The following is a 57,671-nucleotide window of genomic DNA, read 5'->3' as shown; positions in this document are numbered from 1 at the left end:
ACCGAATCCTCCCACTCGTTCGCTGGAAGCGGCACCGCCCATACTTGGAGCTCAGCGCCCGCGCATGCCCGAGATGCCTGAATGATTCCCGCGAGATCCTGCCATCTATGGCTGCAAATATCAAGCTCGGTAGATCCTAGCTGTTCGCCATTCCTTGGATTTACTAGCAGTACGCGCAGCTTGCTAATCTCGCGCGTTGCTCTGGCGATGATTCGCAGGCGATAGACAACATCGCCCGCCGCATGCATCTCCTGACCGATTCCCGCCTCGCAGCGGTCCATGTTGAACAATCGAATGCGCTGGCTGTGTCCGCCATGCCATCTTGCCGCAGGCTCCACGGCGAACCGGGTATGCTTCCCGAAACCCAGCGGCTTCCAGCAGCCGGATACGCCGTCCGCATCCCCGTCTTCTTCCTCGAAATCCATATTGCGCAGCGGATAAGCCAGCATCGCCGTCATATGATCATCGATATCTTCGATGAAATGGCCGAACAGGTAAGGACTGACCGTATGTCCAGCCTGCTCCTTGCCCAGCGTAATCCGCGCTTTGCTCATTTGCTCCATTTTCTCTCCCCCTCGACGCCCGCATTCAACTCATCGTTCGATTCAACGGTCATTTTTTGAGACTAGCCTCCAACTGCGAGTGTGTTAGACACGCTCTAACGGAACGCACAGCGCTTATTCGGCTGAAATAGGCTTGCTCCACATTTTAACGGAACCCACGGCGCTTATTGCCTCAAAAACACACTAAAACTTGCCATACCGGGCTGAATAAGCGCGCTCCGTTCCGTTAGAATGGCAGATACCGCTTTTAATTGAGAATAAGCGCGATGAGTTCCGTTACAATTTTGAATAAGACTTTTATGCAGCCTCTCTACCTGCTGCGCCTACTCCGGCCGATGCTCCAGCAGCGGCACCCTGATCGAAATAACCGTTCCCCTGTTCTCGAACGATGTAATCGTCAGACCGTACCCCGTACCATGCTGCAGCACCAGCCTTGCGTGAACATTGATCATGCCGAGCGACGAGCTGCCCAGGGTGCCTATGCCTCCCGGATTCCAAGCGCCCCCTGTATTACCAGCATTACCAGCACTACCAGCACTACCCACATCCCCTGCGTTTCCTACAACTCCTGCACTCCTCACACTTCCAGAACTCCCAGTTCCACCCGCACTCTCTGCTTCACCTACACTCGTCATACTTCCCGCACCACCCGTACTCCCAGTACTTCCCACACTCCCCACACTCCCCACACTCCCAGCACTTTCCGCACCACCGACATTCCCCGCGCTCCCCGTCAGCGCTTCCTTCTCTTCCGCCTGCTCCGCCACGGCGTCCAGCCGCCGTTTCAGCTCCTCCAGCTTGTCCGGCGCAAAGCCGTCGCCATTGTCCGCGACCTCGATGATGAGATCCCGCGCCTCGTGAAACGCGCTGACGATGACCGTCCCGTTGCCCTGTTTCGGCTCGATTGCATACTTCACCGCGTTCTCGACAATGGGTTGCAGCGAGCACTTCACGATGCGCTCCTCCAGATACTTCTCATTCACATAGAAGCGGCTTTGAAAATGTCGCGGAAACCGGATCTTCACGATTTCCAAATACTTTTGCGCATGCCCGAGCTCCTCCCTCAGCGTAACGAACGGCTCTCTGATCGAGGCGGTATAGCGGTAGTAGTCTCCGAGATTCTTCGCGATCACCTGAATGCGCTCGTTCTTCTCCATATAGGCGAGACTGTTGATAATCTCCAGCGTGTTGTAAAGCAGATGCGGATTGATCTGATTCTGCAGCGCCTGAATCATCGCTTCCTTCTGCCCGAGCAGGATGCGCATCTCGTTCACCTTCATCCTGCCGACGGTGTCGATTAGTCCGCTCAAGCGGCTCGTCATTCGGTTATAGCTGTGACCGAGCAGTTGAATCTCATCCTTGCCGGGCACGACCGAAGCTCTCACCTCCAGATTGCCCTTCTCCACCTGCTCCATCAGCCCCTTCAATTGCCGCAGCGGGCGCGTGAAGCGCTGGGCGACGATCGGCACGAGGATGAGCACGATCACGACGAGAATTAGAATAGCGGCGATGACCGCGTCGCGAGCCACCTTCACGCCGCTCGCCATTTCCTCGAACGGAACGAGCGCGACCAGCTTCCAGCCTGCCAGCTCCGAATCGCTGCTCGATACCAGCATCTCCGTTCCTCCAAGGATCTGAACGGATGAGGACTTATCAAGCTCCAGCCCGCTCATGCCCGTATCGCTTAGCGGCTTGCCAAGCAGGCTGGAATCCGGATGATACACAATCGTTCCATCTTCAGACACAATCATGAAATACCCCTTCTTCGCAAGTGTAGGCTGCACGATCGTCTTCTCGAGCTCGGCAATGCGCAGGTTGATAACGAGCATGCCGGCCTGCTGCATCGTATCCGTCGAGAAGATGGGGAGCACGAGCGAAAGCACATATTTGCCCGTTCGATCAGACAGATGCGTCGGCAATACCCGCACCCTCTCCTCCATCTCCATGCCATGCCACGGCTCATCCTGGTACGTTTCATCCGGAAGGGTGAAATCCTGCAAATTCGAGACCGTGCGGCCGTCGGCAGCAATCAGGAACATGCTGTCCACTTCCTTGTAATTGAGCGCGACATAATTGTTCAGCACATCCTGCAGATCGGCGAGACGAGACAGAGAGGTCGGCCCCTCGCTTGCAAGCCAGTTCTGAATAATGCCGATATCCTCCGCGGCGCGGGTAATGTCGTTGCGATTCGGCAGCGGCCCCGCGATGAGCGAGGATACCGATATTCTCATTTGCTCGAAATACAGCTCCATCTGCCGATTCAGCCGGAAGGACGCATCGTCCATGAACTGGAAGAAATCCTTCTTCGCCGCCTTCATATAGAAATATTGCGAAAACACGCCCGTCAGCGCGATCGAGGACAAAATCGCCGTCAGCAGGATTAGAATGAGCTTGACTTTAATCGAATAGCGGTTCACCCACCGCTCCCATCTCATAGTCCCAAGCTCTTTCGATATTCATTGGGTGTCATCGACGAGACCTGCTTGAAGACACGGTTGAAATACGGCAGCGAGACAAAGCCTACGGCTTCCGCAATTTCATATATTTTCATATCCGAGCTTCTAAGAAGCTCCAGCGCCTTATCGATGCGAATCTGGTTGAAATAGTTCACGAAGCTCTTGCCCGTATATTGCTTGAACAGCACGCCGAAATACGACGCGCTCAAATTGGAATACCCGGAAATTTGCGTCAGTGTGATCTCTTCCTGCAGATGCTCTTGCATATATTCACAGGCCCGAGCGATGACAAGCCGCATATTGTTGCCGGCGAACTGCGGATAGCGCTTGATCCATTCATGGAGCAAATCATGCACGACGAGGCGGATTTGATGCCGATTCGCCCCTTCGGGAAGCTCCGCCCCCTCGAATGCCGGATAAATCGCTTTCATATATTCCACAAGCTTGCCGATCAGAATGTTAAAATAGCTCCTCTTGACCCCCTCTTCCTGCGAGCGCAAATGCCAGATCGCATCGAGCAGGCGATCCGCTTGCCCGAAGAGCTGAGAAGGCTCGCCGCCCGACATGCCGTCTACGAACAGTTGGATGTCCGTCAGCATTTGATTCGGCTCCGCAAAGCTTTCCAGTCGGCTCATCGACCTGGCTATCGACGCATGAAGCTCCTGCTCCGAGATCGGCTTCAGCAGATATTCGGACACCTGCAGCCGAATCGCGTTCTGAGCATACGGGAAGTTATCATGACCGCTGACGATAATTGAGACAATGGGCAGCTTATGCTCGCGTATTCGGGTAATGAGCTCCAGCCCGTCCCCGTCCGGCAGCTGAATATCCGTAATGAGCAGCGTCGGCCACAGCTCCTGAACGAGCCGCCACCCTTCCTCGCAGCCCGCCGCTTCCCCGGTCACCTTGAATCCGTCAAGCTGCTGCACCATCTCCACAATCGCATCGCGTATAAGCGGTTCATCCTCCACGACAAGCACATGATACATTCTGATCACCCCTGTTGACTGTTGACTGTTGACTGTTGTCTGATGGCTGTTGACTGCTAGCTGTTGGAAATTGTCTGTCGACTGTTGGCAATTGGCAAGTTCGGCTAACAGTCGAAGCTGCCTATTCCTATCCCCTCCACCATACCCCAAAAGGGTGAGCTTTGAAAACTATGTGTTCGTACGGTGCATGTGAGCGTAGAGGATGGATCGTTCTGGAGAAGCAACGCGTTCGCCTTTGTCCCCGGGTTTCCACCTCGAGTGGAAATAAAAGAAACCTGGGGACAACAGCGATCGGAAGAATGATCCATCCTCGAAGCGATACCCGCACTGTTGCGAACCTATCTTTTAAACCGCTAACCCTTCACCGATCCCATCATCATGCCCTTGCTGAAATGCCGCTGCATGAACGGATACACGACGATCAGTGGCAGCGCCGCAAGCAGAATCAGAGCATGCCGAACCGACTCCGTGAACATATAGCCGGACTTCGTAATGACCAGCCCAAGCTCGGAAGGATTGACGATCAGCACCTGACGCAGGAATACCTGCAGCGGGTAGCTGTCCGCGTCGTTCAGGTACAGCACAGCCTGGAAGTACGTATTCCAGTTGACCACCGTATAAAACAACGTAAACGTCACAAGCGTCGGCATCGACACCGGAAGGATGATCCGCAGCAATATTTTGAACTCGCCGCAGCCGTCGATTCTCGCCGATTCCTTCAACTCCTTCGGCAGCGTCTGGAAGTAGCTGCGAATAATGATCATATTGAACGGGATGATCGCGTTCACCAGCCAGATCGCCCAATAGGAATCGATCAGCCCAAGCTCGTTCACGACGAGATAGGTCGGAATCATACCGCCGTGGAACAGCATCGTGAACAGCACCATGAAATTGACGAGTCTGCGACCCTTCACATCGGGCTGCGCAAGCCCGTAAGCCATCAGCACCGACAGCGTCATATTGATCGCCGTTCCGACTACGGTGATGACAAGCGCATTCTTGAACGACTGCGTGAACTGATCATTGTCGAGCAAGAAACGATACGCATCCAGCGTCCAATCCTGCGGCCAGAGCACCGCGCTCTCCATGAGCAGCTCGTTGTCGGAGGCGAAGGAGCTCGACAACGTCAGCAGGAAGGGAAAGAGCACCGCCAGCGCCAGCAAGATCAGAATTGCGATAATGACGAATTGAAAAATACGGGTTTGCCAATTTGATTTGATCGCCATAGCCTAGTAAACCCCCTCTTCGCCGAATTTGCGCGCCAGCTTGTTCGCGCCTAGCACCAGTATCAAGCCGACCACCGACTTGAACATGCCGACCACAGCCGAATAGCTGTAATCCCGGTGCAGAATGCCCGTCCGGTACACGAACGTATCGAACACATCCGACGCTTCAAAGTTAAGCGGATTCTGCAGCAGGAAGATATGCTCGAAGCCGATCTCCATGAAATTGCCGAGCCGCAGAATGAACATGATGACGATGACATAACGAATGCCCGGCAGCGTAATATGCCAGATTTGACGGAACCGTCCCGCTCCATCCACCTCGGCCGCTTCGTACAGGGATGTGTCGATGGACGCCATTGCCGCCAGATACAGAATCGAGCCCCAGCCCATGCCCTGCCAAATATTTTGCAAGAGCCACATCGGCTTCAGCCACTCCGTCTTCGTGAACGGATCGATCGTGCCGAGTCCCGCCGAGGCGAGCCACTCATTAACGATGCCGCCCTGCGAGGAGAACAGCGTCATCGTCAACGATACAATGACGACCCACGAGATGAAGTGTGGCGCGTACATGATCGTCTGCACCACGCTTCGGACCGATTTGACGCGAACCTCATTCAAGAGCAGCGCGAGCAGGATCGGCGCCGGGAAGAAGAACAGGATGTCCAGCGCCGCGAAGGTGAACGTATTGCCGAGCAACAGCGGGAAATCCTGTTCCGTGAACAGCCGCTTGAAATTGTCGAAGCCGACCCATGCGCTCTTCAGGAAGCCTTCGAACGGATCATAGTGCTGGAACGAGATTAGCAGTCCGAACATGGGAACATATTTGAAAATCAAGAAATACAGAAATCCGGGCAAGATCATCACATAGAACGGAAGATGAGCCATTCTCCAAAGCTTCTTCTCGGATGGTTGAGCCGTGCCTGCTGCGAGAGCTTTCCTCATAATAACCTCCAAAGTATTGCCGCATTTACCCTCATTATAAGGAACGGCCTCCCGGATAGCGTTGACTGGAATGTCTTTTTCTTAACCTATTTCACTAATTTGCTCGCCAAGGACAAAAGAAAAACCTTGAAAGGCGCGTGGCCAATCAAGGTTTCGCAAAAGACACTTTGCGCAAGAGCGTATTTCCGATCGGAACGAGAGATACCGCGTGCCGCTCGCCCGATGAATCGACCAGATTCCCGTTCAACCGGCTAAGCGGCTGGTGCCAGCCGAGCGGCCGATCAGGCATTCGTTCATGGGTAAATCCAAAGCTTTCACAGGAGTCATCGAATGCATACCCTCTCTTCTCCAACTCCTTCTCCTCGGCCAGAGCATCGAAATCGACGAATGCCTCGCCTTCATAGCGGCGAGTGATCGTTCGCTGTTCCGATACCGGCAGAGCATACAGCAAAGCCCCTCGGTCAAGCGTCCATTCCCCATTCGCAGCCGTTTGCGCTGTAAGCTTTGCTTGGAAGAATAAAGCAACCTGGTCGCCGGCCTGCCATAACTTCGTCACGACAAGATAGCCGTCCTTCTCCGTCACTTCCGCGCCTTCCACACCAATTTTCTTCTCGACGGCCCACTCCGGTATGCGGAAGTAAAGCGGACAGGCCACCGCCTTCTCTGGAAGAATATCGAATACGAAATGCTCGTCGAAGGGATAGCTCGTTGTGGTCGTTATTTCAAACTTCACATCCTGCACGGTTGTTCTGACTGAGCTTGGACCGTACAAGACGGCGGCAAGACCTTCCTGCTCGCCCTCTCCAATCCTCATCCACATCCTGCTGACGTAGCTCGGCATATATTTCACGGCATTGCCCGCGCAGCAAAGTGCCGAATTCTCATGCGTGGGAGAATACTGCAGCTTCCCGTTATGACCTTCCACCTCGCTCGCACTAAAGCGATTGTCCCGGGTCAAGTAAGAAATCGCTTTGCCATCGGGCAGCCTTGCTCCCTGGGCGGCGTTGAACGCGATGCGCTCGATGCGGTCTCCCCATTGCGGATCGCCCGTCTTCTGCAGCGCGGATTGCATGCTGACCGTCAGCTCCGTCATTCCGCAATACTCGTAGAGCAAGGACGGATCCGGTTCGCGACCGTCAATATTCTCATCCCCGATGCATGTGCCGCTTGGAACCAAATACCTCTGAATTTTGGCGTAAGCATTCTCGCTCGCCTGCTTCAGCAAGAAATCTCCCGTCTCATAATATAACCACAAGGGGACGCGAAGATGCTCTGTTGTATGCGGCGTATGCCACAAGAACGGTTTGTCGATATCGAGCAGATAATGGAGCTGATTATCGATATCGCGAATGCGAGCGGCCGAGCTGTAATCCTGATAACACCATAAGGCAAAGGTCAGAAACTCCTCCTCGCCGGTCATCCGGTACACCCACTCCAGCGCTTCTACCAGCATCAAGCCATGCCCCGTGCCGCCAGCGGGCTCTTCATTATTGAAGTACGAGCCCCGCTCCGGACCGTAATGGCGCATCGTCAGGCGCAAAGCCTTGATAACGGCATCCAGATAGTCCTTCTTGCCGTTTAATTCATAATAAGCAAGCATGACCATAAATATTCGGCTCTGCGTCCAGAACTCGCCATTCTCCTTCTTATGCTGGAACCGTGATTGCTTGGTATAGATGCCGAGATAGCCCTCCTCGTCTTGCGAATTCAGAAGCTGCTCCATATACTGATCCGCTCTCTGGATATGCTCCCGACTTCCGGCAAGATAAGCCATTCGGATAAAGCCGTCCAGCCAGAAGGCAGTCTGCTCGCCGCTCCACCATGTTCTCGGCGTATCATGGATCATGCCCGACGGCGACACCTCGAAGCTGTTGACTTGCTCTTCCTTATATCCCTTCAGATTGACGCAAGCCGTCAACTCATTCAGATGTCCGGCCATCCCTTCTCGAAGGTCATTCTCCATTTGCTCCAACATCCAGCCCTTTGGTTTAACTTCCCCAATCTGAAGCATCTTGAAATAAGCGCCTGGTTTTTGCCGATTCCCTTGCAAGTCTATCGCACTCCTTTATTCAAAATAGGATTAACCTTTCACCGAGCCAAGCATGACGCCCTTGTTGAAATACTTCTGCATAAACGGGAAAATAATGAGCAGCGGCAAGGCCGTCAGAATGATGGCCGACATTTTCGCCGCAGGCGTATAACGGAACGTCAAGTTGGAAGCGTTGGTGATCGAAGGATCATCCTCGATCAGCATTTGCCTCAGGAAAACCTGAAGCGGCATTAAATGGTTGTCGTTGAGATATAGAATAGCATTGAAATATGTGTTCCAGTTGTTCACCAGATAGAAGAGCGTGAACGTCGCAATCGCCGGCATCGAGAGAGGCACAATAATGCGCCAGAGCAGCCGCCATTCGCCGCAGCCGTCGATTTTCGCCGATTCCTCAAGCTCGACGGGGATGGATTGGAAGAAGCTTCTCATCACAATCACATTGAAACCGGCAATTGCCGTGCTTAGCCAGATCGCCCAATAGCTGTCGAGAAGATGCAGCGCGTTGACCACCAGATAGGTTGGAATCATGCCGCCGTTGAACAGCATGGTGAAAAACACAAGGAAATTAAACAGTCCGCGTCCCCTTAGCCATGACTTCGAAATGCCGTAAGCCATCAATGTCGTCAACACAATATTGATGAACGTGCCTACGACGCTAATCACAACCGAGTTGGTATAAGCGCTTCGAAAACCGGAATGCGCCATGAGATAGCCGTAACCGTCCAGCGTGAACGTCTTCGGAATGATATAGAAGCCCCGCGTCAAATATTCCTTCTCTGTGGAAAAAGAAACCGAGAGCACATAAAATAACGGGAACAGCACCAGTAGCGCAGCTATCGTCAACAGGGCGTAGATCAGCCACTTGAATAATCGATCTGTACCGCTAACGCGTATTTCCATTAAAATACACTCTCCTGTCCCATTCTCTTCGCCAGCTTGTTGACAATGAGCACCATCGTCAATCCGACTACGGATTTGAACAATCCGACGGCCGTCGAATAACTATAGTCTCCCTGGTTTAATCCGACCTTGTAGACAAATGTCTCGAATACCTCGGAAACCTGCTGGTTCATCGAATTTTGAAGTAAAAAGATATGCTCGAAGCCCATATCCATGATATGGCCGATTCTTAAAATAAACATGATGACAATAACGTTCTGCAGAGAGGGGAGCGTAATATGCCACAATTGGCGCCAACGATTCGCTCCGTCCATCACGGCAGCCTCGTACAACGTCGGATCGATGGCGGCCAACGCCGCCAGAAAGATAATGGCTCCCCAGCCGGCCCCTTGCCAAATATTCTGAAACAGCCAGACCCAGCGGAAGTAAGCCGGATCCGTCATTAGTTCGATGCGATCGAAGCCCCAGCCGGCGAGCAATTGATTAATGCCGCCGGAGCCGGTGGCGAACAGCACGATGGTAATCGATACTATGACGACCCAGGAAATAAAGTTCGGCGCATAGAGGATCGTTTGCACAAACGTTTTGAATTTCCTGGCTTTCACTTCGTTTAATAATAGCGCCGCCAAGATTGGCGCCGGGAAGAAGAACAAGAGATCCAGCATGTTCAGAATAAGGGTATTCTTCAGCAGCAACAGAAAATCGCCGTCTTCGAACAATCGACGGAAATAATGCAAACCCGCCCATTCGCTTCCGGTCACGCCTTTGAACGGGCTGTAATCCATAAAGGCAATGGATATGCCGAACATGGGCACATACTTGAAAACGATGAAGTAAAGCAAACCTGGCAGTATCATCAAATATACGGGAAGCGCCCGCCTCCAGTAGCCTTCCATCTCGATATACCTCCCCATAGTATATTGGTTATAAAAAAGCCATGCGGCGCATTCTACAACCGCACGGCTTCTCTTCAACTGAATTATTGTTTGGCCTGATAAGCGGCATTCACTTCTTTAATAATCGCGTCTCCGCCGTCTTGCTTCCATTTCGCGATCGCGTCGTCAATGCTGTCGACCGGCTTTTTGCCGGCAATAATTTCAATTACGGCTGTTCGGAACTGATCTCCCAGCTGTGTTCCTTTTTCGGTCAGCGTGGCCGAAGCGCTGGTATAGCCGTCCGAAGCGTTCTTATAAGGGTATTTGCCGGCATTCGTAATGGATTGCTCCATCGCATCCGCCCATTCCTTTTCACTCCATTTGTACGTGTTGAATGTGTTCGAGTTATTCCTTAATCCCCAGTTCCACAACAGACTTTGACGGCCCTCCCCTTCCGCTTTCAGCGATTCGGTCATTTCATACGTTCCGTCGTCCTTCTTCTGGTAATGAACGCCTTCAATGCCGTTCTTCAAGATGTCCTCCCCCTCAGGAGAAACCCACCAATCCAGCAGCTCCAGGATTCGATCGCGCTTCTCGTCGTCAATCTCGTTGCTGATAACCAGCTTATTCATGCCGCTCGACGGCGTCGAAACGCCTCTCATCCCGCTTTCGCCTATTGGCGGAGAGAGCTCGACAAACTCCGCGCCCGGGCTGATTGCTTGCAGTTGTTCATTGGTTTGTTGACTCAATTGGAAATGCATGTCTCCGAAGCCAATCTTGCCCGAAGCATACTTCTCATTCAAATTCGTATTGGTAATAAAGTCTTTATCAAGCACGCCTTCCTCATACGCTTTGCTCATGAAAGTAAGGAAAGCCTTCCACTCGTCCGACTGGGTCTCCATAGGAACGAGCTCCCCGTCTGCTTCCTTCCATCCGTTGGCAAGCCCGAAAGCGGCCTCCAACTGCGATATCCCTAGTTTAATATCGTTTCCTGTCGCGGAGAACCCGTAAGTATCCTTCTTGCCGTTGCCATCCGGATCCTCCAAAGCAAACGATTTCGCGATTTCGTAAAACTTATCCACCGTGAATTCATCCGCAGAAGGCGGGGTTATGCCGAGCTTCTGCATCCAATCGACGCGACCGTAGATGGACGTTTGCGCGGTTTCATAATTCGGTATCCCGAATATTTTGTCCTTCGGATTGAGCAGCGCCCATTCTTCAGGCTTGGCAACCTGACTTAGATTCGGATATTCGTCCAAATAAGGCTTCAAGTCAAGAAACACGTCCTGCTCTGCCCATTTCAGAAATAGATTCGAGCCCACTCGAGTAATATCCGGAATTTTACCTGAAGCAGCGGTCACATTAAGCTTTTCTTCAAAGTTCGCTCCCGGCACCCATTGCAACTGCAGATCAACATTGAATTTGTCATCGATGTACTGAATGATCGGATGATTGTTGTCCGGCCAGCCTCCGCCCTTCCAAGAAGAAAGCAGCATATCGATTTTAATTTTTTTCGAGCCATTATCGTCTGCCGCAGCATTTGAATTCTCTTCATTCGCTTTTGAGCTGCAGCCCGCCGCCAGGCTCATAACGAGACCAACCGCCAAAACAGATACCAACGATTTTTTCATTATTTTTTGACCTCCCCGAACTGTTTCTTGTCTCTTGCATGTTGCTACTACTCGATTATAGCCCCCGGGAGGAGTCCGATTTTCTACGATCTTACGAATCATTTGTCCGAATTTCTGAACTTTCATTTATCCTTTTCGGCACTTTGATCGTGACGACGCTTCCTCTGCCGGGAAATGACACCACGCTGAGGCCGTATGAAGAGCCATAATTCAACATCAATCTTGCATGTACATTAATGATGCCGACCGACTCCTCGGAAGCGAACAAATCCGGCTGATCTTCTACAAAGCGCAGCTTCTCCTGAATGTGTTGCAGCACATCCTCGGGAAAGCCGTTGCCATTATCGGCAATTTCGATTTTCAGATCGTTGTCTTCTTCGAATGCATTCACAATAATGCTCGCTTTGCCGTTTTTCGGCTCGACCGCGTATTTCACGCTGTTCTCCACAATGGGCTGAAGCGATAGCTTAATAATCCGGCAATCCAAATATTTGTCGTCCACCACAATTCGACTTTGAAAATGCTTGCCGAATCGAATATGAATAATTTCGAGATAACTCTTCAACGTAATCAACTCGTCCCGCAGTTCAACCTCCGAACCCGGAATCTTCGTGGTGTAGCGGTACACGCTCGCCAGATTGGTAGCCATTTTCTCAATAATCGGAACCTTCTGGATAAAGGCGATGCTCTTGATAATTTCCAGCGTATTATAAAGCAGATGCGGATTGATCTGATTTTGCAGCGCTTGAATCTGCGCCTCTTTCTGCCTGAGCTGCAGTTGCATCTCCTTGATTTGCAAATCATGAACCGTATGAATGAGCTCATCCAGCTGTGCGGTCATGCGATTGAAGCTTCCGTTCAGCTGTTGTATCTCGTCATTGCCCTGAATGACGTTCAGCCTGACCGACAGATCTCCCCTCTCGACCCTGCTCATGGAATTCTTCAACTGTACGATCGGCCTTGTCAGTCTCCTTACCAGCCTCGGAATAAACAGAACCGAGATCAGGATAATGCCGGACATGATCAACAGAATGGAATTTCGGGCAACAGTTAAACCGCTTGCCATCTCTTCCATCGGCACAATCGCGACAGTATGCCAGCCCATGATTTCCGATCGATTGCTGGAAACCAGCATCGGCTTGCCCTTCTGCTCCAAAGTATCATTGGACTTGGTCAGATCCAGGCCGCTCAATTCGGTATCCCTCAGACTCTTGCCGACCAGTTCGACATTCGGATGATAGATAATGTTCCCGGCCTCATCCGCAATGAAGAAATAACCGGTTTTGCCTAAACGCGACTGTCCAAGAATGCTTTGAATCTCCGTTACCGATAGAGCGATGTTTAAATTCCCAAGCAATTTCACCGTGTTCGGATCGTAAATCGGAACGATTAAAGTGATGAAGGGGTATCCGGCGACTTTCATTTTCTCCGTATTCACGAAGGTCGGAACAATCGATAATTGATGGGATATTTCTTGCTTCGTCCAAGGGGGGTCAAGGTAGGTTCTGACATTTAACGCATTATATTGCGAATACACGAGCCGATGATCCAGAGATTGAAGCACAATGCCGAGAATGTTCGAATAATTAATCGCGATATATCGGGTTAATATGCTTTCGACAAGCGCTTCTTGCTCCCGGCTGAAGGCTCCGCCGGCCTTCAACCATGCTTGAATAAGCCCGCTCTCCGGATTGTCGCCCAAAAGCGGATTCGTCGGCAAAGGCCCTGCCACCGAAGCATAGGTGGACTGCGCCAATTGGTTGAAATATCTGTCAAGCTGATGATTCATTCTTTCCGTCGAATCCTGGGCAATGGTATAGAAATCATGTTTGGCGGACTTCGTGTAATAGTAGGACGTGAAGGCAGCCATCAATATAATCGAAATGAAACTGAGGGAGAGTGCAAACGCCAGAATCTTCGTCTGAATGGAATAACGGAAATGCCAGGTGCTCATGGATTCAACCTCTTCCTGTATTCAAGCGGCGAGAGTCCGACAAAGGATTTGAATACGCGGGTAAAATACGGCATGGTCGAGAATCCCACCATCTCCGCAACCTCCGAAACGGCATAGGCCGTTTCAAGAAGCAGCCTCTTAGCCTCGTCGATCTTCAGTTGGTTCACGTAATTGACCAGAGAAGTGCCCGTATGCTTCTTGAATAGAGCGCTGAAGTGGGAGACGCTGAAGTTGGTGAAGTCGGCCATCTCCGTCAACGTAATCTCATCCTTGTAGTGCGCCTTGATGTAGCGGCAAGAACGTTCGATCGCTTCGGGCACGCTTGCTTTGGCCGACACCGAGGAAGCCAGATACCATCTCTCGAGCAAAGCCCTGTAATAATTCAGGATAGACAAATCGTTATCCGCCTCATACCCGGGAATATCCTTCGTTTCCTGACCGAGCTCGCTAAGAAGCATCTTCAGCTTGCTGTCAAAAATATTAAGCAGACTGACTCGGGCGTTCTTGTTCAAAACATTCAATTTCAAAACCGATTGAATGAGCTCCGACTGCTTCTGCATAACCTGCTTGGGCGCCAGAGCCTCTCTGTTATCCAGCAAGCTCTGAAATTTATTCATATAGTCGTTCAAATCCTTTAAGGTTTCCAGCTTCTCCTTGGAACGGTGCAAGGTGTCGCGCAGCTCCTGGAACTCCACCGGCTTCAGCAAATATTCGGACACCCCGTAAGAAATCGCTCTCTGGGCATATTGGAAATTATCGTATCCGCTCAGAATTATCGATACGACGGGCAAGCGATGCTCAGCCATTCTCTGTATGAGTGATAACCCGTCCAATTCCGGCATCTGGATATCGGTAATGAGGATCATCGGCCAGACTTCATGAATCATATTCCAGGCTTCTTCTCCATTCAGGCAGGCTCCCGCCACCTCGAACTCTTCTCCGGCGGCTTCCACCATTTCCACAATTCCCTTCAATACCCATGGCTCATTCTCGGCTACCAGCACGGTGTACATGATGACGACTCCCCTTTCGGAAATTTGTGTATACCAGCCAAAAACCGCAAAACGCCCTTCCGCCGAGGCTGCTCGGCGGAAAGACGATTACATGCAAGTGGGGCCAGTGACTTCACGCTCGTTGCTACCCAATATACCATTGTCCATAGAGCGATGAAAGGTTATTCCAGATCGCCAATCTTCTGCCGAAGCTCCTCCAGCTGTCCTTTCAGCTCCACTACCGTTAATTCGCATGATGTGTCGCCATACAAATTGTTCATCTCAAGCGGATCATTGCGCAGATCGTACAGCTCCCATTCCGGCGTGCGAATTTCCGGCTGCGCTCCGTTCGCGCTGCGCTCTTCGCCGTAATAATAAATGAGCTTGTAGCGCGTCGTCCGGATACCGTAATGTGCGCCGACCCGATGCGGCCGGCTGAGATGCTCCCAATAGCGATAATACATGGCCGTCTGCCAGTCAGGAGGCACTTGGCCGCCAAGCAGAGGACGCAGACTTCGTCCCTGCATATGAGACGGTGCAGGCAGCTCCGCGTAATCGAGGAACGTCTCGGCGAAGTCCACGTTGAGCGCCATCGCTTCCTGCACGCTCCCCGCCGCAATCTCTCGCGGATAACGGATCAGGAACGGCATGCGCAGCGATTCTTCATGCATGAAGCGCTTGTCGTACCAGCCGTGGTCGCCAAGGAAGAAGCCTTGATCGGAGGTATAGACTACAATCGTATCGTCGGCAATGCCTTCCTCGTCCAAATAATCGAGCAGCCGGCCGACATTGTCGTCCACCGATGCCACGCAGCGCAAGTAATCCTTGATGTAACGCTGATATTTCCAGCTCTTCAGCTCTGCCGGCGTCAGCCCTTCCGGCGGCGACTCCTTCAAATCCTGCTCATCCAGATCGCGGTCAATCCGCATTTGCGCTTCGCGGACCGCTGCGGATCGCCCCTCGTAGTCGTCATGAAATGTTGGAGGTTCCGGAATATCGACATCCTCATACAGATGGGCATGCTTCTTGTCGGGCTGCCACTTGCGATGCGGTGCCTTGTGATGGCACATCAGCATGAACGGCTTCGTCTTGTCGCGGCCAGACAACCAATTCAAGCTCTGATCCGTAATGATATCGGTGACATAGCCTTCATGCTTGCGCGGCTCGCCCATCTCGAACATCTCCGGGTTGTGGTATTCGCCCTGACCGGGAAGCACGTTCCAGTAATCGAAGCCGGTCGGGTCATTGCTTCCGCCATGGCCCAGATGCCACTTGCCGATAATCGCTGTCTGGTAGCCCGCCTTCTGCAGCATCTTCGCCACATTGGGCAGTGAGCCGTCAAGATCGTCCCGCAACGTCTTTACGCCGTTTCGGTGGCTGTACATGCCGGTCAGAATGACCGCGCGGCTCGGAGCGCAGATGGAATTGGTACAGAAGCAATTGTCGAACCGCATTCCCTCCTCAGCAATTCGGTCGAGCTGCGGCGTTTGGTTGATACGGCTGCCGTATGCGCTGATGGCGTGCGCGGCATGGTCGTCGCTCATAATGAACAGGATGTTCGGACGATTTCCCTTGTCAGTCATTTGTTCTCCTTCTCCTCTCATCGGGAGAAGCCGAAAGACACGGAGCGTCCATCCGCTTCGTTGCCTTTCGGCCGCTCTCCTTATCCCGTTCTTACTTGCCGGTCGCCGCGTTCATCTCTTCAATGACTTTGTCTCCGCCAGCCTTGCGCCAGTGCTCCAATTCCTTGTTCCAGCCGGCCTCGTCCAGCTCGCCCAGAACGAACATGTTGCGGGCGTCCTCAATAATCGGGTCCAGCGTTCCGGACAGCTTGCTGTACGTCTCCGACACCAGTGTCCAGGCCGGATTGGCGATAGCGTACTGCTCATCCTCCTTCTGCAATTCCAGTCCATGCTTCTCAAGCTCCGTGTTGTAGTGCTCCGGGTACAGCATATCCTTCAGAATCAGATCGCCGCCCAGACCGCCGTTCTGGTTCGTCTCGTTTTTGAGCGCTTGGAAGTCCAGGTAGTGCACCTCACCGTCCACCAATTCATAGTGCTTGCCTTCAATCCCGTAATGCGTCAAGTTTTGCGCTTCCTTCGTGCTCCATTTGTCGAAGACGCCGAGAATTTGCTTCAGCTCATCCTCAGTTTTGACGGAGGATTTAGGGAAGTAATGCAACAAGGTGTACCCGGGATCGGACTGGGTGCGGCGTCCGTCAGGTCCTTCAGGGGCGCCGATATTGACAAATTCAGATCCTTTCGGGAAGCTTTGCAGCATCGTCGTCATTAGTCCCGGTTCGATCAGATTGCTGTACAATCCCGCCTTGCCCTGATAGACCAGATCCTTCGCCTGGTTCTCATCAATCATCAGGAAGTCCTTGTTGATCGCCCCAGCTTCATACAAGCGATGGAAATACTTCAGTGTGTCCAGATACTCGGGGAACAGATAAGTCGGCGCCAGCTTGCCGTCCAACTCGCCCCAGCCGTTCGGCGCGCCGAACCAGACCGCCGCTTCGTTGAAGCCGTTGAAGCTCTTGCTCGTTGCGAAGCCAATCGTATCCGCCTTTCCATTGCCGTCCGGGTCCTGCGTTGCGAAAGCCATGGCCACCTTCTCGATCTCTTCCACCGTCTGCGGCACTTCCAGACCAAGCTTGTCAAGCCAATCCTTGCGAATGATCATCCCGTTGCGGGACAGAACGCCATTGCGCGGCAAGCCGAACAGCTTTCCTTTATAGGAAGCGTTCTCAAGGACTTGAGCGTTGATTCGCGACAGGTTCGGGTAGTCCTTCAGATAAGGACCAATCTCCCAGAACATGCCGGAATCGATCGCCGATGCGATGACGGAGCCCTGCGCGGTGGCTGGATGAGGACCCGTCACGACCTTCGCCAAATCATTAGAGGCGATGGTTACGTTGAGCTTATCCCAATAAACGCTGCCTCCGGGCACCCAATTGATCGTTATCTTGGCGTTCGTGAGCTTCTCGATGCCATCCAGCACCTCCCCGTGAGTAGGCGCCGTCTTGTAGAAATAAGGAGACATCATCGTTACCTCAACCGGAGCCGAGGACGTTCCTCCGCCCTCTCCGGTCGCGGGGGAAGAGCTTTCTCCCGCATTGTTGCTATTGTTGCTTCCACATCCAGCCAGCAAGACGACCGCCAGCGCTGCAACCATTGACATTTTTATTTTATTGCTTGCCATACTCATAATATTGACCCTCCTGTAATTGAAATAATCAGCCTTTGACGGAGCCGAGAAGTACTCCTTTGGCGAAATGCTTCTGCAAGAACGGATAGACGAGCAGAATCGGCAGCGTCGCCACCACTACAACGGCGGATTGAACGCTCTGCGCCGGCATTTCGGCCGCAATCGCCGCTCCCGCGGCATCCGACAGCGTGTTGCTGCTTACAAGGATTACCTGGCGCAGCACGACCTGTATCGGCCACTTTAACGAATCGTTCAAATATAAAATTGCTTGCATGAAGTTGTTCCAATAGAAAACCGCGTAAAACAGGGAGAACGCCGCGATCGTCGACTTGGACAAAGGCAGTACGATGCGGACGAACAACTGTAAGTCGCCGAGACCGTCCACCTTCGCCGCTTCCTCCACTTCCTTCGGAAAGCTCTGGAAAAAACCTCTCATAATGATTAAATAAAAAGGATTCACAAGACTGCTAAGCCAAATCGCCCAATACGAGTCTAACAAATTCAGCTCTTTGACGACCAGATATGTCGGAATAATACCGCCATTGAACAAAATTGCGAACAAGACCAGATAGACGAATAATTGTCTGCCGACCAGATCGCGCTTGGCCAGAGCGTAAGCCATTAGCACCGATACCGCAATGCTCAGCAGCGTGCCGATTACTGTGATGACAATGGAATTAAGCATCGCGCGTGTAATGACGGTCGTCGAGAACACCACCTGATAGGCATCCATTGTATAATGCAGCGGTATCATCAGGAAGCTGTTGTCAAGCACCTCCCGCGATGTCGCTATCGAGGTCGCCGCCAGATGCCAGAATGGAATGATGCAGAAGGCCGCAAAAACAAGCAACAGCGTGTAATTGACGATCTCAAAAGAATATTCGCTCTTGGACAGCCGTTTCATCTTTCACCTCCTCTCTCGTACGGCTCACAGGCCGCCGTCAAATTTACGGGCGCCGCGGTTGGCGATCAGCACGAGGATCAGACCGACCGTCGATTTAAACAGCCCGACAGCCGTGCTATAGCTGAATTGACCTCCCAGAATGCCAACACGGTACACATAGGTGTCGAACACTTCCGCCACCTCCCGATTCATGGAATTGACCATCAGGTAAATTTGGTCGAACCCCAGTTCCAGCACATCGCCCAATTTCAAAATGAGCATAATGATGACAACGTTGCGAATTGCCGGCAGCGAGATATGCCATACCTGCCTCAGCCTGCTCGCCCCGTCCATACGCGCCGCTTCATACAAGTGCGGGTCGACGCCTGACAACGCGGCCAAATAAATAATGGTCCCCCATCCCGTGCTTTGCCAAATATTCTGAACGATGTAGACCGGCCTGAACCAGGACTGACTCAGCATGAAGCTGATTGGCTCTCCGCCAAGCTTTTCGATCAGCGCGTTCACCGCCCCTCCCTCCGTCGTCAGCAGCAACGAAGTAATCGAAACGATAATCGCCCATGAGAAGAAGTGCGGCACATACACGACAGTCTGCAGCGACCGCTTCAGCAAGCCGTTTCGAACCTCATTGAGCATAAGCGACAATAGAATCGGAACGGGAAACACGAAGATCAAGGTCAGCAGAAAAAGCACAACCGTGTTCCGAAACAACATCCAGAACGTCTCTTCATGGAACAGGCGGCTGAAATGCTCAAAGCCCAGCCACTCGCTTCCGGTAAAGCCCAGAAACGGATTGTAATCCTGAAAAGCGATCACCAGACCGAGCATCGGCACGTACCGGAACATTAAAAAATAAAGCAAGCCCGGCAGCAGCATAAAGTAAATCCAGCGATCGCGAACCACTCTTCTCCAAATAGGCATTTCCTGCACACTCCCACCCTTCATGTTGTCTGTGCCCTGATCATAGGGCACATGAAGATGGCGAGGATAGGCTCATCTCTTAACCAAACGCAAAAAAGCATGGGGATGCTCTTTATTTATCCCCATGCTCTTTATTCAACTTGCAGGCCAAAGCCCTTTATTTATTCGCTTTGCGACGGTTCCGGTAGCTTCCCGGCGTGTCGCCTTCCATCTTCTTGAAATACCGAATGAAGTTCCGCGCGTTCGCGTACTTTAGCTTTTCGGCGATCTCAGCAACGGTCATGTCGGTCTCCCTCAGCCATGCCTTGGCCAGCTCAAGCCGCTGCCGCGCTACGTAATCGCTGAAGTTCATCCCTGTTTCTTGACGAAATGCGCGGCTAATATACACCGGATGATAGTTCAGCCGCTCGGCGCAGAAGTCTAGACTAATGTCCTCCAGCAGATGCTCATGCACCAACTTCAGAACCTCTCCCGAAAGCTTGGCCCCCGCTCTCTCCCGCTGGCGATTGATATGCTCCAGCAGCGGATCGATGATGGATGCCTGAAGCCACATTCGAATGTCCTGCTTGGCATTCAGCTCGAATAGCTGCTGGAACAAGGAGGAGCCGCTTTTATCATACTGCATCTGGGCGCCCGCCTCCTGATAGCTGCGAAGCAGATTAGCGAGAAGTCGGGCCAGGAAGATCGAATAGACTTGATGATGAGCCTCCAATCGGAAGAGCTCGTCCAGGAACTCGCCCAGCTTCTGTCCCGTCTCTCCTGAGCCGGCCTTAATCGCGTTCAACAGCTCCGCCTCCAGCGCGATCGGATATACCGGCAGCCGTGACGCATGCTCGTTCAGCTCATCGTAGAACAGAATGCGTTCCGCTTCCTCCCGGATGCGATAATGGAGCGCCGCTGCCGCCTCCCGATAAGCATCGGCGGTACGCTCGAGCTCACTATAAGGCGCGCTGATGCCAATACTCACCTCCAGCTTCAAATAACGCATCACCTCGCGAGCGAGCGCTTTGGCTTTCTCGTAGGCGATTCGGTTGAACGAATCTCCCCCCGCGCCTTCAACGCTCAAGACCAGTACGACGGTTCGCTCCATCACCACCGGATCCAGCCTGCTTCCCTCCGGGAACAGATCCAGGGTCATATTGCTGATTGCAAACAGCAGGAGATCCAGATCCTCCGACTGGTAGTGCGTTGACATTAGCGTGTCAATACGCACGATCAAGACATATTGCTCCCGCCAAGCAGCCGCGAAGGAGTACCAATCCTTCATTTTCCTCCCGATCTCGGAGGGCTTCAGTCTTCCCTCGCACAGCTCGGCCATAAAGTACGGCTTCAATTGATTCGTCATCCTCTGCTGCATCGAGAACATCGATTGAACGCCGCGGCTGATTGTCTCCAGCTCATTATGCGCTTCCCCCGCCTGTTGTCCTCCCGCCATCTGCCGATACAATCTATTGATTGGCGCGTACATCCTTCTCGAACCAAGCAAGGAGAAGCAACAGAATAGTAGAATAATCCCGATGCAGGTAACAGCCGTAAACCATCCGATGCTGCGAGAATCCGCATTCAGATCATAGATCGACACGAGACTTACGTAGGTCCAGTCGTTAAAGGAAGATTTGGTATAGGTAATCCCGACCCTCTGACGATCCAGGTCGCGTTCGATAATTCCCTTGTCGCCATGCAATTCCAACTGATTCCTCGACAGTCGATCGATCAGCGCTTCGTCGAAGCTGTCCGAGGAATCCTCCGCAGAGCTTGCTACGATTCGGCTGTCTTTATCCAGAATGAGCACTTCTCCAAATTGCTCTGAAGCCCCCCTAAATTCACTAATGTCCGGTGAAGCAATACGTACGATGACCGCCCCCGACGGATTCGGGTCGAAAGCAGGCACTCTTCGGTACAGCAATACCGAACGATCGTTCTGCGTCTCCCAATAGCTGGACTTCCCGCTGGCTATGAATTGCTGTAAATTCGGATACGCAGAGCTTAATTCAGCTGGCTCGTAGCGAAGAAAGGTGCCTAGCGATGATCCCGATCCGACAAGCCACTTCTGCTGAAGATTAACCAGAATGATTTCCTTAATATCGATTTCGAACGAGCGAAAATAATTCATCTGCTGCTCGATATCGTTCAGCCGTTGCGCATCTTCGTATCGGTCGCCCAGCGGAAAGGGCAGCGTTTTTTGCACAGCATTGGAATTAAGCAGCTTGTCCGCAAACTGGTCAATCCATTTCAGTTCCTTCTCCACCTTAGAATGAATAAGCTCCAAACTAAGCTGGTTGCCGTTAATGACCTTGTCCTTTACCGTAGACGAAGCTTTCTCGTAGGACAAAATACCGACAACCAGCACCGGCACGATAGCCAATATGAGACCGAAGCTCATCAGTTTGGTCCAATATCCGTTCCTTATCAGCCCTCGCAAGTCGACCAACCTCCGAATATCATTTGATTCCATCCTAGCATAGCATAGAATGCCATTCCGAAAACGGGTATCACGCTAATTATACGACAATCAAGGCCGAAGCTTTAGATAATAAACACGGATATAATAGGACAAAACGAAGATTGGAAATCTGATCGTGTTGCCGTCCGGTTCAATCATTACAACAACTCTTATCGGCGGATAGCAGCTGCCGTTCCATTACTTGTCCATCGGCATTCAGGCCATTATGAGGGGGATGAAAGAAGAAGGGGTAGTTCCTCGAATAAGGAACTACCCCTTCTTTGCATGAACCTGACTCTAGATTCCTTTGCCGCCTACGGGCCGCAGCTTTATCGGTTCCGCGCCTGCAATCAACGGCTTGCATTTCTGGATCAACGCCAATACATCCTCATTTTGAAGAGAAGCGGCATGCGCTTCGGCGTCTCTCCAGAGCTCCGTGATCCATACGACGTCCGGATCGTCCTCCGTAACATTAATGATATACAATTCACAGCCTTCCATAGAGTCAAGCTGATTGGCCGCTTCCAGCATCGTCTGTACGAGCTCGTCTCGCCTACCTGGGTGGGCGGCCAATTTTCCATACATGGCGTATTTGTTCACATCGTTCATCCTTTGCTATCCGGGATTCGAACCGACAGCATCGATTCGTAATGTGCCGCAATATCGCGGCTTACTTCCACTAGCCTTTCAATAAGCATGTCCGGTTCGAGAATGACCAGCGATTTCCCGTAAGGGAGAAGAAAGTAAGGCACATAGGATTCCAAAGAAGACAGGCTAAGCTTGAATAAGGCTTGTCCCTCTTTACGTTCGACAAGCGTATGGCTGAATAGCCAATGCTGGCATAAGAGGTCCAGCGCCTGCTCATAGCCCCGGATCTTTACGGTTAGGAGAGATTCCGAATGGGAAGCGCTCGGCAGCAAGTTGAGCAGCAGAAAATCTTTTGCAGAGAACTCGGAAGGCCGCTCGAAATAACGATCACGCGGTGCGATTCTGGAAATGCGATCCACCCTGAAGCTGCGTATCGCCTTCCGAAGGTTGCAATACCCGACGACATACCAACTCCCTTTCCAATGGACAATGCCATAAGGGTCGATTTCGCGAATGCTAGGAGTCTCTCGCTTGCCGTTGTCGTACACGATTTCCACAGCTCTGCCCCCGGCAGCCGCATCTTCCAAAATCCGAAGCCAATTCCTTTGCATCTCTTCGATCGGCGGATTAATGATGGAGATGCCTTCCATATGGCGCTCGATTCGATCGAGCTGCTCTTCATTCGTATAGCGCTTCAACTTGTTAATCGCCCGATTGAGCTCATCTTTGAACGGGTAACCCGCCTCGTGAGCGAACGTTGAAGCGTGAGCCAGCGCCTTTTGTTCATCCATATCGAACATTAGGGGGGACTCCGTGAACCGATCCAGTATTCGATAACCTCCGTTTGGCCCTGAGTCGGCTATAATGGGGACCCCGCTGGCACACAACGAATCGATGTATCGGTATACCGTACGAATATGGATCTCCAGCTCGTTCGCGAGCTGCTTAGCGGTCATTCGTCTACCTGACCGGAGTAACCACAGAATGGACAGCATATGGTCTGCTTTGGACATCGTTCGCCATACCTTCCTTTGATGAGTTGGATATATCAATGGGGTTAAGGATAAATTTTTTCGCCATTCTCAAGCATCTCGATGAACTGCCGGATCCGCTTCTCTCGGGTTTCCTGTTTTTTGGCGTTGTTAATTCGAAATCCGATTGAATATTTATTTTGTCTGTCGAGCGTATCGTAGAACGCCTTAGCCTGGGCATTGCGCTCCAACTGGGTCGCGAAGTCCTCAGGCAGCGAGGCGATGCTTTGAGACTCGTAGGCTTTATCCCAGTTCCCGTTCTTTTTGGCCGCTTCAATGGCCTGATATCCGGGAGTCTTCATTCGCCCTGTTGCAATCAGCTGTTCCGTTTTATCTTTATTGACTTTCGACCACATGCTCTTGGCCCCGCGCGGAGTGAAGCGCTGCAGCCATGTTTTCGCATCTAACGCTTCTTTCTGACTGTCAACCCAACCGTAACATAAGGCAACCTCTAGCGCTTCGTTATAGGAAACCGTAACGACGCCGGAATTTTTTTTCGCAATCTGCAATCGGATGCCGGGCGAGGTATCATAATTATCGCTCAGCCAACTCTCGAAAGACAATGGACTGTCAAAGGACATAACCGGCAAATCACTCGATTTTTTCACCACATGAATCGCCTCCTGTTCGAAGTGTACACTATAATTACTGACAAGGACAGTCAGTGATTTCGAGCGGATTTTTGGAATGAGCGTTCTTGCACGCTGCATTTATATCCCCAGAGTGCAATAGCCCTAAATTATAATTTTCTGTCTTTAATCCAATTTATTGCCTCGCCACAAGCTATTAAATAATCATGGTGATTAAAGCACAATAAATAATCACACCGTTTATTCGTTATGTAGAATTCAACATTGAACATCTCTCCCAGTATGCTCACTACATCTTCACCTTTAAAAAGTTAAACGCTAGTTTTTCATCATCATTGTTAAAAAATAATATGGCTTCAGAATCACCGATATAATCACTAACCCATCTCCATGCTTCATCATTTTGTATGGATTCTTTATTCAAAAAGTTTTCCCAATTAATCTCGCCCCCACCTTTAATAAAATTCTCTGACACTTCAGCTTTTATTGTACATGAGTATTCCTCTGTCAATTCTTCAACATTAATAGCCAATAACTTAGCTGCATCTAAAATTTGATTTCTAAGATCCCACATAATATCCCTCCAGAAATAGAAGTAGGGATAACTGTTTCCCTACTTCTATAATAATATCGGTTTTTCCGGTTTCTCTATCTTGATCTATTGACTGGCACATCATCTACAAATTTATGTCCTCTTACTGCACCTCCACTTTGGTTTTGCTTTCCTTCAGTTTGATATCCAATATGAGGAACATCAGGACCATCCGTAATATGTCTCATAGCCTTCGCGATCCGTCTTGGCAGTCATCCGGCCCGCCAGATCATAGGCGTACTGCTCGCCACAGCCCGAAGAAAAACCTTGAAAGGTGCAGGGCCAATCAAGATTCCAACCGTAAATTTTAAATCACAAATTCGACCTTCACTATCTTGCGATTCACTTTACGTATTACTTATATATCTGCAAATCACTTCTGTAAGATTATACTGTTCAACCATTCATTGTAGTATATTACCTGCTTGTTAATTGCAACAAACTCAAATTCATCATCATAATCAAAGATATCGACCATATCTGAGCTTTTAGCTTGTTGACCCATAGTTAGAATATAAGCCAATCTCCCGCTCCCCATAGATAGCTGCATCCTGGAGGGGTACACCTTTCGAGCCGATCCATTGCACAAAATTTGTATACCCTCTTTCTCCAATTCTCTTCTCAAAGCGATGAGAGCAGAAAAAAAACTCTCGCTCTTGAATTTAAATTCTTTTCCCATTAATTCTGCCTCTAACAGAACCATATCCTCATCATCAGGGGATTCTTCGTATAAAAACAATTGTCCATATATTCGACGTTCCCCATCTATAAGGAATTTCACGTTCTTTTGTTCCACCTGCATACGAAAACCTCCGATCTAAACCTGGAATGCATTGTCTTGTTAAATTTACAATTTTAAGCTGTTCAAGATTTGTTCCTTCAGTTCATCCAAAGCACGCTTCCGGTCACTCAGCAATTGTTCATCTTGAGTCCCTCTCCAGATTCAATTAATTCCTATGCCCGTCGAGCAATCAGCTCCAACAAATTTCCTGCTTGCGCCTGCAGATAAGCAAGAGTTAGAATAACGACAGTTCCTTCATCTTCATCCTCCAAGCTATCGTCAAACACTTCTAACACCGTTTCGGTAGCGCGGACCACGTCTCTCTCTTCCATCATGATTTCATCAAACTCGCTCTTCATATCAAGCGCCAAATCGTCATCCATAATCCCTGCGCCCCAAATTCCCATCAAGCACCTCCAGAAATATTGTAGGTTAGCGTATATAAGGCTCTTGTTGTAATTCTCAATTAAAAATTACATTGCATTTCCAGTTGGGATGCTCTTCGTTAAATTTATACAACAAGTTGCTGAGAATTTTAGTATCTTCAGGTAAAGCAACTTTTAGTTTATCCCATCCCTCAAAACTAAGAGTCTCAGGCAATTCAACCATTCCTGTAATGACATCCCAAAAAGCATCCCAATTCATTCCATAAAATTCCGGGAACTTTAGTTCCTTTCTCAGTAAAGCGTGAAGCTCCGCCGATTTATGAACAGTGCTCACATCGAGAACTACCCGTTTTTTCTCTCTACTTTCCATCATCAAATAAATCCATTCCCCATGTTCCCATCGTTTTACTCTCCCAAGTGAAGTAGTCCTGCAAGGACCAGCTTCTTGATATATCTCTTCCGTTCTGATATTTCATTTCCGATTCCATAAGGATCATAGTTATGGATTTCTTCCTTTGCTATTTCGATACGTTCTCCAATTGTCCTGAATGAATCCATTGTTCCTTTTCTAATGTAATACTTTAAATTTCCTGCATCTTGTGTCCAAAAGTACGGCATTTCTATTTCACCTTTAACAGGTTGATTCCCTATTATTTTCCACCCCCCCTTACGATGGGCATCATCATAACACCAGCTCATGATAAGAGCTTTTTCTTGTATCGCTTCTTCAAAATTAAATTCTTCAGCCTTTGTTACTGGTTTCATGCGATATAGTTCTAAAAGAACAGTCGCTTGGCTTGAACTTAGAATTCTTCCAACTCCATTGAGATCACGTTCAAGCGGAACAAGAAAGATATCCCCTATTTTATATCGGATACTCTTAGCCAATGTTCTTCACTCCCTTATATTTCCCAACTCTCGGATTGCTTTGAGTTTCAAAATGATTTGACCATCGACTGCGCTCATAGGCGCTTATCGTGCCTTGTGCCTTCACTGGACTCACTTTGGGCCACCCACATTACAATAATCTATGATTGAACCTGCATTCCCGGTCAAATTATAACGAGGGTCTGAAAAGGCTTGATATGACTGGGTTTATCGCTAATTCTTCCAGAAACTCGTTATAACGATTTATAACTATGAATTTCAAGAAAAACCGATAACAATGCGGGTTGTGAGCGCCTCGTTATAATTGTTTCGGGAATGCAGGATTGAATGTGAATACCATGTCTCTCCTTACACGACATCTCATACTATGGAGCCACATAAGATGGGATAATATGAAGACCTTGAGGAATAACCTCAAGGTCTATTGTATAGATTTTTCATCTTGCTCTTAAATTTTGTAGATATTCTCTCTCTTTTTCATTTCGACATTTTGTTTCTAAATCACTGAGAAACTCCTTTACAAACCTGTTGGTAATATCAATAAACTCTTGCAAGGGTAATTCATATGCACCCTTTAAGTGAACATATGCAACTTCTTCATACAAATCTTCGTTGTCCCATGAAATTTCTACATCCGAATTATTTCTTCTAAATGTTACATCAGCAAGGAAAGAACCAGCTCTTGCCGATATCCATGAGTGCCGGAACTCCCAGTCCTGTTTTAGTTCAAACCACTTTTCCCAATCCTCCTCATCTTCGTCTAAATATATTTCAGAATGTCTTTTTAACTCAAAAATATCATTCCCTGAAACAGGTATTGGATAAGAGGAATCATTTATTGCACCGTCAAGATTTTCAATTAGCCATTCAACAAGATAAATCAAGTTCCACGTATATGTTTGTTGACGATGATTTTGAATATACTTACAAACGTCCTTTCCATTAATTCTTAGTTCAAATAACCCCCACGACTCCCCCAAAATACCCTGTTCATTAAAGGGATTATCAAGGAATTTATATCCATAAGAAAATCTGTCGGAGCCCCCAAACACCTTCAAAAAATCACCTCTAGTTATTTTTTAGAAATTTGTTATATTCCGTTTTGGTAATAAGGCCATCATTTAGCATCTGTCTTAAAACGTCAGTCGGTACCTCCTTAGCAGGATTAGCAACAGCATAAGGATGCCATGACCCGTTTGAATCAGGCTGAAACTTAACTAATTTGCCTTCATAAACATTATAAAGTTGTTTATTCTTTGAAGACGAATAAGCTCCATCCAGCAGTTTTTGACCAACTTCGTTATTAGGAATCGGATTCGGGCTACCCCAACCTGTTTTGGGGTCGTGTTTTGGACTTGCATAATACACCCTGCAATTTTCATTATCTGTATTATGCACCCAAAACCCAAGATCGCTTACAAAATAAGTATGGAATTCATCTACCGTCATGTTATAAACAGTAGCTTTCTCATGCTCCAGCTCGATGCTCTCTATCTTGAGTGTATGCCCGTCACTCTGGACAAGCAAGTCACCAGGCTTGAGGTCTTTGACGAACGTCCATCCCTTGCCATCTACCCAGAATGGATGATTAAAGGTCGATTCAATCACTTGGTCGCCAACATGAATTTTGTAAATCTCATCTGTTCCCGTTTCGTGATTAAATGTCGCTGTAACCTCTTTGTACGCTACCTCACCAGTCTCTTCATCCTTGGAAAGAACCTTATCTCCGACTTCAATGTCTTCAATATTCTTCTCTCCAGCTTCTGTTTGAACCTTGGTCCCGGCGGTGAAGCATTGGCAACCATCAATTTTTAATTTCTGCTCCGAACTACGCTTATACCCATTCGACGTTTCCGCTGTTGTTTTGCTCGTCTTGTTCGCTCGGGTTGCCGTTATTTCAGTAGATGCGATATCGCTGCGGCGAGCAGTACTGATTCTAAAACCCCCACCTGCTGCACCTAAGGCCCATACACTAAGCCCTTCTTGAAATTTTGCTGACAATTCTTTTTGGTATTCAATTTCGCCTTCTACTACACTATATCCTTTTGTACTAAGATCATAGGCAGCTTCAATTGTACTTAGATTATCTCCAACACTTGTCCACAAAAGTCCCGAGTGATACTCCAATCCTGCATTCTTCAAATCAGACTTTGATAGTTTTCCATCGCTACGCTCCAGTGTATCCAGTACATATAGTACTTGCTCTAACGTCGTGTCCTCCGAAGCCATGCTCTGGACAAACTTCGCCTCATTCGCGTTTACGTTATACGATAACTTCAGATTAGCTGATGCACTATCCTTGGTCGTTGCCGTATTCGTATTGTACGAATGTGTATTTTCTAGTTCCACGCTTAAATTGGTTCTACCTATTGTCGTTGTTGCGGTTAAGCCCGTTGTTACGGTATAAAGATCAGTTGCCTCTGTTTGATGACGTTCTACATTCGTCTGAATTCCCTCTTTTTTCAAGGTCGAATTCCAGTCATCTCCTGAAAAATACCCCGTAGAACTATTTTTGAGTTTATTATTTATATTTTGAATAGACCCTTTATTAAATTCTAGCGGAGTCACAACAGCTTGCTTATTTTTTTCATCATCTCTTATTGCCCTTGCCTGCGCTTGAATAGCTTCTCTCTCCGCTTTAGTATCCGCACTGTAATAAGCAGTGGTAAGTGAGATAATCTTTGCTTGTGCCTCTACATTGAGATCTTCATCCCCCTGCTCCCAGTGCCCCGTCGGATCCCAAAAGTTAATCGGATCATTATGCGTATACGTATACAAGTTCAAGCTCAACGGGCTATTATCCTCGCCCCAATACGTATCCGCCGAAATAAACCGACCGATATACGGGTCGTAATAACGCGCGCGCAGGTAGTAGAGCCCGGCCTCGACGTCGTAGAATTCACCCGCATAGCGAATCGCGCTTGCGTACACTTCGATTGTCAGGATTGGATTCCCGAAGATGTCGTAGTCATACTGGTTCTCGATGTCTCCCGATTTCGAGACGGTATGCACAACGTCGCCATGCCCGTTGAACAGGAAGTACGATGGCTTGTCTGCCGCATCCACGCGGGAGATGTAGTTGATGCCCCGCACGTAACGAACGCTCAGGTTGTCGTTCGCGTCGGTTTCGAGCACAACATGCTGCTGGTCATAGACATAATTCGTCTCGACTACGCGATTATCCTTCGAGCTGTGCGTTACTTTCTGTGTGCGCAGGCCATCGCCGTCTTACGTGTAGGCCACGCTGCTGCGAACGCCGTCTTGAATGCGCACCACTTGCTTCAAGCGATTGAAGCCGTCGAAGGTATTGCTTGTTTTGTCGAAGAGCGTGTACAGCTCCTCTGCAAGGCCGTCCCCGCTCGGATTAGCGCCGGTCACTTGCTTCATCTCCCGATTATGCGGGCGAATATAGCTGGTCTGACGGCGCAGCTCGTTGCCGTTCGCGTCATACAAGAAGTCGGTCTGCTTCTCCAGAAGCTCCTTGCTATTTTCGTCCAGCATCTTCTCGACAAGCTGGCGAAGCACATTCGCGCCGGAGTATAAGTACTCACTCTTCTTGACGAGGTAGTTTACTTCCTCGCCGCTCGCTACATCGGTATACCCGCTTGGCTGCGCGGAGGTGTACGTTTCATGCATCGAGATGCGGTTGCTGCTCTTGTTGTAGGCGTAGACGGTCGTCTTGCCAGGCGCTTCCACCTTCGTGACACGTCCTGCCCCGTCATACGAATAGTTGGTTTTGCCGTAGCTGTCGGTCTTGGCTATTTCGCGACCAGCTCCGTCATACTCGTAGTCATAGGAAGACAAGAGGCTGCCGTCTGGACGCAGGTTCTTCAGCGAGATGAGCTTGTTATTCCGGTCAAATGCATACCGTTCCTGAACGCCGCCTTCATAGGCGATAGCTGTGCGGTTGCCGCCTATGTCGTACGTATACGTCGTGGTCTGATCTGACGACGCGACAGTTGCCATGCGGCTTGACTTGTCATACGTATAGTCGGTCCGATTGCCCATCTTGTCCGTGACGGAGAGCACATTGCCTGCGGCGTCATAGGTATAGGCGATGTAAGCCGCTCCGATCCTGGTAATTGAAACGACCCGATTATTTTTGTCATACGCATAAGCCGTCTCGCCGCTTTCGTCGGTCATGGTCGCCCGATTGCCCACGGCATCGTACGTATAGCGAACAGCATCGCCTGTTTCGACAACAGCTTGCTCCAGCATCTGGTTGCGGCTGTCATAGGTATAACGGGTGTGGCGTCCAAGCGCATCGGTCATTTCCGTCATGTTCTGTGCCAGGTCATAGCGATACGATGTCTTTGAACCGTCTGCATTCGTCATGGAGAGCAGCAGACCGAAGGAGCCGTAGGCGTAGCGTGTTACCTTGCCTCTGCCGTCGGTCATATCCAGCTTGTTGCCCGCGAGATCGTAGCTGTAGGCCGTCTCGACATTCAGCGGATCCGTGACCGTGATGAGTCGTCCCGCACTGTCATAGTCGTAGGTGTAGGTCTCGCCCATCGGATTGGTCTCCGTGACCAGGTCGCCTGCCGGGTTGTAGCGATAGGTCGTCTCATAGCCTTCGCGATCCGTCTTGGCCGTCATCCGGCCTGCCAGATCATAGACGTACTGCTCGCCGTAGCGTTCCTCGTCGGTTGCTGCTGAGGCATAGCCTTGAGCGTCGATTTCCTTGATGATGCGTGCCATTGCATCATACAGATTTTGTTTCACCACTGCGTCGTAAGGATCCTTCACCGTAACCAGACGATTCAGCGCATCATAGGCATAGCTCATCGCGTGTCCCAGCGCATTCGTTTCAGACAGCTTGTTGCCTGCGAGGTCATACGCGTACGCCAGTTGGCCGCCCTCCGGATCAGTTACCGACAAGACCCGGTTCATGGCATCGTAGACATAGGAGGTCACATAACCCCTCTCATCCGTCTCGCTTATCCGGTTTCCGTTCTCGTCGTACGCATACGTCCGGGATACATCCTCATCCCCATAGCTGCGCGTCACGCTCGTCAATTGCTTCAGCGCATCGTACGCATACCGAACTTCGTTGCCGCGGGCGTCGGTCTCCTTCGTCCGATTGCCAAGCACGTCGTAAGTGTAAGAGGTCACAAGCTTGACGTATCCTTCATCCTCGGCATCGCGTTCCGCGTCGGTCAGCGCCTGCTCATCCAGTTCCGACTCCGCTGCCAGACGAATCTGCGCGAGCATGCGGTTCGACGCGTCGTAAGTGAATTTCTCGATATCGTACAAGCCTGCCGAACGCATCGTGTCCGTACGCACGATGTTGCCATTGCGGTCATACTCATGCTTGGTCATGGCTCCACTTCTGTCCGTGGACGTATGCAGCAGGCCGTTATTGTAGTAGGTGTACACCGTCTCCCGAACAAAGCTGTCGTCCTTGGAGGAAGACAAGCTCTCCTTCAGCAGATTGCCCGCGGAATCGTAGACGAAGCCCTTCACCGCATAGACGGTATTGCCGCTGCCGTCCTTCTCAAGCGGCGTTTGCTGCCGCACAAGCTTGCCGCTTGCGTCGTATTCGTACAAGGTGACGCTGCCTTGCTTGTCCTGTGAGCGAACAAGGTTGCCCGACAGATCGTATTTCTTCTGAAGCTTGTAGCCGAGCGCATCCGTTACGCTCTTCTCCTTGCCGAACGAATTGTAGGCATATGTCGTCACCGCGCCAAGCGGATTGCGTTCGGTCAGCTTGCGGCCCAGCTTGTCGTACGTGAATTGCATGCTGCCGCCATCCGCCTCAATGCTCCTCAGCAGCTTGCCGTCCGGGCTGTATTCGAAGCGGGTAATATTGCCCTTCGCGTCAACGGTTTTCACCAGATTGCCGAGAATATCCCATTCCATCTTCGATACATGGCCTATCGCATCGATTTGGCGAATGACTTGGCCAAGACCGTCGTAGAGGAATGACGTTCCTGTCGATTCGTCCATGCTGCCCGTATAGCGAATGCCATCGACGACTTTAACAGGCCGATCCCACTCATCGTAAGCAATGACTTCAACCGTCAGTCCCTCCGGTGAAATCGTCGATGTTTTGCGATTCATCGCATCGTAGGTGTATGAGGTTCCCGCCATCTCCAGCACGGATTCATCATGATCCAGTACCGATCTGTATTCGTTCGGCTTAATCTCTTTCAGCAGATTGCCGACCGCGTCGTAGACATACCGCTTCACCGCGAGAGTGCCGTCGGTCGCCTGCGATTTCTCCCGCAGCAGCCTTCCGTCGGCATCGTATTCATAGGCGCTGGAGAAGCCGATCGCATTCGTTGTTCGAATCAATTGCCCCTTAAGGTCGTAGCGGTAACTCTTCTCCGCAAGCAGCGGGTTCGTTTCCTTCACAAGTCGTCCATCCAGATCATACTCGTAGCTTGTTGGATGCCCTTTCGCATCGGTTACGCTTCTTACTTTGCCGTTATCGGTATACGCGTAGTCCGTTCGCGCCTGAACGCGGTCTGCATAGACATCGTCGAATACAGCTCCCGCCAGCTCGTCCTGCGCCAGATCCGATAGGCGAACGAGCAAGGTTTGGGTGATCAGCCTGCTTTGCGTGTCATAGGCATAACGCGTCATATCGTAGTCGCCGTCGGCCACCTTCTGCCGCTTCAGCACCATGTTGCCGGCGCGGTCGTACGCCAGCTCCGTCTCGCGTCCGTTCGGACCGGCAACGCGGAGCAGACGGCCTGCTTTGTCGTAGACGTATTGGGTCTTGTCTCCTGCCGATGTCTTGACGGCAGCTCCGCCTCCCGCCGGCTCGGTATAGGCGAAGGTCTCGGAGCTGAGCTTGCGACCCGCTTCGTCATAGGCATACTCCAGACGCTTGAACAAGGTCTGATTCGCCCCAGTGGAGACGAAAGCGGTTTGCGCGACCAGGTTGCCGGAAGCATCATAGTCGATCCGCTGCTCCTGGCCCCCGCGGTCAAGCTTGCGCGTCATATTCCCCAGCGGCGAATAGGTCATTGTCTCCGTTGTGCCGTCGGGATAATTCACTTGGTACGGCTGATCAAAGATGGAGAAGAAGGTCGTCATCTCCGCCCCGTTTCGGTTGCGGAATACCTGCCATGCTTTGCCCGTCAGATCGTAATCATACGTTTCCTTGCTGCCGTCAGGGTAGAGCTTCTCCTTCAGCAAGCCGTTCAAGTAATACGCATAAGCTGTAACATTGCCATAAGCGTCAGTCTCCGAAGTCACTTGACCTGCTCCGTCATACGCATACTGCGTCGTAATATGCGAAGCGGCATTCTTCTTGTTGTCCGCCGCCGTCTGAGCGGTAATCACCGACACCAGACGATCCGCCGCGTCATAGACGTAGCGATTGCCTTCGGACGCCGTCGGGTCCCCTTCCTTATAGTCTTCTCCATCCGCTTCGAGGATGACATTTCCTCGCCCGTCATACTGCTTGTAAGCGACGACGACCGAATTCTCCCCGTCATAAGCGGTGGTCTTCACAAGACGATTCAGCTCATCGTAAGCATACTGGATTCCCGGCGCTTCCGCTGCCGGCTGCGACGAATAACGCGGATCGATCTCCTTGATTCGGTTGCCATTGCCGTCATAGACATACCTCGACGCATTGCCGAGCGGGTCGGTCATCCTCACAAGTCTGCCCATGCCGTCGTAAACATACGATTTCGTCTCGTCAGCGCCTTGCACGCGCCGCGTCTCGGATATTAATCTGCCGATTTTGTCGTAGCGGTAAGCTGTTGTCTTCACGCCCGCGCCGAACGGCTCCCGCTTCTCTGTAACTTTATTCAAATGATCGTAAACGAAGGCTGTCACCAGCCATCCATTGCCGTTATCGCGCTTCACTTCCAACGCGTTGCCTGCAAGATCTCGATTGTAAACGGTTCTGTAAGCGCCGTGCTCCTCTGTCCCGCCGCCTGCCAAGCTCTCCCGGTAAACGCCGGATTCCTCCGTCAATCGTCCGGCATAATCATAGCCGTATTCGTACACGCGAAGCTTATGGCCCGCCGCATCCGCATATTGAACCGTCGATACGAGATTCCCAAGCTTGTCATGCGTATAGCGAACAAGATCAGTGCGAGAATCATCCATCGCCGCCTTCTCGGCCGCGACACGGTTCATAGCATCGTATTCATAGTGAATGTCCGATGCCGCCAAATCCTCCCCGTTCTTATGCTGCCCCTTGCGATATCGCAGCACATTGCCGGACGGGTCATAGTTATACGATTCGTAATCATAATTCTCCGAGCCCTCGGCCATGACGTGCTTCTCCGTCATCCGACCCTGCTCGTCATAGGTATAAGAGGTCAGCTTGCCTCCGGGTTCATGCTGCTCGGCAAGCTGATTCATCCCGACGTAGACGTAAGACGTCTTATAATCAAGCGCATCTCGCTTCTCGAGTAGCCGACCTGCGGCATCATACGTATAGCTGGTTTCATTGCCGAGCGCATCCTTCTCCTTGATCAGATTGCCCGAATAATCGTAGGTGTAGCTGCGTACCGCCAGCTCTCCCTCTCCCGGCGATTCTTCTAGACGAGTCAATCGATTGGCACTGTCATAGAAGTAGCGCCGCGGATTACCTTCTTCGTCCGTAATGGTCATAAGAAGCGGCGTCTCGCTGTCCGCCCCGATCTTGTAGGCCACATTCATTGTGCCCTTGAGCGCATGCTGGCTGTCATACATCGTCTTGCGAACCAACCTGCCCGCGCTGTCGTAAGCATAGCGCGTCTCATGCCCATTAGCGTCCGTTTCCACGGTTTTGCGTCCAAGCGCGTCGTATTCGGTTTCGCTGAGCGTCTTCCATGCCCCATCCATCCTGACCTTCTCGCCCAGCAGCGAGCCGGCAATGTTATATTCGTATTGCCAAGCCGAATTCCCGGCGTCAGTATATTGAATGAGGAAATTCGAATAGCCCTTGTCCTCGTAGGAGTATTTCTCCACGCCTCCATCCGGATTTTCCATCTTCACCAGACGATTGAGCCTGTCGTATTGATAGTTGACGCGGTTGCCTCTTGCGTCAATCTCCGCCTTGCGATTGCCGGTGTTGAAGTCATACGCATAACTCATGTCTGATGTCGCCCCATCGACATAGCCGTATTCACGCGTCAAATAAGCGCCCTGGACATCCTGTCCGTCCCCATCGATTCCGTATTCATAATGCGTTGTGAAGGACTCGCCTCCCGAAGCGATGGTCTTCTCGGTTACATTGCCATAAGCATCGTAGTCGTAGTCAGAGAGGATCCAATTGCCCGGATCATCGGTCTGAATGCGCGTCTCTCGGGTCACATTGCCCAAGTCGTCGATTTCGTTCACGATTTGATTCGTCGTATTCCGATCCTGCTTCCAGGTCTTCGAAGCGAGGGTGTGGAACTTATCGTAAGCGTACGAATAGACGGTTGTATGCTCGGCATCGACCGGCTCCCCGCTCTCGTCCCGCTCCGCCTCAGGACCGGTATAATGCGTAAGATTGCCGTATTCGTCATAATGATAGTTCTCGATGCTCCGCACCGGCTCGCCCTGCACCGCGCCGTTCTTGATATCATACTGAATCGTTTCCAGCTTCTTAACGAGTTGCATGCCGTCCCGTTCGCTGATGATTTCTTCCTTATGGTCGGTTCCATACTTCTCCGTCAGAATCAACTGATGCAGACCGTCATAGGTATACTTCGTCTTGCTGTTCATTGCGTCGGTGACTTCCGTATAATAGCGGTATGTATCCTCGAGATAGCTGTAATCGTTCTCGTCGTAGCCTTCAGCTCCGAAGCCGTCGGCTTCATTCGTATAAGCATAGGTCTGCTTGTTGTGAAGAGTCGTTGCAAACCGATCCTCGAATTTATCCGCCGCCTGGTCGAATCCCGTCTTCACGAGCTCCCGTTTCTCGAACAGCTTGAGATATTCCATGCTGCCGTCCTTGCTAAGCGTCTTCCGATATTTGTCGTAGAGATAGCGCGTGACGCGATTCGTCTTGACATAATCAATCTGCGACAAGCTCTCATAGCGATTGTAGACCGAGTAGTCGTTCTTGTTCGTGAAGGTGAAGCCCAGATCAGCCTGCTCGTACCAGAAATGATATTTCGGCAGACCGTCCAGGTCGAATACGCGCTGCAAACGCGTGCGAAGCACATGCCCTTCGCTGTCCACAAGCGCGGCAGTCTTGTCATAGACAATGCTCTGTCCGTCAGGGAGATGCACGATAACCTGGAATTTGCCTTCCAGATCGCCGGTATGCGTTTTGTCCGGATTTTGCGATTGCTTGTAGCTCTCTTCCTTGCCATAGGCCGTCGCAGACGCATTCTTTGCCTGATAGGAATCGTCTTCCTTGTATTCGAAGGTCACGATACGCCCCACCGTATCCGTAATTTTCGAAATCAGCTTCTTCGTCACCGACTTGTCGCCGACCTTGTACGCATAGCTCTTGTTCTCGAATACAATGCGGTTGCCATACCGATCCTGAATGCCTAATATAACTCCGTCTTTATCAAAAAAAGTCTTCTTGCCGTCCTTGCCGGTCATCACGTACTTGGACACGCCCTCCGGCTGTCCGTTGCTGAATTCATCCGATTCCCGAATAACGACATCCTTGATTGTCTGTCCGTCAGGCACGGATACAACCTCGCCGTCCATCGTTACCGGTCTTAACCGGTACACATCGCCCGATTCGGTATGCAGATATTGATAGGTCGTATCATCCGAATTTTCTTTGATCTCTATGCTCGGGAATGAGAAGCGCATCCCGACGCCCAGATTATACCGATTCTCGTAAAAGGTCGCCGAATCCAGATCGAATTCGACCCTGTCGACCCATGCGCCGCTCACATACTTCGCCGACATTTCTTTTATGCTCGCATTGTCGCCTTTGTAGATACGGGTGATCTCCAGATCAAGCCCGTTGCGCCCTGGCAGCTCATAATCCTTCTGCACCAAGGTGAACGCGCCGTTCTGCGGATTGATCGATTCGCTCGTCGTGTTCGTCCGCAAGTAGACGGGCGACAGCTTCGTCGAGTACTGCTGCTGCGGCCCGACCAGATTGTTCATCTGATCCTCAAGCGTTGCAGCCGATGCCCCGGGGGCGGGTATGAGAAATAAGAATAATAGTATGAATACAGATATAGAGAGCTTCCAATCCTTCAACCTCTGGCACCTCCAATTGAGCCGTTCTGAATAAATTTAGTAGGATTCATATTGCGCTTCCAAAGCCTCCGCCAAAATCTCCGTCTCCGAATGACCTTCCTTCATGGAAGCAATAACAGCCTCAGGAGCCGTGCCAAGCTTGTTGGCGAGAACAAAACCTTGGGCTACGCGGTCCTCAGAAAACGACTCATCCGAATACAACGCGAATTGCTTCTCGGTTATCTGTACGCGAGGCAGCTCGGACGAGCCGTTGACGATACTGCGCTCTGTCGCGATATCCTGCCATGCCTTATTCGTTTCCAGCTTAAGCGCCAGAAGCTCCTTAACCGATTCACCGGAAACGAACGAAATCCGGTCGGCGATCATAATATCATCCGCCGAGAGGCTTGACGACGACGTCAAGCTTTCGAGCTCGTTCATATCGAACGCGCGCGGCTCGAACGCTCCATGTTCATCGACATAGTCGCTGAACAGCTCCGCCCAGGAAGCTCCCGCTTCCCTCGCTTCCACCATGGGAAGCAGCTCGCTCATCATGCCGTACTGATGATAAAGGAACGTAAAGCCAATCATCATGTCGGAGCGTTTGTGACCATCTGCCATCCATTCGGACAGCTCCTGTTGCAGCGTCTCATGCACATGGAAGGCGTCAAGCCATTGCGCATAGCTCGTAATAGCAGGCGATTCATTCGAAGCCGGCGCTGATAAATTGTCAGACAACTGGGATGTCTCGGCCGCTGATGTTGCTGCTAGCGCAACCGCAGGCTCCTCGCCGAACTTGAACATTCCAGCGCTTGCAAGCGCGGTGCCTAGCTGCATGACGCCTCCGAGCGCCAGAGCGACAAGCATGATTTGGGTCACTCTCTTTAATCGATTATTCATTTCATTGCTCCTCTTTGTCGTAAATTGGGATTTAGCGCATCGATTTCCTGACGCAGACTGTCTGCCGGATTGACCGGTTTCACATTCAAAACCTCCGGCACCGGCGCCGACATCTGCTTATCGGTGATCGCATCATTATCCGGGGTCATAGCGGCGGCTGCAGACACTTCCGATTCCGCTTGAATCGCCGCCAAGGCGTCTTCTTCGTCTTCCGACGCAATAATGGGATTGATGCGAGAGAGCATCAGCTCCTCCAATCGGGCCGCCGTTATCTTCTCTGTCGGAAGAAGGCCTGCGCTTTGTTCGGTCTTCTGCTGCTCATAGCTGTCGGAATCGGCGGCATACAACGTCAAATCGATTCCGAGCTGCAGCGATAGCAGATATTCGTCCAGAACAGCTTCGCGGCCGCCCAGCTTCTCCTCAAGCTGAAGCATAAAGCGCACCGCCTCCGAAGCGTCATACACCTGCGCGACGTCCAGAGCCGCTCGCTCGAGCTTGCTTGTTTCCTGTTCTATATTCGGAAGAGCGGAAGTTTGTTCTATGCCTGTGTCTCCCGCAATCGACTCCAATTGAAATTCGACTCGTTCGGACAACAGTCTGGCCTCGAGAATATCCTCGTCCGAATAGCCCACTGCTCGCAAGGCTTCCACGGTCTCTTGCATACCCGCTCCCGTAAGCGTCTCGCTGCGATTGGATCTATCTGCCGTCGTTCCGCCTTCCGCGGTTTTTAGCTGCTCCAGCACCTCGGTCCAAGACATTCCCGTCTGTTTTAACTCCAGCACTTGATCCGCCTTAACCCCGGTCAGATTTGAAATATCCGACGCGATGGTTTCATCATCGGAGCCCTCGGAGCCTCCTTCTAATTCCAATGCCGACACGGAATCGGCGCTGCGCCCGCTGTCATTTCCAACGAGATAGACGATTCCTTGTACCGACAAGACCACCGCCAGCGCTAACGCTACCCATTTATATCCCTTTTTCCCTACACGCCTTGCCATATGCTCACCGCCATTTTCATTTATTCCACGATCACATCGACGGCCTTCTCGCCGTCGCTCTTAGATTTGAAGGTCAAGGTAACGACTTCGCCTGACCAGGAAGTGCCAGGCACAATGTTTCTTTGCAGCTTGTATGAGACGCGTCCCGGCTCATACGAGACAGTAAGACCCGAATTCGCCAGCTTGCCCGACGCCTTCTCCGCCTCCGGAGAATATTGGTAGAGATCCGCAACCTCCAACTGATTGGGATCATAGGTCACAACAAACGTTAATTCGCTGAAGTCCTGCACATTGAATGCCAGCAGCGACAGATCGAAATGCTCGTTCAAGGCGCTGTCAAGGACATAAGTGGGACTGGTCGTGCTTCGCACAATCGACGGACTCCAGGCCGTGACGCCCGTTTCATTCTTGGCTCTGAGCCGATACGTATGAGAAGTGCCGGGCTCCAGCTCGTCATGCACATAAGCATCCAATCCGCTTGCGTCGACAATCGTCTCGCCGTCGATTTCCAAATCGTAGCCCGTAGCGCCGCTGACTTCATCCCACCGCAATTCAATCGAATAATTGTCGCCGAATCCTTCCAGAGCAGACGGGGCATCCGGCGGATCCGAAAGCGTCGACAAGGATAATACCGCTACCCAGCGGCCCGGCTCGCCTCCGGTGTTCAATCGAATTTTGTACGTATGGAATTCATTCGCGCTTAATCCGCCATGATGGAATATCGTATTGTCGCCAAGATCGGACAGCACGCCGTCCACTTCCATCTCATAGCGAGCGTTCGGCTCAACCGTTTCCCAGGTCAATGTAATCGCCTGGTTGGTCACAATGGCCGCCATATTGGTCAGCGACATGCTCTGTCCTTCCCCTTCCACCGCAGGAAAGGTTTCCATATCGACCGGTTTGGTCCACTCGCTGTATCCGCTTATGTTGCGCGCTCGGATGCGATAGGTATGACGACTTTCCGGATCAAGTCCTTCATGCGTATATTGCACGCCGGAAACCTTGACCGTTCTCAAACCGTCGATTTCCACCTCATAATCCTCCGCATAGCTGACCGCGTACCACATAAGCGTGATTCGATCCTGACCGGCCGTCGTCATGACATTCGTCGGCGTTAACGGCTGCTCGGGATGTGTGGTTACGTCGAGCTGCTCGGACCACGGGCTCTTGCCTCCCGCATTGACAGCTCGAATTCGGTAGGTATGACCCGAGACAGGCTTAAGCCCTTCGTGAACGTAAGTCCTGTTGTTCTGCATATTAATAATGAGTCCGTCCGCCTCCAGCTCATAGCGATCCGCTTCATCCGATGCGTTCCATGATACTTCGATCTCATAGATCGACGGCTGTCCTTCGAGAAGCCGCGGCGTCTGCGGCGGATAAGGAAGCGTCTTGACGTTGATTTGCTCGCTCCATGCTCCAATACCGCCTGCATTAACCGCTCTTACTCGGTACGCATGCTCCGTCTTGGGCTGTAGGCCGTCATGCGTATAGACCAAGGCGTCTCCCGCGTTATGAATCGTTCCGTCGATCTCCACCTCGTAATGGTCCGCGCGGGCAACGGCGTCCCAAGACAGCCGAACCTCGGTCTGACCCGGCGTTGCCGAAATTCCTGAAGGCACGGCCGGAGGATCCGGCAGCGTGTACACAGTAAGAGGAGAGCTCCATCCCCCGATTCCTCCCGCATTGTTCGCACGAACCCGGTACGTATGCTCCGTATTCGGATTCAAGCCATTATGCGTGAAGGCGTTCGCCGTACCGATGCTCACAATCGCTCCATCCGCTTCCACATCATAAGATGAGATGCTGGCAATCGACGTCCAATTCAACACAATGGATCTCTGATTGCTATTAGCGCTGATATCCTCAGGAGGAGAAGCCAATGTTCTCGTATTTTGAACCGTGGTAAACGCCGTTTCCTCATTTACCGCATTCCTGGCTTTCGCTTTAACGGAATAGGAAGTATTCGGCGTTAATCCGGATATTCTTACTTGCTTGCCGGATAAGGTAAGCCAGCTCACTGCATTCGTCAATGCTCCCGTCGAGCCCACATATTGATTGCCAATCCGTATTTGATAAGGTGTATTAGCCGGATTGCTGTCTTGATTGAATGACAAATCGATGTAGGTTTCTCCGCTTTTCTTGATTGTCAATCCGGGTAATTGAGCCTCGGTTCTGACGGACAGCGACTGATTCGCTGTATGTCCTAACGCATCCCGCGCTTCAACCTTCACCGAATAGGAGGTATTCGGCGTCAGACTATTCTTGGTGAAGCTCGACGCCGATGTCCAACTGCTTGCTGCCGATCCGATTGTATAGCGATAAGGCGCGGAATGAAGACCGGCAACGCTGTCGGTTGCCGATCCTCCGACCGTGATGGATGTGGCCGTGGAGCTTGCCGTCGGCGTCGCAAGCGAAGGCGGATTCTTGTCCAAACGGAATCGGACCGAATCCTGCGCTTCATCCGTGCCGTCGTTAACCACGAATTTCATCGTATGCTCGCCTTCCGTCAGCGAGGCGAAGGAGGCTGCGTTAAACTGGACGATTTGTTCGCCTGTAGAATTGGATACCGTTTTGCTGTTTTCCGGGTTGGAGCGATTATCAATGAAGTAGGACACCTCCAGTTGATCGCTGTCCGGATCGGTCACCTTCACCGACGGCACATAGGTATTGCTTGTCCCATTCACGATATCGCCTTCCCTTGGGGAAACGATTTCCAGCGTAGGGATACGCTGAATCTGTTCAAATATTTTGGTTAGCAGTTCACTGTAATTACTGCTAATATCCAGATATTGTCCACCGGTCTCATCTGTAAATTTTTTGAATTGAGATTGGATACTGCTCGTTCCGATAGCAGTCAATGTAATGTGATTGCTCTTCAAATATTGGATGACGCTCGCATCCGTATGCCCATTGATGCTGTATATGTTCTCGTCGCCAATTAAGACGAAATATTTATTGGCATTGACATCGAAAGGATAATTCTGCGCCGCATTCATAATGGCGTCCAGACCATTCTCTGTGCCTCCGCCAGTGCTTACCTGGCTAACTTGCCTCTTGAACTCTTGCACATCGTCGGTTAAAGCTTGACGCGTCACATATTCCTCATAGGTCACTAATCCCAGCCGATAGGATACACCTCTCTCCGAAAGCAGATCGGCGAAATGATTAACATTATTTTTGACCCCGCTGATGGAAGAATCCATGCTTCCCGATTTATCAATGATAAACACAATATCCACGCTGCTTCGTGCGAACGCAGGGCTGGGCACCATGAATAAAGAAAGGATCATGATCAGGCTTAGAACTGTCAGAAACAATCTCTTCAAAAACATTCACTCCTTGCTTCCTGTATGCTTCATTTCACGACATAGGTTATTTTCGATGGATCATTGGTATTGGATAAGAAACGAATTCCGTTCACGAATGTGTTGCCGGTATCCAGCACCCGAATGACAATTTCCCCTGGAACAAATCGTTGAATAACAAGCTTCGCCTGCTCGATAGCTCCCGTCGATAATTCAGCCGTCGGGGTTATGGTGCATAGATCCAGCACTTCCACCTCGTCCGGGTTATAGGTGACGACAATTGTTCGGTAGGACGCCTCGGGCTTCGGAGGAGCAACCACAATCAGGTTGAACATCGTGTTCTCGCCTACGCTTGCCAGGAGCTCAGGAACCGTCTTCTTCTCCAGCGGCTGAGACCATTCGCTCGTCTGATCTCCCGTGCGGCTTCGCACGCGATAGACATGCATCGTGTTGGATTCGAGATTCGAATCCCTGTAGCTGCTCGCCGTCATTCCGCTTATAATCTCGCCGTCAAGCTCCAAATCGTACTGGGGATTGCCTGAAAGGGCGGTCCATTCCAGCAAGATAGAGTCGGTGGCTGCCGACGAATTCGTGAATTGCGGCACAGTCAGAGACGTATAACGAGATACCGCTTCGCTCCAAGGACCAGCTTCGCCTCCGCTCAGCGCCCGAACACGATAGGAATACCAGTGTCCGGAAGACAGATTTTCGTTCACATATTCAGTCATGTTGCCCACGTCGATTACGCTGCCATTAGCCTCTAACTCGTAGCCGTCAGCTCCTATAACAGCATCCCAGGTCAGCTTGATTCGATTGCTATAGGGCACCGCGCTTGTAATAACAGGCGTGCCAATGCCGGTTAATTGGGTGAAGGCTTCACTCCACTCGCCGGTTACCTGGGAATTAGTCGCTCTTATCCGATATACATGCCAGGAATTCGGCTCCAAGCCTGTATGCGTGTATTGGGTAGCGGAGCCCGCGTTCACGGCTGCCCCGTCCACCAGCAATTCATAGCTGTCGGCTCCGTCAACCGCATCCCATTGCATGGCGATGCTGTTCTCGGCAATTTGGAACCGAATCCCCTCAGGCTTCCCAAGCATGGTTATCGCCGTCACCGTCTCGCTCCATTCGCCGACTCCTCCCGCGCTGCGGGCTCTGATCCGGTACGTATGCTCGGAATAAGACGCCAAGCCTCCATTAACATAGCTCAATTCCAAGCCCGTATCTTCAATTCCTCCATCTACTTCAATCTCGTATCCCGTCGCTCCGATAACCGGATCCCAGGATAGAGCAATATCATGCTCCGTCGTTACGACTTGTATATTGACCGGCACATCGGCCAATGTGCTCCGCAATATAATTTCCGTCCAATCGCTCCATACCGTCCCATTGCCCGCGCGTACCCGGTATGTATGCTCGGTGTTGGGTAGCAGAGAAAGATGCACGAAGCTCGTATCTAGTCCAGTGTTGTGAACAACGCCATCCGCTTCCACCTCATATTCGGTCGCTCCGGTTACCGCATCCCACTCCAGGGAGATATACGTCCTCAAGCTCTCGGCCCGCACATTCGCCGGCACCGAAGGCAGCGTCATCGTCTCGACTGGCTCGCTCCATCCGCCGTCACCCTCCGAATTGCCTGCGCGAACGCGGTATTCATGCACCGTGTTGGGCGATAAGGATTCATGCCCATATTGCGTGCCTGTTAACCGCATGATCTGTCCGTCTACCTCAAGCTCGTACCACTCCGCCCCGGAAACCGCATCCCAATCGACGTGAACGGCGACGTCCGACGGGGTCGCCTTCAAGCCGCCGACCATACCCGGCAACGTCGTCTTGGCGAACAGCTCGGACCAGATTCCCGGTCCGCTGGAATTGACGGCCCGAATGCGGAATGTTCTCTGAACATTGGCATTCAAATCTTCTTCGACGTAAGACAGCTCCGAGCCAACGTTAATAATCGTATTGTCCGTTTCCACCTCGTAGGAAACCGCTCCCCTTACCTCATCCCAGTCCAGACGAATGGAGTCGCTCGTCGATTGAAGAGCAATATTGTCCGGAACACCAGGCAGCGTCCACACCTCATGAAGCTCTGACCACCCGCCATGCAAATCTCCGCTTGCTGCTCGGATACGGTATGTATGGAAGGTTCCCGAGTCCAAGGGGTTATGTGCATATTGCTCTACCGTGCTTTCGAGCGGCAATATAGCTCCGTCTACCTCGAGCTCATAGCCGTCTGCATTGAAAGCAGATGTCCACACCATCTCCATACCGGAGTCGGAAGGCACAACCAGCAAGCTCGGAATGGCGAACGGCCTGAGCTGCGCAGACGGCACAACCTCTTTGGAAATAACAGGACTCGACCACGACAGCTCGGCTCTTGGCTGATTGGTGCTTCCATTAAACTCCATGCGAATCTTATTCGCTGTTCCTCTCTCCAAATCAATCTTGCCGGTTTGCGTCTGGTTGCCGGTGACACTCCAGCTGTCAATGACAAGAGCATCGTTGATCCACAATCTCACGCCGCCGCGGGTCGCCGTTTCGAAGGTATAGGTTTCCGAGCTGTACGCTTCGAGCTCTCCGGTCCAGCGCACGGAGAATGTCCCGTCCGTTAACGAATCGGAGGACACGGGGAACTTCCCGTTCAGCGCAATTTGGGGATCCAGCACCGTCATTTTCTCTCCCGATAAGTTCGCACCTGTGAAATAATCCGCTCTAAGACCATATTGCGCATATTTCAACAAGGTTTGCCCCTCGTCTCCTACGCCCGAGGCGACGTCAGGCTTTTGATTGGATGTCAGGTCCCCGCCAATGGCCCACACGCCTCCGGTCTGCACATTCAAGCTATTGTTGACATGCACATTGCCCTTCACAAAGAAGTCGCCTTGCTCCACCGTCAGGTTGGCCGTCTCGTTATTCGACACCAGCTCGCCGACGGCCATATACTCCATGATGTTCATCGCTACTCTGGTATTAATGTGGAGACTGTTCTCGACGATCAACCGATTCGCCGATACCGTCAAATCTCCGCTATTGTAAGTGAGCGCGCCGACCAGCAAGTCGTCGTCAACCTCCACATTCGCATCATTATTAAGATGGACGGTTCCCGCAATGCGCAAGCTTGCGCCTCCTGTCCATTCAGGCTGATCAGGACTTATAATGCGGAAATCGCCGCCTTGATTCGCGTTCAAATTGCCGTTAACGATCAGTGTTCCATATACCGTTAAAGACAAAGCCTGATTCGTATTCATGCCGTCCACTATCAGGAAAACCGGCTTGCCCTGAGAACCGAAGGTCGCAGAATTATCCAGATTCAAATGTCCAGCGCGAATATAGGCCGCAGCACCGGAGCTATTAGCAATGGCCTGGTTGATCTGCTCCGGCGAGCAGCCCGAGCAATTCACCGCTTGATCGATGTAGGTCTGCCATGCCGCCTCTTTATCTGCAGCCTGCTCGTTCATGAAACGAGTGATTTCATTTGCCAGTCCAGGTATCGGAATAGCCGGAACGGCGCGGTGCTCGTTATTCTGGGCTCCGCCAAGCGCGAGTAAGTGTCCTGCGGTGGTATTGGGATCTGCCGGCCAGCCGATAGTCGGCGGAATAATCTCCTTCTTGCTCATCACAAGCGGCCTGACCTCTATGTACTGAAGCGATGTTCCTTCCGTCGCTCCTCCCGTCAGCGTCAGCCGACCGTCAGTTACCGCTACAGTAGTCCGCGATACATGCGAATCGCCGGCCGGCACATCTTCGGATTGAAACAGCGTCTGATTCTCAACCTGCAACGTGTTCATGCTGTCTCTGTCCACAGCGCCGACAGCCACATGCACCTCATAGTTGCCGTTCTCAACATCGATTTCCCAGCTTGCATTGCCTTTCAGGCGGATATAACTATACATCAGGGAAGTGTCGTACACCGCATAGGTAACCGACGTAACCGTCCGGGAGGTATGGGCCGTATCCCATCCATAGGAAGCATCGCCGCGATCGCCATAGCTTTCGCCGTAATCGGACAGATAACCATTAGCCTCTTGCACACCTTCCGCAATGAAGTTCACCTTGAATTCCTGCAACCCGGAGGATGCCAGGGCATGAACCGGAATGGCTAGCTGAAGAAGCAATATAGCGCACAGCATGCTTAGTAATACCTTAGATCTTGACATCATTTCTCTCATCCAACTCCCATTCTTGAAAATAAAAAAACCAAAGAAATGAGGCAACCCGGCTGCCGTAACACTCGTCGTTTCATGACGAATGTCCCAGGCCCGTGGCTTTGCGTCCCCGCCTTTCGGTCGGGTTTGCCGTTATCTAAAATCATTGGTTTCATACTTGCGGCTTACTATCAAAAAATCATAGTCTTATAGAACTACGACAAATACTGTTCGACACAAATTATCATATTCCTTTCTTTGATGACAAAAAATATATATATTTGTATATTTTTCGGATCCGAATACAAGCAAATCAGGCAGTGTTTCAATTAGGAATGGCGCAGATTCGTGTTGGAGTTCTATAAGGAAGCACACGCTCCGAAGGGAAACCGAAAGAGCCAAGACGCAGTAGCAGGATAATATTATTGACACTATCAAAAAAGCACTGCATGAGCCACGTTTGCAAGGCCCGTACAGTGCTTGAATATGAAGATCGAATATTAATGATTCTTCTTGCGGAAATCTGTAAGCTCCACATTAGCCTGAGCCGGAGGAGGAGCGCAGCAAAGGGAAATATCTCTGACTTCGCCGGCGGATTCAAATTCCGAATCCTCCTTGGTGAAAAAGATCTCCCATGCGTTGCCGTCCGGATCATGCACCCACACCTTGTCTTGCACGGCGTAGCAGCATGTGGTGTCTATCTCATCGATCAATAACAGGCCCGATTGACGAAGGCGTTCGCCGATGGCAAGCACAGTTGCGGTATTGGCAACCTGAAAGCCAAGATGGTTCAACACGCCTTTCTTCTCAAACGGTCGAACATTTAAGGAGAAATGCAGCGCGGGAGAGTCCAGCTCGAACTTGGCATAATTGTCTTTGACCTTCGCAGGCTCAGTCCCGAAGAAGCTGCGGTAAAAGGCTAGAGACTTATCCAAATCCGAACAATTGACGGCCACATGCATTCTCATAATCGAAGGATTCATCTTATTCACCGTCTCGAACAAAAGCTTCAATGCGTGACTTGATCGCGTCGCGTACGCTGCGGAACTGGGCCATGATCTCTTCTTCGGTGCCTTTCGCTTGGGCAGGATCCTCGAAGCCCCAATGCATCTTCGTCACATTAGGATTCATAATAACCGGGCAATGCTCGTCGGCATGTCCGCATAGCGTGATGACGTAGGTTGAGCGGTTCAAAATCTCCGGATCAATGACATTGGACTGATTGCCGCTAATGTCGATTCCAGCTTCCTTCATGACTTGAACCGCGCGAGGGTTCAGTCCATGCGCTTCGAGCCCTGCGCTTTTCACCTCGTATTTGTCCCCGCCGAGTGTGTTCATGAATCCGTCGGCGATCTGACTGCGGCAGGAATTGCCCGTGCACAGGAAGTATACCAGCGGTTTGTTATTCATTTCTCATTTCCCCTTTATGAAATGTATATAAGTTGAACGGAAGAATTCTACGTAGCTAGCGGAGAGGACAGATCATTCTGGAGAAGCGATAGCCGAAAGCTTTCTGTAAGAAAGCTACAACGTAAGCATCCGCTTTGACCTTTGTTCCCGAAATTTCAACCTCTTAATAAATTGAAGAAATTGGGGAACAACAGCGATCGGAAGATTGATCTGTTCTCGCAGCATCCTGCACGAAAGAACCATGAGTTCAACTTATATCGTTGGTTAATTCACGATCCTCAGCCACAGATAGAGGCCGGTCAAGGTGATCAGCAATACCGGAACGGTAAGAATGACGCCTGTCTTGAAGTACGCCCCCCAAGAAACCTTAACGCCCTTGACCTGCAAAACATGAAGCCATAACAAGGTGGCAAGGGAACCGATCGGCGTAATCTTGGGACCGAGATCCGAGCCGATGACGTTGGCATAGATGAAGGCTTCCCGCAGGATGCCGATTGCATTCGTGCCGTCAATCGCCAAGGCGTCGATCATAACCGTAGGCATGTTGTTCATCATGGACGACAAAATCGCGGCGATAAAGCCGGAGCCAACGGTCGCGACGAATAATCCCTGATCGCCGACCCACTCGAATAGATCGCCAAGCTCATCGGTCAAGCCGACGTTGCGAAGACCATACACGACCACATACATGCCGATCGAAAAGACGACAACCGCCCAAGGCGCGCCCTTCACCAGCTTCCAGGTATGAATCTCCCGGCTTTGCCTGGCCAGCAGAAGAAATACGATGGCCGCAACTCCTGCGATGATAGACACCGGCACTTCAATGAACTCGCTGATTAAATAAGCGACAAGGAGAACCGCTAGAATGACCCAGGAGATTCGGAATAATCGCATATCCTTGATGGCGTCGATCGGCTGCTTGACCTGGGCGAGATCATAGTGCTTCGGAATGCTTCGCCGGTAGAAGAGATACAGAACAAGCAAGCTGGCTCCAATGGAGAAGAGCGTCGGAACGATCATGCGGCTGGCATACTCCACAAATCCGATTCCGAAGAAATCCGCCGAGACAATATTGACGAGGTTGCTTACGACAAGCGGCAAGGAAGCCGTATCGGATATGAAGCCGCTCGCCATTATAAACGGAAGAATCATCCGCTCATCGAATTTCAATGCCCGAACCATCGCCAGGACGATCGGAGTCAGGATCAAGGCCGCTCCGTCATTCGCGAAGAAAGCAGCGACGGCGGCTCCAAGCAGAATGACATAGATGAACATCACCGTGCCGTTCCCCTTGGCGGACCGGGCCATATGCAGCGCAGCCCATTCGAAGAACCCGATTTCGTCCAGAATCAAGGAGATAAGAATAACCGCCACAAACGCCAAGGTCGCATTCCAGACAATCTGGGTCACATCCCATACATCATGGAAGCTCACAACGCCGCAGATCAGCGCAATGACCGCTCCCCCGCTGGCGGACCAGCCAATGTTCAGGCCTCTCGGCTGCCAAATGACAAATACCAATGTAATAAGAAAAATAATGGACGCAGTCGCTAACATAGAGCCTCCCCAACTAACAACAATCTTGCGGTTTCGCCGCCTTCACCTGTGCCTCCATGGAAGGAAGCCCTTCGATAATTTGCTTCAAATAAGGCTTGTCTTCCATATTCAAGGCGTAATACATCCACTGCTTGCGTCTCGTTTCGACCACAAGCCCGCCCCTCTTCAGCTTCTTCAGATGCTGACTGACATTCGGCTGCGTTGTGTTCAATATCGCGACAATGTCACACACGCACATCTCCCCATACCTGAGCATGGACAAGATGGATAGGCGGGATTTATCTCCAAGGAGCTTCATCGACTCCGCTACTTCGTCAATGCTTGCCATGTTGTCGGTTTCCAAACTAAGCTGCACCTCTTTCGTTGCGCATTCTTAAGACAATTCTTATTATACACATTCAATTATATAAGTAAATAGTTATATTAGTATTCGCTAATATAAAATAGAATAATTCTATGTTAACAAAAAAACCTTGAAAGGCACGAGGCCCATCAAGGTTTGCTGCTCAAAGGCTATTTGAAATAGATCAATCGCTCTCCAGGAACCATCATATGATGTTTTTGAGCGCGATAGGTTTGAAACAAATAGTCTACAAAATAGGCCGGGTTGTCACGATTATTGGGGAACATATCGAAATGAACGGGAATGAGAAGATCGGTGCCAATCTCAACGCCGAAGTCCGCCGCCTCCCGAAAGCTCATGTTGCCTACGATCCCTCGCGACGTTCTCGCATAATCCCCACCATTAATCGGCAGAAGGGAGATGTGGGGCCTAAATGCTTTGGCTTGCTCTAGCAGCTCCGGCGTGACAACGGTATCGCCGCTATGATAAATTCGCACCCCGTTCATCTCAATAAAATAGCCCAAATAACAGTGATTGCCTTCCGAGTCGGTCTCATACTGCGTATGCGCGGCCGCCACTGGCGTTATGGAGATCCCTCTGCCGGAAACGGGTTGAAGATGCTTTGCGGGAATGATACGGCTCGACTCCACCCCCGTCTCCCGAATCAGATGCGCATGCGTTGCAGGCGCTACGAATCGTGTGCCCGGATAGGACCGGTACACCCCTTCAATCGTAGGAAGGTCCATATGATCGCCATGGAAATGCGTAAGAAGGATCGTATCCGCTTGCAGCTCCTCAGCTGAGAGAGGCGGCGGAATTTCGCGTTTGAATTCGGTGTGGGGATTAGTCGTTTCAATCGAAAAGGTTAGATAAGGGTCTATGCAAATTACTTCATGGGAAGCGCTGCCTTTGATTAAAACTCCGGCCTGTCCCATGCTCCATAGGGCTACCCCGCCTTCAGGGAGCTTCGTTGCTTGTATTTCCTGCAGAAGCGCTTTTCCCGATTTATAGATCGGTATTAGTCCATTTACAGCCATTCCATCCTACTCCCATCCCAATGATTGTTCAGATTACAGATAGAGTTCCTGTATAGATTATACTATTTAATAACAATTTAACAGGAAGTTTTCGCATCCAGCACCCTCGCCAACTCTTTAACAAACTCACGAGGCTCCGTACTTGCCATGAAGTCTGGATTTGCATAAAGGAGACGGCATTATGCTGAGCAAACTGGAGGGCATCCTTTAAAACATCGCGAGTCATGATAATTGACAAAGCAAGGTGTTCGCATTATTATAGAATGAACATTCGATCTAATATTTAAATTAATAGAACGAACGTTCAATTTATATTAAATGGAGGTTTTGTTTATGAAAAAAACGGTATTCATAACAGGAACAAGCTCGGGACTCGGCAAATTGACTGCGATCCGATTCGCCGAGCTCGGCTGGAATGTCGCCGCGACAATGCGCACGCCGGAGAAGGAGACGGAGCTCTCGAACTACGATAACATCCAGATTTACAAATTGGATGTAACGAAGGTCGATCAAGTACAGTCTGCTGCGGAGAAGGCCATCGCCGAATTCGGTACCATCGACGTTGTCATTAATAACGCGGGAATGGGCGCGTACGGTCCGTTGGAATTTGCCGAAGAAGATGCGATCGATTGGCAATTCGCCGTGAATACACGAGGACCGATTAATGTGATTCGCGCGTTTCTGCCGCATTTTAGAACAGTCGGAGGGGGCATGTTCATTAATATTAGCTCCTTCATGGGGCTCACGACCGCCGTGCCGCTCGGCTCGCTTTATAATATGTCCAAGTTTGCTCTGGAAGGATTGACAGAAGGCTTGTATTATGAACTAAAGCCGCTGGGCATCGATCTTCGATTAATTGAACAGGGCGGCTCAAAAGGAACTAATTTCAAAGAAGGAATTGTTTGGAGCAAGAATGCGAACATTAATGTCTATGACGGCTTGATGGAGAAGCTCCTGCAAGCGATGAATGCAAGAGACGACGATACTCTGGATGATCCCAAAATTATCGTGGATGCCATTGAAGATCTGGCGACGAGAAGGAGCAACCAGTTCCGTACAGTGGTTGGAAAGGCGGGCAACGATCTGATGAAGCTTCGGAATTCCGTGCCGATCGAGCAATATTTGGAAACCATAGCCGACAATTTCAGTTGAAGCGTCTTGCCGATGTGTGAAGCGGAGGCTAAACTCGGATGACAAGCTGCCGCTTAATAGTCAACGACCACCGCCCCGCCCATGCGAACCGATGCCAGCCGCAGTCTTCCTGGTTTGTTAGCCGCTATAACGAAACTGACTATCCTATGCTTCGTTATTGACTGCACCGGACATCCCGAGTATGCTAACATTAGAATGAACGTTCGTTTTAATGGGCGGGAATGGAGGAGTTTTATGTTTCAAAACTATAACAAGGTGCAGCAAGCTGTTCTTGAGACGACGCTGAATATGATTATCCGCAAGGAGATCCAGGCTACCTCGATGGCGCTGATCGCCAAGGAATCGAAGGTATCTACAGGGAATATTTATCATTATTTTAAGAGCAAGGAAGATATTGTGAATGAATTATATAAAGCTATTGTTACATTTAACGGCGAGTACGTACGCGAGGGCTTAGGGCGAGGAGGCACGATTCGCGAGAGATTCGAGCTGGGCTGGAATCGTGTTGTCGAGCTTGGCCAAACCTATCCGCAAGGCTTTCAATTCATCGAGCAGTATTCCTTCTCGCCGTATATCTACGACGAGGTGAAGCAAGCCGTCTATGTGGAGGGCTGGTGCGGACCGATGAATAAGCTCTATGAAGAAGCCGTCCAGCAGGAGCAGTTCATCCCGCTGGACCCGAAAATCATGGTTCAGATGCACTACGGCGCGCTCGTCTATATGATGAAAGCTCATCTTCAAGGCAATATCGAGCTGACGGATCTCTCCGTGCGAGAAGCGATTGGTTCCTTCTGGAGAGCCGTGCGGCGATTGGACGCGGAGTCGGTAAGAAGCTAACCTTGCGCAAGTCAGCCCCATACCATATGCCCGATTGTCCGGCGTCCATTCCTATGGACGCCTTCCTCGATTTGGTTAACATCAGCTTAGCATCGCTTAGGAATGATTAGTAGGGAACTTACTTATAAGTAAGCATCATTGCTATGCGCGATAGCGCTTGCGGTATTGCAGCGGCGAGCAGCCGCTAATCCTCTTGAACAGCTTGTGGAAATGAGCGAGCGCCCCGATTCCGCATCGATCCGCCACCTCGAGCATCGCAAGATTCGTCTCTCGCAGCAGCCGCTGCGCTTCCCGAATGCGTACGAGCTGCACATATTCCGCGAAGCCGAAGCCTGTGCACTGCTTGAACTTGCGGCTCAGATAGTACGGGCTGATGAAGAAACGCTCCGCTACATCTTTCAGGAGCAGCGAATCTTCACAATTCGCACTGATGTAGGAGGCAATCTCCGACATCATTCGGTGAACGGCAGAAGGCTGATGCTCCTGTTGCTGGGACGACTTCGTCTGTGCTCGGAAGACCAGCAGCAGCAATTGCCGAAGCAGCGCTTCGAGCATCACGTCGCGCCCTTCCGCGTCGCCTTGCGTCTCGGCCACGAGCTCGCGCAGAATTGCCTCTCCCTTGAACTGCTCCTGCGGCGGCAGCGTTATGACGCCGTTGTGCCCGCAGCGCGGCAACCCGAACAACAGCGCATCCGTGAAATTGATAACAATCCGCTCATGATTTGACGTGCCCGTATCAATCGTGCGATGCAGTTCCTCCTTCTCCACGAACGCGAAGCTTCCCTGTCTCACCCGATAAGTCCGATCGCGAATGAAGAAATCGCGTTCCCCGCTGAACAGATAATAGAGCTCGTAGCTGTCATGGGCATGATGGCCCTCCATTGTGAAGCTGCCGCTTCGTATGCGGTAATCGATTTTGATGGTATTTGCATCGTTATAGAAGATGATCATGAGAGATGCTCCTGTTCTTTCGGCGCAGAATTTGTGCAATAAATGCGACTTTTTGAACATTTTAGGCAAGATTTACAGAAGATTATACCCTTTCATTGCGTTAGAGTAAAAGGATAATAATGAATGGAGTTGATTCCCTCATGCAGCTTGAATATCTGGATCGCGGCTTGGTCGCTATTGCTACTTCCGAAGGCGTCTTCCTCAGCTGGCGATTGCTTGGTCATGAAGCGACGGGGCATGGCGAGTCGGGCCTTACAGGCCGGGATTTCCATGTGTACCGGGACAGCGAGCTAATCGCGAAGGTGAGCGACAGCACCAACTATCTCGACAGCGGCGGATCGCCCTCCTGCTCGTACGCGGTAAGCGCCGTCGAGAGCGGACGGGAGATGGACCGCAGCGAGGAGGCGCGGCCTTGGGAGAACGGCTATTATGATCTTCCGCTGCAGAAGCCTGCGGACGGCGTTACCCCTGCCGGAGAAGCCTATAGCTATTCCGCCAACGATATGAGCATCGGCGATGTGGACGGGGACGGAAAGTATGAATTTTTCGTCAAATGGGAGCCTTCGAATGCCAAAGATGTATCACATTCCGGCTATACCGGGCCTGTCTACGTCGATTGCTACAAGCTGGACGGAACGCTGCTGTATCGTATCGATCTCGGCGTAAATATACGGGCGGGCGCCCACTACACCCAGCTCCTGGTCTATGATTTCGACGGAGACGGGAAGGCGGAGGTCATGCTCAAGACGGCTCCGGGCACGCGCGTTGTCAAGCGCGACCCGGGAGGCCGTCTGCTATCCGAAGCGTACATTACGATGCCGCCCGAGGACATCGCCGCCGGTTACGGCCACGCAGACGATTATCGCTGCAGCGCCGAGGACTACTATGAGCATATTGTGCAGCTGTTCCTCGGCTGGCATGCGCATGAGGAGGTGCTCGCCGGGCATTGGCCGGCTTCTCTTGAGGAGTGCTTCGGTATTGCGCGCGCCTGCAGCTATCCCTTGTCCCGCGCGGACGCGGAGCGACTCGCCGATTATTTCTTCGACGACTATGCGCCGAGTCGCAGCAAACGCAACAATCTGAGAGCTATCGAAGGCTTCATTCTGAAAGGCCCGGAATATTTGAGCGTCTTCCGCGGCGAGACGGGCGAGGAGCTGGAGACGATTCGCTACAACCCCGGACGTCATGACGACGGGCTGATGTGGGGCGATTATTCGTGGAATCGCATCGAGCCCGGCAACCGGGTCGACCGCTTCCTTGCGGGAGTCGCTTATCTGGACGGCAGCAAGCCCTATGCCCTGTTTGCGCGAGGCTATTATACGAGGGCTGTCGTTGTCGCCTATTCGTGGGACGGGGAGCAGCTTCGAGAGACATGGTGCGCGGACAGCGGCTGGGTCGCGATGAACAACCCGTTCGGCGACACGCTGCGCGAGCAGGACGGCCGGAGTCCGATATGGGGCGAGCTTGCCGGACAAGGCGCCCACTCCTTGAGCGTAGCGGATGTCGACGGGGACGGCTGCCAGGAAATTATTTACGGCTCGGCCACGCTTGATCATGACGGCAGCCTGCTGTACAGCTCGAAGGGTGTGCTGCCGGAAGGGAGTGCGGCTCCCGGGAGGCTCGTCAAGCTGGGACATGGTGACGCTCTTCATGTCGCGAACATCGACCCGGATCGACCCGGGCTGGAGATTTTTATGGTGCATGAAAGCGGAGTATGGGGGCCCTACGGCTACACGCTGCGCGATGCGGCTACCGGCGAGGTGCTGTTCGGGGGCTTCGCGACCGAGGATGTCGGACGCGGGATGACGGGACAGGTTGACCCCGATTATAAAGGAATGCAGGTATGGCCCAGCGAAGATGTGAAAGGCCCGGCATCCTTCGGCTTAATGACGGCCAGGGGCGAGCTTATGGATGCCAAGGCGCCGAGCACCAATATGAACATCAAGTGGGCGGCGAATATGACGACGCAGATTATTAGCGGAACCTTCGACTCGCCCGTGACGATCGAGGATTGGAAGCGCGGCCGCCTGCTGACGGCGGAAGGGGCGCGGTCCAACAACGGAACGAAGGGCAATCCTTGCCTGGTCGCCGATATATGGGGAGACTGGCGGGAGGAGCTTCTGGTGCGAACCGCGGACAGCTTGGCGATCCGAATCTACACAAGCACTGAGCTTACCGACCGAAAGCTGTACACGCTCATGCACGACGCCCAATACAGAACCGGCGTCGCCTGGCAGAACGTCGTCTATAACCAGCCCTGCTACACCAGCTTCTACCTGGCGTCCGACATCGATTGGGGCAAGGTGCCTCTGCCCGAGATGCATATGCCGCGGGCTAACTAATTCAACCGTCATACTCAACAAACGAAATTTAATTCTGGGTGTTACAGTCCATGGTTTCAGACTGAGCATCGAATCTTTTAAGCATTCGCCTAGTCCAACAACTACACAATAGCCGCAACCACGATAATAGCCCCTTTTAGATCAAAGGGGTTATATCGCATGCCTTGGTTGTATCGCATAGTAGCTCTTACACAAGTCTATCCCTGACGGTGTCATATCAATCAAATAATTTATCACTATTTACCTAACACTCGAGCTTAATATGAGACTAGGAACTGATGACATCACAGATTCAGTTGGACACAATATACCATCTCTATTGTCAAAAGAAAGTTATTGTCGAAAAAACAAGGAATTTATTGTAAAAAGTGGTTGATTTATTTCAAATGCATATGTTAACCTGAATCCGTGATGCCTTCGTTGCGGACTCTACTAGGATCTCCGAATTATGGAAAACAAGTTTTGAAATTTAGTCTATTCCGTCATTCACATGAACTACTGTGTGGAAAGTGCGCAACATTAGAGAAGCAGGGCATGTGAAATAAACCTCTTTTTTTACAGGAGGTGTTGTCGCTCGTGGTGGATTCAGTTTGGGGTCTAAGCAAATGCTTGGTAGATTCGCCGTACAGTTTGAAACCATGGACTGTAGCGCCCGAAATTAAATGTCGTTTTTCGAGCGTGTCGGCTTACTCTGGCTGCG

At 51.1% G+C, this 57,671-nt stretch carries 42 protein-coding genes and 1 riboswitch (1 of these 43 running past the window's edge); of the genes, 3 read left to right on the top strand and 39 right to left on the bottom strand.

Features of this window, described 5'->3' with window-relative positions; all coding sequences use genetic code 11:
- From HFP08_RS16930 to HFP08_RS16735, 38 genes are all read right to left on the bottom strand, one after another.
- Nucleotides 1–563: the start of an alpha-L-arabinofuranosidase C-terminal domain-containing protein gene (locus tag HFP08_RS16930; protein ID WP_240941515.1), read on the bottom strand. The gene continues 1,477 nt to the left of window position 1, outside the view; the window shows 563 of its 2,040 coding nt (coding positions 1–563); it begins with the start codon at nt 561–563; its stop codon lies off the left edge, out of view.
- Between the two features lie 323 nt (nt 564–886).
- Nucleotides 887–2,998 (bottom strand): sensor histidine kinase, encoded by a 2,112-nt coding sequence (locus tag HFP08_RS16925; RefSeq protein WP_168121787.1) that lies wholly within the window; start codon nt 2,996–2,998, stop codon nt 887–889.
- Nucleotides 2,995–4,008: a response regulator gene (locus tag HFP08_RS16920; RefSeq protein WP_168121786.1), complete on the bottom strand. Its 1,014-nt coding sequence runs from the start codon at nt 4,006–4,008 to the stop codon at nt 2,995–2,997. Before HFP08_RS16920 ends, HFP08_RS16925 begins: the two co-directional genes overlap by 4 nt.
- 353 nt (nt 4,009–4,361) lie before the next feature.
- The gene (locus HFP08_RS16915) at nt 4,362–5,234 is read right to left on the bottom strand and encodes a carbohydrate ABC transporter permease (RefSeq protein ID WP_168121785.1); all 873 of its coding nucleotides are present in this window, start codon (nt 5,232–5,234) and stop codon (nt 4,362–4,364) included.
- Between the two features lie 3 nt (nt 5,235–5,237).
- On the bottom strand, nt 5,238–6,176 hold the full coding sequence (locus HFP08_RS16910; protein WP_168121784.1) for an ABC transporter permease: 939 nt from the start codon (nt 6,174–6,176) through the stop codon (nt 5,238–5,240).
- A gap of 145 nt (nt 6,177–6,321) precedes the next feature.
- A complete protein-coding gene (locus tag HFP08_RS16905; protein ID WP_168121783.1) occupies nt 6,322–8,226 on the bottom strand; it encodes a beta-L-arabinofuranosidase domain-containing protein in 1,905 nt (634 codons plus the stop codon).
- A gap of 30 nt (nt 8,227–8,256) precedes the next feature.
- Nucleotides 8,257–9,126, bottom strand: a complete 870-nt coding sequence (locus tag HFP08_RS16900) for a carbohydrate ABC transporter permease (RefSeq protein WP_168121782.1) — start codon at nt 9,124–9,126, stop codon at nt 8,257–8,259.
- The gene (locus HFP08_RS16895; protein ID WP_168121781.1) at nt 9,126–10,022 is read right to left on the bottom strand and encodes an ABC transporter permease; all 897 of its coding nucleotides are present in this window, start codon (nt 10,020–10,022) and stop codon (nt 9,126–9,128) included. The genes HFP08_RS16900 and HFP08_RS16895 overlap by 1 nt, the downstream gene beginning before the upstream one ends.
- A gap of 83 nt (nt 10,023–10,105) precedes the next feature.
- Nucleotides 10,106–11,632: a type 2 periplasmic-binding domain-containing protein gene (locus tag HFP08_RS16890; protein WP_168121780.1), complete on the bottom strand. Its 1,527-nt coding sequence runs from the start codon at nt 11,630–11,632 to the stop codon at nt 10,106–10,108.
- A gap of 91 nt (nt 11,633–11,723) precedes the next feature.
- A complete protein-coding gene (locus HFP08_RS16885; protein ID WP_168121779.1) occupies nt 11,724–13,586 on the bottom strand; it encodes a sensor histidine kinase in 1,863 nt (620 codons plus the stop codon).
- Entirely contained in the window at nt 13,583–14,599 is a 1,017-nt protein-coding gene (locus HFP08_RS16880; RefSeq protein ID WP_168121778.1) for a response regulator transcription factor, read from the bottom strand. The genes HFP08_RS16885 and HFP08_RS16880 overlap by 4 nt, the downstream gene beginning before the upstream one ends.
- A 161-nt stretch (nt 14,600–14,760) precedes the next feature.
- Nucleotides 14,761–16,161: a sulfatase family protein gene (locus tag HFP08_RS16875; protein WP_168121777.1), complete on the bottom strand. Its 1,401-nt coding sequence runs from the start codon at nt 16,159–16,161 to the stop codon at nt 14,761–14,763.
- Nucleotides 16,162–16,252: 91 nt separating this feature from the next.
- Nucleotides 16,253–17,785, bottom strand: coding sequence for an extracellular solute-binding protein (locus tag HFP08_RS16870; RefSeq protein ID WP_168121776.1), 1,533 nt, complete (start codon nt 17,783–17,785; stop codon nt 16,253–16,255).
- Nucleotides 17,786–17,813: 28 nt separating this feature from the next.
- Nucleotides 17,814–18,689 carry a carbohydrate ABC transporter permease gene (locus HFP08_RS16865; protein WP_168121775.1) on the bottom strand — a complete coding sequence of 292 codons (876 nt, stop codon included), beginning with the start codon at nt 18,687–18,689 and terminating at the stop codon, nt 17,814–17,816.
- Nucleotides 18,690–18,713: 24 nt separating this feature from the next.
- Nucleotides 18,714–19,610 (bottom strand): ABC transporter permease, encoded by an 897-nt coding sequence (locus HFP08_RS16860; protein ID WP_277345862.1) that lies wholly within the window; start codon nt 19,608–19,610, stop codon nt 18,714–18,716.
- Nucleotides 19,611–19,767: 157 nt separating this feature from the next.
- A complete protein-coding gene (locus HFP08_RS16855) occupies nt 19,768–22,032 on the bottom strand; it encodes a helix-turn-helix domain-containing protein (RefSeq protein ID WP_168121773.1) in 2,265 nt (754 codons plus the stop codon).
- 318 nt (nt 22,033–22,350) lie between these two features.
- Nucleotides 22,351–22,662, bottom strand: a complete 312-nt coding sequence (locus HFP08_RS16850) for a putative quinol monooxygenase (protein WP_346768742.1) — start codon at nt 22,660–22,662, stop codon at nt 22,351–22,353.
- The gene (locus HFP08_RS16845) at nt 22,659–23,654 is read right to left on the bottom strand and encodes a helix-turn-helix transcriptional regulator (RefSeq protein ID WP_168121772.1); all 996 of its coding nucleotides are present in this window, start codon (nt 23,652–23,654) and stop codon (nt 22,659–22,661) included. Before HFP08_RS16845 ends, HFP08_RS16850 begins: the two co-directional genes overlap by 4 nt.
- Nucleotides 23,655–23,698: 44 nt before the next feature.
- Nucleotides 23,699–24,283, bottom strand: coding sequence for a YdeI/OmpD-associated family protein (locus tag HFP08_RS16840; protein ID WP_168121771.1), 585 nt, complete (start codon nt 24,281–24,283; stop codon nt 23,699–23,701).
- A 128-nt stretch (nt 24,284–24,411) separates the two neighbouring features.
- Nucleotides 24,412–24,534, bottom strand: a complete 123-nt coding sequence (locus HFP08_RS29605) for a DUF6756 family protein (RefSeq protein WP_346768745.1) — start codon at nt 24,532–24,534, stop codon at nt 24,412–24,414.
- 17 nt (nt 24,535–24,551) lie between these two features.
- Complete coding sequence (locus tag HFP08_RS16835) at nt 24,552–24,836, bottom strand: hypothetical protein (RefSeq protein ID WP_240941513.1); 285 nt, start codon at nt 24,834–24,836, stop codon at nt 24,552–24,554.
- 74 nt (nt 24,837–24,910) lie between these two features.
- Nucleotides 24,911–25,042 carry a polymorphic toxin type 47 domain-containing protein gene (locus tag HFP08_RS16830; protein WP_206109272.1) on the bottom strand — a complete coding sequence of 44 codons (132 nt, stop codon included), beginning with the start codon at nt 25,040–25,042 and terminating at the stop codon, nt 24,911–24,913.
- A 185-nt stretch (nt 25,043–25,227) separates the two neighbouring features.
- Nucleotides 25,228–25,656: a hypothetical protein gene (locus HFP08_RS16820; protein ID WP_168121754.1), complete on the bottom strand. Its 429-nt coding sequence runs from the start codon at nt 25,654–25,656 to the stop codon at nt 25,228–25,230.
- 152 nt (nt 25,657–25,808) lie between these two features.
- Nucleotides 25,809–26,042: a DUF4259 domain-containing protein gene (locus HFP08_RS16815; RefSeq protein ID WP_168121770.1), complete on the bottom strand. Its 234-nt coding sequence runs from the start codon at nt 26,040–26,042 to the stop codon at nt 25,809–25,811.
- Between the two features lie 55 nt (nt 26,043–26,097).
- Nucleotides 26,098–26,394: a barstar family protein gene (locus tag HFP08_RS16810; protein ID WP_168121769.1), complete on the bottom strand. Its 297-nt coding sequence runs from the start codon at nt 26,392–26,394 to the stop codon at nt 26,098–26,100.
- Between the two features lie 32 nt (nt 26,395–26,426).
- Nucleotides 26,427–26,909, bottom strand: a complete 483-nt coding sequence (locus HFP08_RS16805; RefSeq protein ID WP_168121768.1) for an immunity 26/phosphotriesterase HocA family protein — start codon at nt 26,907–26,909, stop codon at nt 26,427–26,429.
- A 437-nt stretch (nt 26,910–27,346) separates the two neighbouring features.
- Nucleotides 27,347–27,967: a DUF5984 family protein gene (locus HFP08_RS16800; RefSeq protein WP_168121767.1), complete on the bottom strand. Its 621-nt coding sequence runs from the start codon at nt 27,965–27,967 to the stop codon at nt 27,347–27,349.
- A gap of 10 nt (nt 27,968–27,977) precedes the next feature.
- Nucleotides 27,978–30,044: a polymorphic toxin-type HINT domain-containing protein gene (locus HFP08_RS29600; protein WP_346768741.1), complete on the bottom strand. Its 2,067-nt coding sequence runs from the start codon at nt 30,042–30,044 to the stop codon at nt 27,978–27,980.
- 93 nt (nt 30,045–30,137) lie between these two features.
- A complete protein-coding gene (locus tag HFP08_RS16780) occupies nt 30,138–38,015 on the bottom strand; it encodes a hypothetical protein (protein WP_168121766.1) in 7,878 nt (2,625 codons plus the stop codon).
- Nucleotides 38,016–38,051: 36 nt separating this feature from the next.
- Nucleotides 38,052–38,894 carry a hypothetical protein gene (locus HFP08_RS16775; protein WP_168121765.1) on the bottom strand — a complete coding sequence of 281 codons (843 nt, stop codon included), beginning with the start codon at nt 38,892–38,894 and terminating at the stop codon, nt 38,052–38,054.
- Nucleotides 38,891–39,892 (bottom strand): hypothetical protein, encoded by a 1,002-nt coding sequence (locus tag HFP08_RS16770; protein WP_168121764.1) that lies wholly within the window; start codon nt 39,890–39,892, stop codon nt 38,891–38,893. Before HFP08_RS16770 ends, HFP08_RS16775 begins: the two co-directional genes overlap by 4 nt.
- A 20-nt stretch (nt 39,893–39,912) precedes the next feature.
- Nucleotides 39,913–43,218 (bottom strand): fibronectin type III domain-containing protein, encoded by a 3,306-nt coding sequence (locus HFP08_RS16765; RefSeq protein ID WP_168121763.1) that lies wholly within the window; start codon nt 43,216–43,218, stop codon nt 39,913–39,915.
- Between the two features lie 29 nt (nt 43,219–43,247).
- Nucleotides 43,248–47,357, bottom strand: a complete 4,110-nt coding sequence (locus tag HFP08_RS16760; protein WP_168121762.1) for a fibronectin type III domain-containing protein — start codon at nt 47,355–47,357, stop codon at nt 43,248–43,250.
- 46 nt (nt 47,358–47,403) lie between these two features.
- Nucleotides 47,404–47,504: riboswitch (cyclic di-GMP riboswitch) on the bottom strand.
- A 338-nt stretch (nt 47,505–47,842) separates the two neighbouring features.
- The gene (locus tag HFP08_RS16755; RefSeq protein WP_206109271.1) at nt 47,843–48,325 is read right to left on the bottom strand and encodes an ArsI/CadI family heavy metal resistance metalloenzyme; all 483 of its coding nucleotides are present in this window, start codon (nt 48,323–48,325) and stop codon (nt 47,843–47,845) included.
- Nucleotide 48,326: 1 nt separating this feature from the next.
- Nucleotides 48,327–48,752 (bottom strand): arsenate reductase (thioredoxin), encoded by a 426-nt coding sequence (gene arsC / locus HFP08_RS16750; RefSeq protein ID WP_168121761.1) that lies wholly within the window; start codon nt 48,750–48,752, stop codon nt 48,327–48,329.
- 264 nt (nt 48,753–49,016) lie between these two features.
- A complete protein-coding gene (locus tag HFP08_RS16745) occupies nt 49,017–50,309 on the bottom strand; it encodes an arsenic transporter (RefSeq protein WP_168121760.1) in 1,293 nt (430 codons plus the stop codon).
- A gap of 13 nt (nt 50,310–50,322) precedes the next feature.
- Complete coding sequence (locus HFP08_RS16740) at nt 50,323–50,637, bottom strand: ArsR/SmtB family transcription factor (RefSeq protein ID WP_168121863.1); 315 nt, start codon at nt 50,635–50,637, stop codon at nt 50,323–50,325.
- A 185-nt stretch (nt 50,638–50,822) separates the two neighbouring features.
- Entirely contained in the window at nt 50,823–51,689 is an 867-nt protein-coding gene (locus HFP08_RS16735; protein ID WP_168121759.1) for an MBL fold metallo-hydrolase, read from the bottom strand.
- Nucleotides 51,690–52,022: 333 nt separating this feature from the next.
- Here HFP08_RS16735 and HFP08_RS16730 point away from each other — a divergent pair, with 333 nt between their 5' ends.
- Nucleotides 52,023–52,841, top strand: coding sequence for an SDR family oxidoreductase (locus HFP08_RS16730; RefSeq protein ID WP_168121758.1), 819 nt, complete (start codon nt 52,023–52,025; stop codon nt 52,839–52,841).
- 234 nt (nt 52,842–53,075) lie between these two features.
- Entirely contained in the window at nt 53,076–53,678 is a 603-nt protein-coding gene (locus tag HFP08_RS16725) for a TetR/AcrR family transcriptional regulator (RefSeq protein ID WP_168121757.1), read from the top strand.
- Nucleotides 53,679–53,819: 141 nt separating this feature from the next.
- Here the strand turns inward: HFP08_RS16725 and HFP08_RS16720 are convergent, their stop codons facing one another.
- Nucleotides 53,820–54,629, bottom strand: a complete 810-nt coding sequence (locus HFP08_RS16720) for a helix-turn-helix domain-containing protein (RefSeq protein WP_168121756.1) — start codon at nt 54,627–54,629, stop codon at nt 53,820–53,822.
- 119 nt (nt 54,630–54,748) lie between these two features.
- Between HFP08_RS16720 and HFP08_RS16715 the strand changes: the two genes are divergently transcribed.
- Nucleotides 54,749–56,971: a rhamnogalacturonan lyase gene (locus HFP08_RS16715; protein WP_168121755.1), complete on the top strand. Its 2,223-nt coding sequence runs from the start codon at nt 54,749–54,751 to the stop codon at nt 56,969–56,971.
- The last annotated feature ends 700 nt before the right edge of the window (nt 56,972–57,671 follow it).

It is taken from the genome of Paenibacillus sp. HB172176, from assembly GCF_011947265.1.
GTDB lineage: Bacteria > Bacillota > Bacilli > Paenibacillales > Paenibacillaceae > Pristimantibacillus.
Note: the sequence above shows the minus strand (reverse complement) of the source record. Positions and strands in the feature narration are given on the sequence as shown.

Coding starts and splice junctions, on each gene's coding strand:
- HFP08_RS16925 (WP_168121787.1), bottom strand. CDS start 2,998: ATGAGATGGGAGCGGTGGGTGAACCGCTATTCGATTAAAGTCAAGCTC.
- HFP08_RS16920 (WP_168121786.1), bottom strand. CDS start 4,008: ATGTATCATGTGCTTGTCGTGGAGGATGAACCGCTTATACGCGATGCG.
- HFP08_RS16915 (WP_168121785.1), bottom strand. CDS start 5,234: ATGGCGATCAAATCAAATTGGCAAACCCGTATTTTTCAATTCGTCATT.
- HFP08_RS16910 (WP_168121784.1), bottom strand. CDS start 6,176: ATGAGGAAAGCTCTCGCAGCAGGCACGGCTCAACCATCCGAGAAGAAG.
- HFP08_RS16900 (WP_168121782.1), bottom strand. CDS start 9,126: ATGGAAATACGCGTTAGCGGTACAGATCGATTATTCAAGTGGCTGATC.
- HFP08_RS16895 (WP_168121781.1), bottom strand. CDS start 10,022: ATGGAAGGCTACTGGAGGCGGGCGCTTCCCGTATATTTGATGATACTG.
- HFP08_RS16890 (WP_168121780.1), bottom strand. CDS start 11,632: ATGAAAAAATCGTTGGTATCTGTTTTGGCGGTTGGTCTCGTTATGAGC.
- HFP08_RS16885 (WP_168121779.1), bottom strand. CDS start 13,586: ATGAGCACCTGGCATTTCCGTTATTCCATTCAGACGAAGATTCTGGCG.
- HFP08_RS16880 (WP_168121778.1), bottom strand. CDS start 14,599: ATGTACACCGTGCTGGTAGCCGAGAATGAGCCATGGGTATTGAAGGGA.
- HFP08_RS16875 (WP_168121777.1), bottom strand. CDS start 16,161: ATGACTGACAAGGGAAATCGTCCGAACATCCTGTTCATTATGAGCGAC.
- HFP08_RS16870 (WP_168121776.1), bottom strand. CDS start 17,785: ATGAGTATGGCAAGCAATAAAATAAAAATGTCAATGGTTGCAGCGCTG.
- HFP08_RS16865 (WP_168121775.1), bottom strand. CDS start 18,689: ATGAAACGGCTGTCCAAGAGCGAATATTCTTTTGAGATCGTCAATTAC.
- HFP08_RS16860 (WP_277345862.1), bottom strand. CDS start 19,610: ATGCCTATTTGGAGAAGAGTGGTTCGCGATCGCTGGATTTACTTTATG.
- HFP08_RS16850 (WP_346768742.1), bottom strand. CDS start 22,662: ATGAACGATGTGAACAAATACGCCATGTATGGAAAATTGGCCGCCCAC.
- HFP08_RS16845 (WP_168121772.1), bottom strand. CDS start 23,654: ATGTCCAAAGCAGACCATATGCTGTCCATTCTGTGGTTACTCCGGTCA.
- HFP08_RS29605 (WP_346768745.1), bottom strand. CDS start 24,534: ATGTTCAATGTTGAATTCTACATAACGAATAAACGGTGTGATTATTTA.
- HFP08_RS16835 (WP_240941513.1), bottom strand. CDS start 24,836: ATGTGGGATCTTAGAAATCAAATTTTAGATGCAGCTAAGTTATTGGCT.
- HFP08_RS16830 (WP_206109272.1), bottom strand. CDS start 25,042: ATGAGACATATTACGGATGGTCCTGATGTTCCTCATATTGGATATCAA.
- HFP08_RS16820 (WP_168121754.1), bottom strand. CDS start 25,656: ATGCAGGTGGAACAAAAGAACGTGAAATTCCTTATAGATGGGGAACGT.
- HFP08_RS16815 (WP_168121770.1), bottom strand. CDS start 26,042: ATGGGAATTTGGGGCGCAGGGATTATGGATGACGATTTGGCGCTTGAT.
- HFP08_RS16810 (WP_168121769.1), bottom strand. CDS start 26,394: ATGATGGAAAGTAGAGAGAAAAAACGGGTAGTTCTCGATGTGAGCACT.
- HFP08_RS16775 (WP_168121765.1), bottom strand. CDS start 38,894: ATGAATAATCGATTAAAGAGAGTGACCCAAATCATGCTTGTCGCTCTG.
- HFP08_RS16770 (WP_168121764.1), bottom strand. CDS start 39,892: ATGGCAAGGCGTGTAGGGAAAAAGGGATATAAATGGGTAGCGTTAGCG.
- HFP08_RS16760 (WP_168121762.1), bottom strand. CDS start 47,357: ATGATGTCAAGATCTAAGGTATTACTAAGCATGCTGTGCGCTATATTG.
- HFP08_RS16755 (WP_206109271.1), bottom strand. CDS start 48,325: ATGAATCCTTCGATTATGAGAATGCATGTGGCCGTCAATTGTTCGGAT.
- arsC (WP_168121761.1), bottom strand. CDS start 48,752: ATGAATAACAAACCGCTGGTATACTTCCTGTGCACGGGCAATTCCTGC.
- HFP08_RS16745 (WP_168121760.1), bottom strand. CDS start 50,309: ATGTTAGCGACTGCGTCCATTATTTTTCTTATTACATTGGTATTTGTC.
- HFP08_RS16740 (WP_168121863.1), bottom strand. CDS start 50,637: ATGGCAAGCATTGACGAAGTAGCGGAGTCGATGAAGCTCCTTGGAGAT.
- HFP08_RS16735 (WP_168121759.1), bottom strand. CDS start 51,689: ATGGCTGTAAATGGACTAATACCGATCTATAAATCGGGAAAAGCGCTT.
- HFP08_RS16730 (WP_168121758.1), top strand. CDS start 52,023: ATGAAAAAAACGGTATTCATAACAGGAACAAGCTCGGGACTCGGCAAA.
- HFP08_RS16725 (WP_168121757.1), top strand. CDS start 53,076: ATGTTTCAAAACTATAACAAGGTGCAGCAAGCTGTTCTTGAGACGACG.
- HFP08_RS16720 (WP_168121756.1), bottom strand. CDS start 54,629: ATGATCATCTTCTATAACGATGCAAATACCATCAAAATCGATTACCGC.
- HFP08_RS16715 (WP_168121755.1), top strand. CDS start 54,749: ATGAATGGAGTTGATTCCCTCATGCAGCTTGAATATCTGGATCGCGGC.